This is a genomic window from Chitinophaga sp. (assembly GCF_039596135.1).
GTDB lineage: Bacteria > Bacteroidota > Bacteroidia > Chitinophagales > Chitinophagaceae > Chitinophaga.
The window spans coordinates 57,120-114,790 of record NZ_JBCNKH010000007.1 but is presented as its reverse complement, the minus strand read 5'-3'; the positions used below and the strand labels follow the sequence as shown (position 1 = coordinate 114,790).

Annotated in this window: 43 protein-coding genes (1 of these 43 only partly in view); 6 read left to right on the top strand and 37 right to left on the bottom strand. The window is 47.3% G+C overall.

The genetic code is table 11. The features are described from left to right. The 7 genes from ABDW16_RS07550 to rmuC all read right to left on the bottom strand — a co-directional run. Positions 1 to 230: the start of a FecR domain-containing protein gene (locus tag ABDW16_RS07550; RefSeq protein ID WP_343668802.1), read on the bottom strand. It extends 1,153 nt beyond the left edge of the window; only the first 230 of its 1,383 coding nucleotides appear in the window; the start codon lies at positions 228 to 230; its stop codon lies off the left edge, out of view. Positions 231 to 295: 65 nt separating this feature from the next. Next, positions 296 to 787 (bottom strand): sigma factor, encoded by a 492-nt coding sequence (locus ABDW16_RS07545; protein ID WP_343668801.1) that lies wholly within the window; start codon positions 785 to 787, stop codon positions 296 to 298. A 355-nt stretch (positions 788 to 1,142) separates the two neighbouring features. Then, the gene (locus tag ABDW16_RS07540) at positions 1,143 to 1,502 is read right to left on the bottom strand and encodes a response regulator (RefSeq protein ID WP_343668800.1); all 360 of its coding nucleotides are present in this window, start codon (positions 1,500 to 1,502) and stop codon (positions 1,143 to 1,145) included. Positions 1,503 to 1,547: 45 nt separating this feature from the next. After that, the gene (locus ABDW16_RS07535) at positions 1,548 to 5,159 is read right to left on the bottom strand and encodes a response regulator (RefSeq protein ID WP_343668799.1); all 3,612 of its coding nucleotides are present in this window, start codon (positions 5,157 to 5,159) and stop codon (positions 1,548 to 1,550) included. A gap of 220 nt (positions 5,160 to 5,379) precedes the next feature. Then, the gene (locus ABDW16_RS07530; RefSeq protein WP_343668798.1) at positions 5,380 to 7,590 is read right to left on the bottom strand and encodes a transferrin receptor-like dimerization domain-containing protein; all 2,211 of its coding nucleotides are present in this window, start codon (positions 7,588 to 7,590) and stop codon (positions 5,380 to 5,382) included. An 85-nt stretch (positions 7,591 to 7,675) separates the two neighbouring features. Then, positions 7,676 to 8,368, bottom strand: coding sequence for a basic secretory protein-like protein (locus ABDW16_RS07525; RefSeq protein ID WP_343668797.1), 693 nt, complete (start codon positions 8,366 to 8,368; stop codon positions 7,676 to 7,678). Between the two features lie 172 nt (positions 8,369 to 8,540). Next, positions 8,541 to 9,914, bottom strand: a complete 1,374-nt coding sequence (gene rmuC, locus ABDW16_RS07520; protein ID WP_343668796.1) for a DNA recombination protein RmuC — start codon at positions 9,912 to 9,914, stop codon at positions 8,541 to 8,543. 314 nt (positions 9,915 to 10,228) lie between these two features. Between rmuC and ABDW16_RS07515 the strand changes: the two genes are divergently transcribed. Further along, positions 10,229 to 10,843 carry a porin family protein gene (locus tag ABDW16_RS07515; RefSeq protein ID WP_343668795.1) on the top strand — a complete coding sequence of 205 codons (615 nt, stop codon included), beginning with the start codon at positions 10,229 to 10,231 and terminating at the stop codon, positions 10,841 to 10,843. A 65-nt stretch (positions 10,844 to 10,908) separates the two neighbouring features. On the opposite strand, the gene ABDW16_RS07510 is transcribed toward ABDW16_RS07515, so the two are convergent. The 11 genes from ABDW16_RS07510 to ABDW16_RS07460 all read right to left on the bottom strand — a co-directional run bounded on the left by ABDW16_RS07510 (position 10,909) and on the right by ABDW16_RS07460 (position 27,986). After that, positions 10,909 to 13,260, bottom strand: coding sequence for a beta-L-arabinofuranosidase domain-containing protein (locus ABDW16_RS07510; protein WP_343668793.1), 2,352 nt, complete (start codon positions 13,258 to 13,260; stop codon positions 10,909 to 10,911). Positions 13,261 to 13,282: 22 nt separating this feature from the next. Further along, positions 13,283 to 14,965 (bottom strand): DUF885 family protein, encoded by a 1,683-nt coding sequence (locus ABDW16_RS07505; protein ID WP_343668792.1) that lies wholly within the window; start codon positions 14,963 to 14,965, stop codon positions 13,283 to 13,285. 20 nt (positions 14,966 to 14,985) lie between these two features. Then, positions 14,986 to 16,215 carry an FAD-dependent oxidoreductase gene (locus ABDW16_RS07500; RefSeq protein ID WP_343668791.1) on the bottom strand — a complete coding sequence of 410 codons (1,230 nt, stop codon included), beginning with the start codon at positions 16,213 to 16,215 and terminating at the stop codon, positions 14,986 to 14,988. A 36-nt stretch (positions 16,216 to 16,251) separates the two neighbouring features. After that, entirely contained in the window at positions 16,252 to 17,253 is a 1,002-nt protein-coding gene (locus ABDW16_RS07495; protein WP_343668790.1) for a 4-hydroxyproline epimerase, read from the bottom strand. Positions 17,254 to 17,399: 146 nt separating this feature from the next. Continuing rightward, positions 17,400 to 17,783, bottom strand: a complete 384-nt coding sequence (locus ABDW16_RS07490; protein ID WP_343668788.1) for a hypothetical protein — start codon at positions 17,781 to 17,783, stop codon at positions 17,400 to 17,402. A 261-nt stretch (positions 17,784 to 18,044) separates the two neighbouring features. Beyond that, positions 18,045 to 19,382, bottom strand: coding sequence for an ectonucleotide pyrophosphatase/phosphodiesterase (locus ABDW16_RS07485; RefSeq protein ID WP_343668787.1), 1,338 nt, complete (start codon positions 19,380 to 19,382; stop codon positions 18,045 to 18,047). Position 19,383: 1 nt separating this feature from the next. Continuing rightward, entirely contained in the window at positions 19,384 to 20,793 is a 1,410-nt protein-coding gene (locus ABDW16_RS07480) for a hypothetical protein (RefSeq protein ID WP_343668786.1), read from the bottom strand. 11 nt (positions 20,794 to 20,804) lie between these two features. Continuing rightward, the gene (locus ABDW16_RS07475; protein WP_343668785.1) at positions 20,805 to 24,020 is read right to left on the bottom strand and encodes a TonB-dependent receptor; all 3,216 of its coding nucleotides are present in this window, start codon (positions 24,018 to 24,020) and stop codon (positions 20,805 to 20,807) included. A 120-nt stretch (positions 24,021 to 24,140) separates the two neighbouring features. Next, positions 24,141 to 25,088, bottom strand: a complete 948-nt coding sequence (locus ABDW16_RS07470; protein WP_343668783.1) for a FecR domain-containing protein — start codon at positions 25,086 to 25,088, stop codon at positions 24,141 to 24,143. Positions 25,089 to 25,136: 48 nt separating this feature from the next. Then, the gene (locus ABDW16_RS07465) at positions 25,137 to 25,733 is read right to left on the bottom strand and encodes a sigma-70 family RNA polymerase sigma factor (protein ID WP_343668781.1); all 597 of its coding nucleotides are present in this window, start codon (positions 25,731 to 25,733) and stop codon (positions 25,137 to 25,139) included. A gap of 108 nt (positions 25,734 to 25,841) precedes the next feature. Then, entirely contained in the window at positions 25,842 to 27,986 is a 2,145-nt protein-coding gene (locus ABDW16_RS07460) for a DUF6055 domain-containing protein (RefSeq protein WP_343668779.1), read from the bottom strand. A 379-nt stretch (positions 27,987 to 28,365) separates the two neighbouring features. On the opposite strand from ABDW16_RS07460, the gene ABDW16_RS07455 reads away from it, so the two are divergent. From ABDW16_RS07455 to ABDW16_RS07445, 3 genes are read left to right on the top strand one after another with little or no spacing between them, the layout of a single operon-like run. Then, on the top strand, positions 28,366 to 29,802 hold the full coding sequence (locus ABDW16_RS07455; protein WP_343668778.1) for a circularly permuted type 2 ATP-grasp protein: 1,437 nt from the start codon (positions 28,366 to 28,368) through the stop codon (positions 29,800 to 29,802). Positions 29,803 to 29,822: 20 nt separating this feature from the next. Further along, positions 29,823 to 30,764, top strand: a complete 942-nt coding sequence (locus tag ABDW16_RS07450) for an alpha-E domain-containing protein (protein ID WP_343668777.1) — start codon at positions 29,823 to 29,825, stop codon at positions 30,762 to 30,764. Positions 30,765 to 30,775: 11 nt separating this feature from the next. Continuing rightward, complete coding sequence (locus tag ABDW16_RS07445; RefSeq protein ID WP_343668776.1) at positions 30,776 to 31,711, top strand: transglutaminase family protein; 936 nt, start codon at positions 30,776 to 30,778, stop codon at positions 31,709 to 31,711. 104 nt (positions 31,712 to 31,815) lie between these two features. Here the strand turns inward: ABDW16_RS07445 and ABDW16_RS07440 are convergent, their stop codons facing one another. Genes ABDW16_RS07440 through ABDW16_RS07430 form a run of 3 tightly spaced genes read right to left on the bottom strand, consistent with a single transcriptional unit; the run spans position 31,816 to position 35,625 of the window. Then, positions 31,816 to 33,240 carry an amino acid permease gene (locus tag ABDW16_RS07440; RefSeq protein WP_343668774.1) on the bottom strand — a complete coding sequence of 475 codons (1,425 nt, stop codon included), beginning with the start codon at positions 33,238 to 33,240 and terminating at the stop codon, positions 31,816 to 31,818. A 9-nt stretch (positions 33,241 to 33,249) separates the two neighbouring features. Beyond that, positions 33,250 to 34,698: an aldehyde dehydrogenase (NADP(+)) gene (locus ABDW16_RS07435; protein ID WP_343668773.1), complete on the bottom strand. Its 1,449-nt coding sequence runs from the start codon at positions 34,696 to 34,698 to the stop codon at positions 33,250 to 33,252. A 21-nt stretch (positions 34,699 to 34,719) separates the two neighbouring features. Further along, on the bottom strand, positions 34,720 to 35,625 hold the full coding sequence (locus tag ABDW16_RS07430) for a dihydrodipicolinate synthase family protein (protein ID WP_343668772.1): 906 nt from the start codon (positions 35,623 to 35,625) through the stop codon (positions 34,720 to 34,722). A gap of 452 nt (positions 35,626 to 36,077) precedes the next feature. Here ABDW16_RS07430 and ABDW16_RS07425 point away from each other — a divergent pair, with 452 nt between their 5' ends. Continuing rightward, positions 36,078 to 36,953, top strand: a complete 876-nt coding sequence (locus tag ABDW16_RS07425; RefSeq protein ID WP_343668771.1) for an AraC family transcriptional regulator — start codon at positions 36,078 to 36,080, stop codon at positions 36,951 to 36,953. Positions 36,954 to 36,998: 45 nt separating this feature from the next. Here ABDW16_RS07425 and ABDW16_RS07420 read toward each other — a convergent pair whose 3' ends face one another. The 4 genes from ABDW16_RS07420 to ABDW16_RS07405 form a co-directional block, all read right to left on the bottom strand. Beyond that, entirely contained in the window at positions 36,999 to 37,472 is a 474-nt protein-coding gene (locus ABDW16_RS07420; protein ID WP_343668770.1) for a hypothetical protein, read from the bottom strand. Between the two features lie 3 nt (positions 37,473 to 37,475). After that, positions 37,476 to 37,958: a hypothetical protein gene (locus tag ABDW16_RS07415; RefSeq protein WP_343668769.1), complete on the bottom strand. Its 483-nt coding sequence runs from the start codon at positions 37,956 to 37,958 to the stop codon at positions 37,476 to 37,478. Positions 37,959 to 38,138: 180 nt separating this feature from the next. After that, positions 38,139 to 41,492, bottom strand: a complete 3,354-nt coding sequence (locus ABDW16_RS07410; protein ID WP_343668768.1) for a PQQ-dependent sugar dehydrogenase — start codon at positions 41,490 to 41,492, stop codon at positions 38,139 to 38,141. Between the two features lie 183 nt (positions 41,493 to 41,675). Next, positions 41,676 to 43,910: a DPP IV N-terminal domain-containing protein gene (locus ABDW16_RS07405; RefSeq protein WP_343668767.1), complete on the bottom strand. Its 2,235-nt coding sequence runs from the start codon at positions 43,908 to 43,910 to the stop codon at positions 41,676 to 41,678. 99 nt (positions 43,911 to 44,009) lie between these two features. Here ABDW16_RS07405 and mgrA point away from each other — a divergent pair, with 99 nt between their 5' ends. After that, on the top strand, positions 44,010 to 45,005 hold the full coding sequence (gene mgrA / locus ABDW16_RS07400) for an L-glyceraldehyde 3-phosphate reductase (protein WP_343668766.1): 996 nt from the start codon (positions 44,010 to 44,012) through the stop codon (positions 45,003 to 45,005). A gap of 88 nt (positions 45,006 to 45,093) precedes the next feature. Here mgrA and ABDW16_RS07395 read toward each other — a convergent pair whose 3' ends face one another. The 12 genes from ABDW16_RS07395 to ABDW16_RS07340 form a co-directional block, all read right to left on the bottom strand. Continuing rightward, positions 45,094 to 45,855, bottom strand: coding sequence for a phosphosulfolactate synthase (locus tag ABDW16_RS07395; protein ID WP_343668764.1), 762 nt, complete (start codon positions 45,853 to 45,855; stop codon positions 45,094 to 45,096). Positions 45,856 to 45,932: 77 nt separating this feature from the next. After that, a complete protein-coding gene (locus tag ABDW16_RS07390; RefSeq protein WP_343668763.1) occupies positions 45,933 to 46,412 on the bottom strand; it encodes a DinB family protein in 480 nt (159 codons plus the stop codon). Between the two features lie 159 nt (positions 46,413 to 46,571). Then, positions 46,572 to 47,474: a sterol desaturase family protein gene (locus ABDW16_RS07385; protein WP_343668762.1), complete on the bottom strand. Its 903-nt coding sequence runs from the start codon at positions 47,472 to 47,474 to the stop codon at positions 46,572 to 46,574. Between the two features lie 12 nt (positions 47,475 to 47,486). Continuing rightward, positions 47,487 to 47,642, bottom strand: coding sequence for a hypothetical protein (locus ABDW16_RS07380; protein WP_343668761.1), 156 nt, complete (start codon positions 47,640 to 47,642; stop codon positions 47,487 to 47,489). A 14-nt stretch (positions 47,643 to 47,656) separates the two neighbouring features. Next, a complete protein-coding gene (locus ABDW16_RS07375) occupies positions 47,657 to 47,779 on the bottom strand; it encodes a hypothetical protein (protein WP_343668760.1) in 123 nt (40 codons plus the stop codon). Between the two features lie 3 nt (positions 47,780 to 47,782). After that, positions 47,783 to 49,606: a sulfatase-like hydrolase/transferase gene (locus ABDW16_RS07370; protein ID WP_343668759.1), complete on the bottom strand. Its 1,824-nt coding sequence runs from the start codon at positions 49,604 to 49,606 to the stop codon at positions 47,783 to 47,785. 19 nt (positions 49,607 to 49,625) lie between these two features. Continuing rightward, a complete protein-coding gene (locus ABDW16_RS07365) occupies positions 49,626 to 51,077 on the bottom strand; it encodes a RagB/SusD family nutrient uptake outer membrane protein (protein WP_343668758.1) in 1,452 nt (483 codons plus the stop codon). Positions 51,078 to 51,088: 11 nt separating this feature from the next. Further along, positions 51,089 to 54,205, bottom strand: a complete 3,117-nt coding sequence (locus ABDW16_RS07360; protein ID WP_343668756.1) for a TonB-dependent receptor — start codon at positions 54,203 to 54,205, stop codon at positions 51,089 to 51,091. 582 nt (positions 54,206 to 54,787) lie between these two features. After that, positions 54,788 to 54,937 carry a hypothetical protein gene (locus ABDW16_RS07355; protein WP_343668755.1) on the bottom strand — a complete coding sequence of 50 codons (150 nt, stop codon included), beginning with the start codon at positions 54,935 to 54,937 and terminating at the stop codon, positions 54,788 to 54,790. A 46-nt stretch (positions 54,938 to 54,983) separates the two neighbouring features. Continuing rightward, a complete protein-coding gene (locus ABDW16_RS07350) occupies positions 54,984 to 55,853 on the bottom strand; it encodes an aldose 1-epimerase family protein (protein WP_343668754.1) in 870 nt (289 codons plus the stop codon). A gap of 33 nt (positions 55,854 to 55,886) precedes the next feature. Next, a complete protein-coding gene (locus ABDW16_RS07345) occupies positions 55,887 to 56,096 on the bottom strand; it encodes a hypothetical protein (RefSeq protein ID WP_343668753.1) in 210 nt (69 codons plus the stop codon). 141 nt (positions 56,097 to 56,237) lie between these two features. Further along, a complete protein-coding gene (locus ABDW16_RS07340; protein WP_343668752.1) occupies positions 56,238 to 57,638 on the bottom strand; it encodes an MBL fold metallo-hydrolase in 1,401 nt (466 codons plus the stop codon). Positions 57,639 to 57,671: the final 33 nt, after the last annotated feature.

Here is a 57,671-nt window from a genome sequence, read left to right as displayed (position 1 = left end):
TGATCTACCTCCAGCAGCGACAACACCTTTCCCCACGCCATTTCATTATACACATCCGTCATAAAGCCGGGTCCTGCAGCTTCCAGCGCATCTTCCATTTCGTCGAGACACCGCCGGACACTCGGATCCGCCGCGGCTGCCTTATTCAGGTAGTCGAGGTTTTCCGGGCTGATTTCACCGCTCAACTTTTCAAGGATCAGTTGAAAGATATGTTCTTCGTTATAATACATTGAGCTAAAAAAGAAAATTGCCACCTACAAAAGGGGGACAGGTTTTTCGTTGGCATTAATAATCTCTATTTGCGAAGCCCGAGTGTTCTGAGGACTTCTCTGCATAACTGTTTAGCATACAATACACCGTTTTCCATTATTCTCCTGAAATGCTCAACCCTGTCTTTTTCAGAGCCGGACAAACTCAATGCACCATTCAAATCTACCTGGTTATAGGATGTCGGTAAAGGGAACTCAACATGTCGAACCATAAGTAAACCGGGATCAGCAGAAAAGCGGTCGTCAGAATTGCTCTTCTTTACCAGGTTAACACAACTGTTATGAACCATTTTATATAAATATCCACCCATAGAGTGGTCTATTTCAAGATAAAGCTGTTCTTCCCATACCTGTACAAATACATGCTGCACCAATTGCTCCGCCTCCTCCATTACCGTGAGCATTGTCCTGGCCTTCAGGCATAATGGCTTATAATATTTCATAAAGAAATACTGATAAGCTTTCAAATCTCCGCCTTTGAGGGCAGCCAGCATTACCGAATCATCCATGTACTGCATACAGCGTGTTTTTGGGAAATCGTTAACAGTTGTTACCGTAAATATCATATTTCCCTGATCTCCAAAACGTTAATACCATGTTAACAGGTATATTTTACGCTTTTTATGCCGTCCATGGCTTATTCCGGAAAGGAAAATCATGTAAAATTTACCTTTAAAACCGCGGGTAAACGTACGATTTATTAACTGAAACAAGGACGCTTTATTGCTTTAACGATTTAGTTTTTTTAGGAATCCGTAAAGTTATCAAGGTGTAAATAAGCCCCCTTCCATGGGAATCAATTAATTATTGTTGCTCCAATAGTAAGCTGCAAAAAAAATGGGTTCTGCCACTTCATCTATGCGAATTAACTAATTATTGTTGCTCCAATAGTTCCAGCAACACATCCACATCTATCGGCTTACTCACATAACCATTCGCCCCCGCCGCCAGGCACTTCTCTTTATCACCTACCATCGCCTGCGCCGTTACCGCTATTACAGGTATCTCCGCCAGCTCCGGGTCATTTCTCAAAATCGACAATGCCTCATACCCATCCATCTCCGGCATCATCATATCCATCAATACCACCTTAACCCCCTTTTCCGTCCTCAGTATCCGGATGCCCGCCGGGGCATCCGCTGCTGTCAATACCTCAAATCCTTTCGCCTTCAGTACCAGTCTTAAGGCGTAAATGTTACGCGAATCGTCGTCTATAATCAAAATCTTTTTCATTGTCTTTTATGCATTACGGGAATTATCATTCAACCATATTCTTAGCTAAGCATTACGGGAATTATCATACAACCAGACTCTTAATAACGATACCAGCTGGTCTATATCCACAGGTTTGGAAATATAATCAGACGCTCCTGCACGAATACATTTCTCCCTGTCTCCAATCATCGTCTTAGCCGTCACCGCCAGTATAGGCAGGTGGCGATACCTTGGCACCTCCCTGATGCGGCGAATAGTTTCATACCCATCCATTTCCGGCATCATCATATCCATCAGTACAATGTCTACCTCCCTGTTATTTTCCAGCTGCTGCATCGCCTCTTTCCCATCCAGCGCCGATATGATCTTCATTTTATGTTGTTCCAGCGCCTTCGTCAGGGAAAAGATATTGCGTACATCATCATCCGCAATCAGCACCGTCTTGCCATTCAATACTTCCTTCAGATTACCCGGTTGCCTGCGGGTAGGTTTTTGCCCGCCTTTTTCCTCTACCAGGTGCAGGAACAGTGCTACCTCGTCAAGCATACGCTGGTAGGAATGCGCCGTTTTGATCACAATGCTGTCGGCATACTGCCGGATTTTATGCTCCTCTGCACGCGACAGGTTCTTACCTGTAAAGATGATGATAGGCAAATTTTCCAGGCCGGGGTTGTTCTTCACCGTTTCCAGCGTTTCGTAAGCATGCTGGTCAGGTACCCCCATATCCAGGATCACACAGTTCACATCCTGTTTTTGCAGGGCGGTAATACTGTTGCTAACATTGCTGGTGATTTCTGTACTTACATTGAAGTTTTCCAGGAAGTAAGCAAGGGCCTGCGCATGCTTCGGATTCTCTTCTGCAATCAATACTTTCTTAGGTCCCCTGCTCAGGGCTTCTTCCAGCTGCTGAAAGATGCGTGGCATCTGCTCCAGCGCCAGTGGCTTGTTGATGAAGTCTACCGCTCCTTTCTGCAAACTTTCCCGCCTCGCATCCATAGACGAAACGATGTGCACCGGTATATGGCGGGTAGCCGGGTTCGATTTCAGGGCATCCATTACCTGCCAGCCACTCTGTACTGGCAGTACAATGTCCAGCAGAATTGCAACCGGCTTGTATTTCAATGCCCATTCCAGGCCCTGGTCTCCCCTTACTGCCACGATTCCTTTATATCCACGCTTACGGGTAAAGTCGAGCAATATGCGGGCGTAATTCGTATCATCTTCCACGATGAGAATGATCTTATCATTGGCGGTAACTTCGTTTCTATCGTCAGGAATCTCATCCGGAATAGAAGTGGCTATAAAGTCAGCATATTTGTCTGCAGGTTGCTGTGCTTCCGCCCATACTTTTTCTGCCTGTTCCTGTGTAGGTTCCGGGACCAGTTCCTTCTCTGCCTCCCCCGGGCGTATGGGAATGATCACCATAAATTCACTGCCATGTTCTGATTCAGAATCCAGCTTCAGTTCTCCACGAAGTAACTTTGTGAGCTCCCGGCTGATGGAAAGGCCCAGACCTGTACCTCCATACTTGCGGCGGGTAGAACCATCGGCCTGCTGAAAAGCTTCAAAGATGACTGCCTGCTTTTCTTTGGGTATACCAATACCTGTATCTCTTACGGCAAACCTTACGTAATTTGGCTGATCAGGCATCAGTCCTACCTGCAGGGTCACCCCGCCTTTGGCGGTAAACTTCAGCGCATTGGAGAGCAGGTTTTTCAGGATCTGTTCCAGCCGCATTTTATCAGTCTCGATCAGTGCCGGTGCATCGGCCAGGATGTTGACGGTAAACGTCAGGTTCTTTTCCCTGGCGATCGGTGCAAACAGGGATTCCATGTCTGTACAGATATCGTGTACCGGTACGTTAGCCATTTCAAGGTCCATCTTACCGGCTTCAATCTTGGAGAGGTCCAGGATCTCGTCGATCAGGTTAAGCAGGCCCTTGCCGGAGCTCTGGATCACGCGGGCAGATTCTACCTGGTCTTCCAGCAGGTTGCCTTCATTGTTTTCTGCCATGAGGCGGCTCAGGAGCAGGATAGAGTTGAGCGGGGTACGGAGCTCGTGCGACATATTGGCGAGGAACTCTGACTTGTACTTGGTGCTTACTTCCAGTTCTTCCGCTTTCTTCTGGATTTCCAGGTTACGCTCTACAATCACCTGGTTCCTGTCTTCCAGCATGCGGGAGCGCTCTTCCAGTTCCTGGTTGGCCTGTTGCAGCTCCTCCTGCTGCACGCGGAGTTCTTCTTCAGATGCCTGCAGTTTATGCGCCTGTGCTTCCAGCTCTGCATTGATATTTTCGAGTTCGGAATGTTGGGTTTGCAGTTCTTCTGACTGTGCCTGTGTTTCTTCCAGGAGTTCCTGCAGGCGGCGGCGGTTTTCGGCCGTGATGATGGCGAGGCCGATGTTGTGACTCACCTCTTCCAGGAATGCTACATCATTTTTGGTGTACGGAGTGAGACTGGCCAGTTCAATCACCCCTTTGATCCGGCCTTCGTAATTGATAGGCACGGCGATGATGCTGGCCGGTTTTATTTCGCCGGCAGCATAACTGATGCTGATGTTTTCAGGTACTACGCCAGAGAGTATAATCGTTTTGGCGCTGGCAGCACACTGTCCTATCAGTCCATGACCGAAATTGATTTCTTCCCTTTCTTCCGTAGGTAAGAACGCATAGCTGCCGGAGAGCCACAGTTTCTTGTTGGACTCATTTACATACAAAGCACCCACCTGGCTACGGGTATATTCTGCCAGGAATTCGATGATGTGTGCCGAGAGCACTTCCACCGTCTTCTCGCCTACCATTTTATTATTCAGGTTAGCCACCCCCGTCTGGTGCCATTCCTTTTCACCCAGCTGGTTGAAAGCTTCTTCGAGCGACCTGGCCATTTTATTGAGGGCGACAGACAGGTTGCCCAGTCCATCTTTCTCTTCATCATTGACACGGGTAGCATAGTCTCCATCAGAGATCTTTTCGGCAATACTGCGGATGATATGGATGCGGCGGGTTATTTCCCGGTCTTTTTCTTCCAGCGCGTGTTGTAACCCTGTACGGACGTCGAAATCCCGTTTTACTCTTACATAAAATATAGACGTGATCAATAGCGCGAAAATAGCAGCGATTACAATAACGATGGGCGTATAACCGGAAACGCGGCTCATACGGTCGATACGTTTCTGTAGCAAAGATTTTTCCCTCGCTTCCATGACCTTGACCACATTGCGGGCATCTTCCATAATCATACGACCACTTTGCAGGCTATCATAGCTGATAGGCCGGCCAGCACTTCTCGCTTCGACAGATCGCTGCAGGAGTGCCTGTCTCCTCATAATGAGGAGGCGTAACTGTTCTATTGAGGTTTGTTGTGGAGGATTATCCACAGTCATTTGCTTTACCTGTTGAACACCTGCAATAGCACTGTCAAATGCCCCTTTGTAGGGAGCCAGGAATTCCTGGTTGCCTGTGAGCAGGTAGCCCCTTTGCCCTGTTTCCCCATCCTTCATGTAGGAGATGATGTTTTCAAGCCCCATGATCACCTGGTTAGTATGGTCTACCCGGGCCGCACTTTCCATCAGGTTTTTGATACTGAAAAAAGAGGCAACTGAGCTGATGACCAGCAGGAATAAGGATAGGCCAAATCCGATCAGCAGATTTCTCCTGAAAGTTGAACTAGTTTTCATCCATTCGTTGTTGTGCGGTGTATAAGGCTGTAAATATAATGCCACATTATACATTGCTGAAAAAAAAGGAGCATGTATCATGCTGAGCATCGCATAAAAGACCACCTGTCTCCATCAGGCACCCGAATGAAAAGAGCCCGTATCTTAAGATACGGGCTCTTTTCATTCGGGTGCCTGAAAGCTTCTTATGCGATGTCCATTTCTTTTTTTGCCACCGGCATTAAATCTTTTCCAGGTAAGCAGCCAGTTTATTGATCGCTGCTGCTACTATTATAATTTGTTCCTGTGCTTCTTTCCAATCCCTTTGTTCTATCGCCTCTCTCACACCCGGCACCGTCTTCACACCATAACCGGTATAAAACCCCGGTGCATAAATCGTATGCTTATACCAGTCTCTCCTGGGCAAACCACCTGCCACCAGCAGCTGTTGCTCCGCCTGATACAATGCCTGGTTCAGGGCTGCTTTGTCACCTGCCGCTGCTATCTTTACATTTACATGGTGTGCCGCCGTATCCAGCGCCACCAATGCATTCTGCAAAGGAGAAAAATCCAGGTAAGGTACTTCTGCCTTCGTAGCCGGTGCCTTTACCTTTTCCTGCGGATCTGCTGCGAGGTCGTACTGGCGGCTCCGTATCAGTTCATTTTCTATCGAAGTATTTTCCCTGGTGGTCGTCACCAGTGCATCCAGTTCCTTTACATACCCGGCAATCGTTTTTTGAAGATTGCTGAAGTTGAAAGGCAATACCGGTGCATCTGCCAGGCGTAATGCCGCCCTGCCTGTGGTCTGTGCCAGCGCCACTCCATATGCAAATCCCGGATCGCCAAAACGACGATAGTGATCCCAGCTATCAAAGATGGAGTGGTAATCGCCCCCTTCATCTTCCCCACCAAAACCTATATTCAGTGAAGGCACACCCAGGTGCTGTAAGAAGGATGAATAGTCAGAACCGGAGCCCAATGCACTCAGGGTTAGCTGTTGCTGCTGCAGCAGGTCTTTCTTCGCTTTGGCATTGCCAGCCTTTAATACATCGGCCGCTTTTTTGCGTTCATAGATACTTACTTTTGTCTGCGGGTCGGTCACTGTCTGCGCAATATCGGCCACCAGTGGTTCCAGGGCATGCGAGCCGCCTGCATACAAAAACCCACGGCCGTTGCCATCGCTATTAATGTAAGCCACTGCTTTCTGTTGCAGCTCCTGCGCATGATCTTCTACCCACTCTGTAGATCCCAGCAACCCTGGTTCTTCACCATCCCATGCACAATACACCAAGGTACGTGCAGGCTGGTAACCCTCTTTCACGAGCTGGCCAATGGCCTTCGCCTCGTTCAGTTCCGCTGCCATACCACTGATCGGGTCAGATGCGCCGTTCACCCATGCATCATGGTGGTTACCCCTGATCACCCATTGATCAGGATATTTGGCGCCTTTTATTTTGGCGATCACATTATAAGCAGGTACCAGTTTCCAGTCAAACGCCACTTCCAGGTGTACTTTACCTGCACTGGGGCCTACGTGATAGGTGATAGGTAGTGTACCCCTCCATGCTGCCGGTGCTACAGGGCCCTCCAGGCTTTTGAGCAATGGCTGCGCATCGTGGTAACTGATTGGTAATACCGGTATTTTGAGGATGGTAGGCGCCTGGGCTCTATCCAGCCTGGTGGCAGACTCCGTAGCCCCCTTACCCGGTGTGAGCGGGTCGCCGGGGTAAATTACCATGTCCATGACTGATCCGCGCTGCACCCCATATTCGTTTTTATAGGCGCCTTTGGGATATACATCGCCCTGGGTATAACCGTCATCCGCCGGGTCTGAATAGATGATACACCCAATAGCACCGTGTTCGTAAGCGACTTTGGGCTTGATACCTCTCCAGCTATGTCCGTATTTTGCAATGACGATTTTACCTTTTACATCCACACCCTGTCTTTCCAGCCATTCATAATCTTCAGGAAGCCCGTAGTTAACAAATACGAGTTCCCCGCTTACATTACCATCGGCGCTCCATGCATTGTAAGTTGGCAATTGTCCCTCCTGGGCCGAAGTACCGTCTTCTTTCAATGGCGGCTCTTTCAGCAGCGCTTTATAGGGAGTGGGGCCGGTTAGCTCCAGCACCCTTGTTTTGGGCGTTGGAAAAAGCACCTGGTAAGTAACAATACTGGCATCCCAGCCATAACTTTTAAATCTGGCAGCAATGTCTTCGGCCACAGCCTTTCCATGGGCCGAGCCTATATGATGCGGGTAAGCAGAAAGCGATTTGATGTTATCGCCTATTTCTGCAGCAGAAAGCAGTTTGTCAAAGCGGGTCTCCAGCTGTAGCTGTGCGGCAGATTCACTGCTGTTGTAACCAGTGACCGGCTTTTGCTGCGCAGTCGACAGTGTGGCATAGCTCAGGAAAACAGACAATACACAAGTAATACTACGGGTTTGCATGTATGTTTTTTTTAGTTGATAAAAGGTAAGAGCAAATATACTATATTAATTTAGTAGACTAATACACTTTTTCAACATGGGACCTTTACAGGGCCGGATTGGCACCATACTCGCTCCATAGCTCATCCACAGTTTTTCCGGTCAGTTCTTTCCATATACCGTCTGTGTAGGTGTTGGTGCGCATGGCCTTATCCAGTTTCAGCACCATGTCTTTGCGCTTGTGTTTTTCCAGCCAGATCAGGAAGCGGGCAGTCACGCGATAAGCGTTTTTGTAGGACTGCTTTTCATTGTATTCCGGCAGGGTCCAGTTAGCACCGGCATTGTCTACCCCCATGGTAGCGCGTACATAATCGGCAATACCTTCGGTGAGCCAGCCGGGGTTGTACTCCGGGTAGGCCTGTACCACGTGCATACCTTCGTGCGTTACCACGTCGATATCACCTGGGTGCTTACGGAACCATTCCGGGTTGAAAGTGATCACTGTGCCACTGGTAGCAGCTACGCCGTCGTAAGCAGGGTCAATGACGAAATCTACTTTCTTTACGGTGTTCCGGTTGTACTTCTTCGCCTGGGCCGGGTAGACGGTGAAGAAGGTGCTGATCAGGCGCGCTTTGACTGTTGAGTCGAGGTCAGGGCTCTTGTCAGTAAAGACAAGGGTATAACCTTTACGGCTGATGGATTCGATTTTGTCCTGTGCCTGGGTTGATGCAGGTATCAGGGAGGCGGATAGGCATAGCAGGCCTATAGTTCTTTTCAGACCTTTAGTTGAGTAGACCATTTACGTGGGTGGTTTAAATAAATAAAATAGCTGGTGTTTTGCCCTTCGCAAGCGAACATTCCGGGCGAAAAAATCACTTTTGCCTACGGCAAAAGTGATTTTTTCGCAGGAGCGATTGGCCTGCGGCCGGCTTAAAACGATCCGGCTGGCTACAAAATAAATAATTTATATTTTAATTTTCCAGTGTTTCCTCATTCTGTTCCGGCAACTGCCTCACCGCCGTCTCCACCGGCTTCACCTCCTGTAATTGCGTCTTTACTGCAGGCCCCAGGTTCTGCAACCGCCTCGCCTGCGGCAAAAACCGGCTTTCCAGGCTCGCCACCGCATTATTATAATGCCCCACAGCTGTCGTCAGGCTCCCCCCTATACTCGCAAAATGCCTGATCAGCATACCCGTTCTGTTATACAACTCAATCCCCGCATTCCTGATTTCATCAATATTCTCTGCTACGTGTAGCTGCTGCCATACAAAACCAACCGTACGCAGCAAAGTAATCAGCGTAGTTGGCGTAGCAAATACCACTTTACTGCGAATACCCTCTTCTATCAGTGAAGGATCTGCCTGCAATGCCGCACCAAAAGAAGACTCAATCTGCATATACAAAATCACATAATCAGGTGAATCTTTCCATTGACTCCAATAGGCTTTTGCACTCAGTCGTTTCAGGTGATCTTTTACAGCATAAGCATGTTGCGCCAGCAACACCTTCCGCTCCTCCTCATTATCCGTCTCAAATGCTTTCATATAAGCACTCAATGGCACTTTCGAATCCACCACAATGGTCTTCCCTTCGGGCAAATGAATGATCATATCCGGTCTTAACTGCCCATCCTCACTATTTACAGACACCTGTTCATTGAAATCACAATGCTCTGTCATACCGGCGAACTCAACGACCCTGCGCAATGCAATCTCTCCATACCGCCCACGGATATGAGAAGTTTTCAGTGCACTCACCAGGCTATGCGTCTCCTTCTGCAGCTTCTCTGTACTTTGCTGCACCCCAAGTATAAACTGGTTAATCTGTCCATACTGCTGCTGCCGGGTACTTTCCAGGTGACGCATATTATCATCAAAGCGTTGCAGACTTTCACTCAGCGGCTTCACCATATTGTCAATCGCCTGCTGCCTCTTTTCAAGATCTCCTTTAGCATCGGTAAGCTGCGCTTCGAGCGCCGCCTTAGCCAGTGTTACAAATGAATTATTATTATGCTTCAGTGCCTCGGTAGACAGTGCACTGAAGGCATCCCTGAGTTGTAAATTAGATTGTTCAATGAAGTGTTGTTGCTCCCGCAACCGGGTCTCGCGGGCCTCTGCATCACTATGAAGACGGATGTTTTCCTGTTGTAAAATCTGCATACGGGCATTCAGCTCTTCAGCCAGCAACTTTTTTTCCTGCAGGTCCTGTCTCAACAGATCCACTGCCTGGTTGCCCGAACCCATTTGCGTTTCCATAACGGCAATGCGGGTCCTGTATTGATGTATGGTAAAAAGCAGCCACACAATAATCGCTAAAGAAAGCACGACAATGATGATAATCTCCATATATATAAGCGAAAAAAGGAATTTCGTGCAATAATAATGAAAAATTGGCGAGCGACGTTTTTAGGTTATTCAGAGATTAATTACTTAGTTTTACAGATATTTTTTACCCATTCATCCCATTATGTCTGATCTTTTTAAACTCATTCCGGGAAAGGGTATCTAAAAAACCTGACAAACTTTAATTTAATTATAATAACGTATTATGATGAATTACGTAAGTTTGCCCGCGAATAAATTTTAGGTTATATTTTAAAGGGAGGAGCCTTTTTTCAACCCTGAAAAATTTTAAAATTGTCAAATAGCAAATATTATCTATGAAAAAAGGATTATTACTGGCAGGAGTTTTATCACTGTTTATTGGAACGGCTTCCAAAGCGCAGACATTTCATTACGGTTTAAAAGCCAGCCTGATGTTTTCCAGTATTCAAGGAGATGGCATGCAATCAGGGATTAAGCCAGGTTTCCAGGGTGGTGTGTATGCCATATGGGACCTGTCAAAAGATGGGAAATGGGGCTTCCAGCCTGAATTGCTTTTTACACAGGCAACTGCGAAGAAAGCAGACGATTTCGCTACTTACTTCGTTTCAGACAGGAATACGTATGGTAATGACAAGTTAAGACTCAGCTACGTGACTGTGCCATTGTTACTGCGTTACAACCCGATCAAAAACTTTACCATCAACGCAGGTGCGCAGTACAGTTACCTCGTATATGCTGATGAAAACATCTTCAAAGGCAACAGGGATGCACTGACCAAAAGTGATATCGGGGCTGTGTTAGGCGTGCAGGTGGCCGTATCTACTGTACATTTCTTTGGCCGTTACGTATATGGTATCAATGATGTTCTGAACGTACATCCGGCTGACCGTACCGACATTCACTGGCATTCTCAACAGATCTTAATAGGAATGGGGATCAACATTAAATAATGTTAATCCCGCATTCAATGAACTTTTACCTGATGAAGGATCTGGCGATCGATCAACATTAAATGTTAATCCCGCATCATCCTGATCGTACCATATACCGGGCCCGTACTATTGTGCGGGCCTGCTTTCATTGTAACAGTTACCTGCTTTTTGCCCTTCGTTAACTCCACTGGAATGGCATATACGATTTCGTAGAATTTGCTCGCTTTGTACTGGTTCAGATCTTCTGTCGCTACCTTCACCCCATCAATCAGAATATCAAATTTGCGGTAACGGTTATCCATTCCCCAGTAATTGCAGAGCAGGCTATTTGCAGCTGCAGGATCTGTTTTCATCGTAAAGGTCAGATACCCGTCCTCCTCTGTCGCTCTCCATTTACGGCCATGCTCCTCGCCATTCAGGGTCTTTTCACCACTAAAGTTGTGGTCCCTTTCCGGCTGCATCTCTCCCACCCGCAGCATGTCTACCGTCTTTGCTTCTATCTGTTGCAGGCGTTTCTTTTCCCCTTCATATTTCTCCTGCTGCACAGCCCAGGTCTGCGGTGTAAAGGCATCCCAGTATACGCTGTAATATTCTTTCGCTACCGTATTGAATGGTACCAGTGTCAGGTCTTTGGGCTGGCCTGTCTGTGCTGTGTGGAATACCAGCGGCTGATCGGCCTTTACCCAGTTATTCGGATCATTGTCTGCCGTTACGAGTACAGGAATACCCGTCACCGGGTCTGGTTCTGTATTACCCAATACACCTGCTAAAACAACAGGGCCGTAGAACAGGGCGATCCTGTCAGGATTGTCAGGCATACTTTCCTTGTACACATTCATGGGCAGTTCCAGGGTAATCTTATCCCCGTTTTTCCAGCTGCGTTTCAGTGTAATGTACCCATCAGCACCTACTGTTGCGCCCCTGTCTGTTTCCCCGTTCACGGCAATTTTCCAGCCCGGTTGTACCCAGCGCGGTTTGCGGATGCGTAGGGGAAAGGTAGCTGGTTCTTTGGTACTGATAGTGAGTTCTACCTTATCATCTGCCGGCAGCGAAGTAGATTGTTCTATCACTACATGCTTCTCTTTCCATTGCAGGCGCGATGGAATGAAGAGGTTCACATACAGACTGCCATCGGCCCCCTGAAAGTAAATGCTCTCCCCATACTTCACATGGTTTTCCATACCACTGCCTACGCAGCAGGTAAAGGTGTTGAAGGTATCACTGAATTCCTTGCGGGTACCCATCCGCAATGGAACAAAGTAACACATCATACCATCTGCATGGTTCTGTGATGCGAGTATATGATTGTATAATGCTCTTTCATAAAAATCCATGAAATGTGCATCCGGCTGCAGGGAGAAGAGGTGGCGCGTGAGCTTCAGCATATTGTAGCTGTTGCAGGTCTCCATCGTATTGTCAGTAAGGTAGTCGTTCAGCTTGTCCGCAGGGCCCAGGTACTCATAGTTACTGTTGCCACCGGGTGCATAGCTGTGATGCTGCGTCACCGTGTTCCAGAAGAAACCAGCAATCACACTGTCTTTCTTTTGACCGGTCACTTCATAGCGACGGATACAACCGATCACTTTTGGAATCTGTGTATTGGAATGCTTGCCGGGCAATATATCCAGTTGTGCAGCGAGTGAATCGAGAATGCGTACATCATGGAACTTGTAAGAGAGGTCCAGGTACTTCTTCTCTTTTGTGAGCGTATAAGTATTCACTAATACTTCATTCATGCCACCGTATTCACAAAGCAACATTTTCTGGATCAGGGAATCAGGCAGGTGATTGATTTCCTTTGAGGTCCAGTCGGCCATTTTCTTTTCTACCACCAGTGCAGTATTGTTATTACAATAGATATATGCATCCAGCAAACCAGCCATAATTTTATGTACGGTATACCAGGGCGACCAGCCCCCATTCAGGTCAAAACCACGGCTTTTTATTTTGCCGGCGGCCACCTGCGCCCATACGGAGTCTTCGCCCGGGATAGCGCCCAGGTAACCGGTTTTGCGGGCCTTTTGACACTCGTCCAGTTCCTGTACGATATAATTTACTTTGTCAAGAAAACGCTTATCGCCAGTGGCAGCATATTCCATTGCACAGGCAGAGAGGTAATGACCCAGGGTATGCCCTGCCAGCCCGGAATTTTCCCAGCCGCCATAGCGTTCTCCTTTTGCTTTCAGCCCTGCATGCGTTCTGAAATCAGATAATAACCTGTCAGGTTCCAGCACCAGCAGAAAGCGTTCATCTGCTTCCATGGCCTGTTTAAAAGGGCCCGCGCCAATGCTCACGTCTTCCAGCGGGAAGGTATATGCCTGTAATTTCACAACAGGTTTTACCTTCATCTTACCATTGTCTTTCATGGGCGAGAAAGACTGTGCGGAACAAAAAGCTACAGGCAACAACAAGGAGAATATAGCGAGTGTTTTCATGCGTCAATGTCGTTTTAACCGGTTAATAGAAGCGCCAGTTTGTTTTGAAATCTTTGGTAATGGTTTTGTTTTCGAGGATCACCCTGATCATCTCTACTGGCAACATATTATTCTGCATAATCGCATCGTGGAATTGCTGGTATGTCATCTTACCACTGTCTACCAGTTCTCTTTTCAGGGCCATGAATTGCAGGCCACCGATCATATACGCCACCTGGTACAGCGGACTATAATCACCTTTGAAAGAACGGCGCACTTCCCCGGCCGCATTGGCTCTTTCATGCCCAACCCTGTCTACGAGGAAGTCGATACATTGCTGTGGTGTCCATTTACCAAGATGGTAATTGAGGGAAAAGATAATCCTGGCACAGCGATGCATTCTCCAGAAGAGCATGCCTACGCGGTCTTCGGGCGACTGTGGAAATTTCAGGTCCCACAGCAGCATTTCCCAGTAGAGAGACCAGCCCTCGATCCAGAAAGGGGTTTCAAAGTGACGATAGGTCTTATAACGGTTGGTCATAAATTCCTGTAAAGCGTGGCCGGCAAAGAGCTCGTGGTGCACGGTGGCACGGGAGAAGTGCGGATTGTTCCCACGCATACTCATGAGTTTATCTGCCTCCTCCATATCATTGGTCGGATAGGAAATACTTAACTCCTCTCCCCCTGTAAAGAATGGATTCACCAGCTGGCGTTCCGGCGTCATCATGATCATACGCCAGGTTTCTTCAGCCAGTGGTGGAATGGTCACAAGGTTGTGCCCCTTGATGAAGTCTACAGATTCGTTGTAGAGTTTCATGATGGCTTCCGGTTGATCGCCGGCAGGTACATACGTGTTCTTTACTTTTTCCAGCGCCTTGTGCCAGTCGTCGCCAAAGCCCATTTCACGGCTGGCTTTCAGCATCTCCTTGTCACAAAAAGCGAACTCCTTGTTGGCAATATCGATCAGTTCTTCAGGAGAATAAGGAATCAGTTCCGTTTGTAACTGGCGAACCAGTTCTTCTCTGCCAATGGGATGACCGGTAATGCCACTGCCGTCGTCTTTGGTGCCCGGTGATTGTTTCATCTTTGTTTTCCATGCAGCGGCATAACTGGTCAATGCGGAGTCGAGCTGTGCATAAGGAGCAGGTATCCACCACGTGAACAGGGGATCATAGCCATTGTAAAATGTGTGAATGCTATGAATCGCTTCCTGCAGCCCTTTGGTTACCGCCTCTCCCCTGCGCAGCAGGTAGATGTTGAGGTCTGTATTATTGGTTAACTGTTTTTCCTTTTCTTTGATAGCGAGGGCCATCTCCCTGTAGGTGCCTGCCAGCGCCTGTGCATCCTGCTTTCCTCCTCTTCTCCTGATCTTTTCTGCAGCGTAAATTTTATCGGCGATGGGAAACCAGGGCGACAGTGTTTGTACCTGTGCAGTGGCTTCGTCCAGGTGGTAAATGTTCTCTTTGAGCTTAGTGCGGAAGAGGATGTAGTCTACTTTGGCATCAGTAGTAAGAGCGTCGAAGTTGACCGCTTCCAGCTGTTTCAGGTAATCGTTGTTGAATGTTTTGAAACGGGCATTCTTTTCCGGCGATTCATCTACCTGGTAAAAACGGTACAGGCTGCCCCTGTCTGCTTCATAGTGAATGAGCAGGTCGGTAATATCTTTTTGTTGTGCCCATACAGGCATGGTGGTCCCCAGCATGATCGAAAGGAGGAGTCTTTTCATGTATAATGAGTTTGTATATTTTAGAATCGGTCTACCTTGAAAGGAGTGATATCCATGGAGAGCTGATCGCCATTGATGATTTCGCTGACGAGCTTACCAGTGGCGGCACCCAGGCTGATACCCAACATAGAGTGACCAGTGGCCACGGTGACGTTCGGATAGTTCTTCAATGTACCGATATGTGGCAAACCATCTGCACTGCAAGGGCGATAGCCATACCATACCTTATCGGCAGCAGGTAATGGAATGTCGTAAGCAGGGAAATATCTTTTGACTGATTCGAGAATGCCCTGTACTCTTTCCATACGTGGCGGCGTATTGACAGGGGTGATTTCCATGGTGCCTCCAAAGCGGATCTTATTGCCATTCATGGGTGAAATAGCCACTCTCGCTTCGCTGAGGATCACAGATCGCCTTACTTTCCACGGTGCATTTTCGTAGGTTACGGAATAACCACGGCCACCCACCATGGGAATATTTACATCTAACTGGCGGGCCAGTTCACCACTCCATACGCCGGCAGCCACGATGGTATGATCTGCTTCAATATTGCCTTTGCTGGTCATAACACCGGTTTTAGTAAACCCTGTTACTTCCCTGTTGCCTTCGAATACCACACCTTTACTTTTCAGGTAGGCAATCAGGCTGGACATCAATTGGTTTGGATATAATTGAGAATCGCCGGGAAAGTACACAGCACCAAGTGCGTTGATTTCCGTGTCAGGTTCCATTTGTTGCAAGGTGGCTTTATCTATGAGCCGGGCCTCGATGCCCAGCTCTTTGGCAGCTTTGATGGTGTGTTCGGCATGGTGGGCGTTAGCTTCGCTCTGAAAGAGTTCCAGCATGCCGGTGGGGTCGTAACTGAATTCAAGGCCGGGTATTTTGGTCCATTCCTCATAAAGGTGTTTGCTGAGTAAAGCAATGTCTCTTAAAGGAACGGCGGATTTCTCTACATGTGATTTGGTGGCGCTCTTTACAAATTGCAGCCCCCATTTTACCAGCGAGCTATTTAAAGACGGCTTGATGTAAAACGGGCTTTTTGAATTGAGCATCCATTTGAGGCCCTGCCATACAATACCGGGTGTAGCAAGCGGTACGAAGTGGCTGGGACAGATATAACCGGCATTGCCATAAGAGCAGCCGTTCTGCATATCGGTACGATCTACAATAGTGATGTCGTGGCCGGCGGATTGTAAGTAAAGCGCACTGGATAACCCGATAATACCGCCGCCTATGATGATAATTTTCATTTAGTATAAATTTTTTTCCTGCTTTGATCAAACTGTTTACAATACAGTAAAACCATATGCATATGGATCATCTTCCGGATCGATGGAAATAGTATTATATCCATAAATCCTCGCCCATCCCTCAATACCTGGTCTGATCGCCGGCATACCACCTACCGTTGTTTCTTCTTCTATGGTGCCGATAAACTTAGAACCGATAATGCTTTCATGTACAAAAGCATCTCCTTTTTTCAGTTTCCCTTTTGCATACCACTGTGCCATGCGTGCCGAGGTTCCTGTACCGCAGGGTGAGCGGTCAATGGCCTTGTCACCATAGAACACCGCATTGCGGGCAGTAGATGCCGGATCCAGCACACTACCGGTCCAGAGTACGTGCGAACAACCGTTGATGTGGGGATTATCAGGATGTACGAAGGTGTATTTTTCGTTGATGCGTTTTCTCAGTTCGCGTGCCCAGCTAATTAACTGGGAAGCGGTATAGTGTTCCAGGCCGGGGAAGTTCTCCTGCACATCTACAATGGCGTAGTAGTTGCCACCGTAGGAAACGTCTACTTTCAGCGGACCCAGATCAGGGCATTCCACTTCCAGGTCGGTAGCAGCCAGGTAAGAAGCAACATTGGTAAGTTTGACACTTTTTACTTTTTTGCCTTCCTGTTTGTATTCGATGATGACCAGGCCGGCAGGGGCTTCCATGCGCACAATGCCGGGTACCTTTGGGGTGATGAGCCCTTCTTCGATGGCAATGGTGATAGTACCGATGGTACCATGGCCGCACATGGGCAGGCAACCACTGGTTTCGATAAATAAAACGGCCACATCGTTCGACGGGTCGTGTGGTGGGTACAGGATACTGCCACTCATCATGTCGTGACCCCGCGGTTCGAACATGAGTCCTTTGCGGATCCAGTCGTATTCCTGTAAAAAATGGTTGCGTTTGTCACTCATATTGGCGCCATGGAGTACAGGTCCTCCACCAGCCACTAGCCGCACAGGATTGCCGCAGGTATGGGCATCGATACAAAAAAATGTTTTCTTCACGGGTGCTTGATTCTGGTTAATTTGTTTTCCTCATTGGTAAAAATACCCGGTGCACAGGAATGTGTACTCCCGGGTATTGATCAATGATGTGCAAAAATTAACATAAAATCAATTAGGATGCAAGCCGGCGAGGTATGAAAAAAGTATTAGTTTTTGGGGATGGCAATCCTGCCTGTTTTAACGTCATGGTAGTCATCGGAGGAGTCGATCATGAATTCAACCTTCTCAACCTGGTCGATATTCCCAAATACAGCATCCACATACCACAGGCTACGTTGCGCACTGTCCACATCCTGGTCGTAACGGAGGGTCACTCCCAGGGTTTCGCCTACTTCGGTGACAATGAGTCTGAATGATTCCATGCTATCGGCATTCAGGCCGATAATGGCCTTTACGGAGAGCAGTTTTTCCCCTTTGGATGAAGTGAGGAATTCGGCGGAGACGAAAGGGACATCGTTGCTGATATTGATGATCCTTTCTGAAGTGGTAATCAGGTCAAAGGCAGTATGTATAATGACTGGGGCTTCCATAAAAGCATAATTTTCAGATTGTATTGTAAAAATCATGCCGGTAAAGCAAAAATCCATATCCGCCTTCGGCAGATATGGATTTTTGCGGGGTGGGCCTGCGGCAGGCTTATAATACGTTTATTTCAGCGGTGGGCCTGCGGCCGGCTTACAATGCCTTTATTTCGGCGGTGGGTCGGCGGCTGGCTTACAATGCCTTTATTTCAGCGAAGGGCCTGCGGCCGGCTTACAATACTTTATTTCAGCAATGGGCCTGCAATTCCTTTATTTCTTCAATATTCCGGGATATACCAATCCCTCGGCCTGTTTCAATTCAATTCCCAGCAACCTGGCCACCAATGGCGCCACATCTTCCAACCCAATTTCAGGCAATACCACTCCACTCCCCAAACCAGCACCACCTGCCACAAACCCGGTCCTGATCTCTTTAAAGTCCGGGAAGTAACCATGTGCACCACCTTTTGCAGGCTTCAGCAGTGGCCCGTCTGCATTGTTATTAAAACTAATCCCCTGCTCCCCTGTCAGTGCCAGTACGGCCTCAGGATCGGCCTCCATTCTATCGATGGTGGCTTTGTCTATCACCCTGAACAGTTTTTGTTGCGTAGCTGGCAGGGCGGCCAGTATCGCTTTCACGGCTTCCAGGGTCTTTGTATCTTTCGGATCTTTCAGGTGTAAAAAAGCTGATCCCCCACTGGCATGAAAGGTCGCTTTCCAGTTGCCACGGTCAGCAGTAGTGCCCTGCAGGCCATGCTGTGCCAGCCATACATTTGGCGCCAGGCTGGAATGCGTATCCACAAACCCATGATCGCCTGTAATGATCAGGGCTGCACTATCCCTGATGCCTGCCTTTTGCAATGCCTCGATAATATCTCCAATAGCCCTGTCTGCTGCTGCTACTGCCTTGCGCACTCCCAGTCCCTCACGACCTTCCATATGCTCAAATTCGTCTGTATTGGGCAAATGTACAGCTACCAGGTTCGGCTTATATTTACGGATCAGGTACGCCGTCATTCTTCCCAGGTTCTCATTCATACTGAGGTAGTGCAGGTCCATATCACTTGCTTCCAGCTGCCCGGTAGCATTTGCCTGCACTTCTTCAAACAATCCTTTGGGTGTAGCATCCTGACTGGTGGCGGGCCTTCTGTCGCCAGGCGTTTTTTCTGACCAGGTTTCAGGAATATTATAGTCGATATCAGCGCCTACAGTTACCGGCCATGACACGGCCGCCGTTTTCAAACCCGCTTTATGCGCGGCTTCCCACAGCGTTTCTGCCTTGACCTGGTTCGCATATTTAAACCAGGTACCATTCAGTCCCTTCGGATCAAAAGGTGTATTGTATACAATGCCATGTCTGGCAGGCATCACGCCTGTAATCAACGTAGTATGTGAAGGATAGGTGACAGTCGGAAAAATACCCCGCACACCTTCGGCATACACACCGCTGTGCATGAGCTGCTGCATATTGGGTGCCGGCCACGAAGCATCCATATAAAAATCAGGACGAAAGCCATCCACACTCACCAGTACCACGTACTTTACCTGCTGCGCCATCAGCTGATAGCTGCAAAGAAATATTGCAATGGATATAATAAACTTCTTCATATTATTTGATAAATGGGAAAATGTAAGGAGATGTTTTATTGGCTACCAGCACTTTGTTCATGTCATATTTCATCGTCACAATGCCGGTTGCAAGATCATTTGTAAAATCGTCCATCCCTCTTGACAGTGGAATGAAAGACGGAATCTGCGCTACGATATCGGCATCAGACACATTCGTATTGTTCAGCTGCTCTGTTTGTGACACCGGGAATTTGATACCCAGGTCCGTCATACGGCGGCCTTCTGCCATAAATATCTCCTGGCGCATGCGGTACAGCAGGTACAGCAAATCATCCTGCGTGGTGGCAGCATCCAGGTCGGTGGCTGTCACTTTTGTACCTGATACGGTATAAGCAGTGATATTTCCCGCCTTACGATTCAGTATATAGCCATTGCGGGTGCTATCCGCTGCATCAAATTTCACCCCTTCGGCAGTTACCGGGTAGTCCGTCCTGTTCCCTCCATTACGGGTTTCTTTGCTATCATCCAGCGATACGGTAGGTCGGTTGGCTATTACAGCAGTGAGCAGGTCTTTCAGGGTAGCACGGGCAGTACCCAGGTCATTGCCGGCAATCGCCGCTTCAGCTACAATCAGCCACGCTTCTTCTGCTTTCACAATGGTCACTGGTTTCTGATCGCCGGATGCTAACCCTGTATGATAATATTTAGGATCGAGGAAATCCAGTCTTGGCGAAGGTGCAAACTCATTGTAGGTAGAAGAAAATACATACGTCTGCATATCATTGGTCACCCCATTTGTTCCATCATATTTTACCTGTCTTAATAAAGTAGGAATATTCATCGTTGTCTTTGCGATGGCCACCGCACTGTCTGCATTGCCCAGGGAATAGAATGCACGTGCCTTCAGCAGTGTATAGGCCATCTGTTCCGTACTACCTGCTTTGGCCAGTGTAATAGCAGTATTCAGGCTGGCAATGGCCAGGTTCAGGTGTTCTGTTGGTGTGAGCACGCGCCCTTTTTCACTACCGGGCAAACCTACAAACAGTTCGCCACTCAGTATATGCGCATAGCCTACACTAAAATACATCTCTGCACTGTCTGCAGCAGTAGCCGTATTATCGCCCGGCAATACCTTGTTCAGGCCGTATTCCGCCATGGTACGCAATATGGCGATCTGTGACTGCATGTTATTCACATCCGTATCATAATAGTTAATCTGCGGAATGTCGAATACCTTACTGCTCTGTGTACGGTTGTTATAGTAATCGTCCGACACCAGTTCTGCACTTACCACTACCTGGTTCATAGTAAGCGCCAGCTGCCTGCGCACCCCATTTACCCAGCTGCTGGCTGCACCGGCATTGTCTACATATACATCATCAGTAATGTTCGGGTTCAGCACATTACAGGCACTGGCACCGAGTAAGAGGAATATAAAGAGTTTTTTCATCGTTTCCTGAATTAGAAGTTTAACTTTAAAGAACCCAGCCACTGCCGTGGTGAAGAATAAGTGGCATACGAAATACCGCCGGTGGTAGCACCGCCCTGGCCCTGTGCCGCACCACTGATGGTACCTTCAGGATCAAAGCTGGAAGCGCTGAAGTTCAGCGGGTTTACCGCCATAAAACCAATCACCACAGAACGTACCCTGTTATTCAGCACACTCCCTTTCAGCGTATAGCTCATACCGATCGTTCTTACTTTAATAAAGTCAGTTTTTTCTACAAAGCGGTCAGTGAAGTTCAGCCAGTTGGTACGGCCGTTCTTTGTAATCTCTGCCTGTGGAATGCCTTCGTTGGATGCGCTGTAATAGAAGCGGAACTGACGGTCGAAAGAGTTTGCATAGGCACCCTTCTGGTAGTCTGCATTCGCAAATACCTCCAGGTCTTTGAAGCGGAAGTTCAGCCCCATGCTGCCAAACAGGTTGGGGATAGTGGTACCCAGGTACTGCTGCGCAGTGGTAGATGCCAGTGTACCATCTTCAGCAAATACCCCTTTGTTTCCTCTCAGGTAACCAATGGCATACCCTTCCTGTACCACTGTCTGAATCGTTCTGGCACTAAAACCATTGATGTTGAATGCTGCCACACCACCACTGCTCTGCACTTTATTATACAGGGTATTGACAGAAGCGTTCAGGCGCAGGGAAGTATTTTTTGTTTCTACAGGTATCACCACGAAGTTGAATTCAAAACCCCGGTTCAGGATCTTACCTACATTGTAAAGCTGGGATTGCGACTGGCCGCTGGAAGGAGTAGCAGGCACATAAAACAGGGCATTGTTTGTCAATGAATGATAATACCCTGCGGATAACAAAATCCTGTCGTGCACAAAGCCCAGGTCGAGGGCACCTTCTGTAGTCTGTGTTTTTTCAGGCTTCAGGTTATCATTTCCCGGCTGACCAAAGTACGCCGCCTGTTCATTCAGGTAACCACTAAAGGCAATGGTGCGCTGGTTGGCAAAAGCAGTCGGCAGGTTTCCGGCTACCCCAAAGCTTCCCCTGATTTTCGCAGAAGAGATGACTTTGGAGAGGCCGTCAAACCATGGCTCAGCACTGGGAATATAGGACAATCCGATTTTAGGATAATATTGTACACCGATGTTGCTACCAAATGCCGGGTTACCATCACCTCTTACCCCCATATCGAGAAAGAGTTTATTTTTAAAGCCCACATTCTCCTGCAGGTACACACCGTAGTTAACTACTTCTAAATAATATTCATCACTTGTCTTGGTCGCAGCGCCGGTGATGATCTGCGCACCATCGCGGATGTTGCTGCCTACGTATTGAATCTGCTGGTCTTCGTTGCGGAAGTACTGGCCGCCGGCAGTAGTCACGAAAGAAAAATCCCGCCACTTGGCCTGGTACTGACCATTCAGCTCCAGGGTGATACCCATGTACTTTCTGTCGGTATTACTGATGCTACCCTGATCCACTACCATTGCATTGGTGGTGACAGACAGGTATTGATTGGTCGTGATCACCTGGTTGCGCATCACACGGTAGTCGATACCACCGGTCGCTTTGAACACAAGATCTTTGAGCGGGGAGTATTTAAAGACCTGTGATGTCTGGAAGCGGTTTACCTTTATACTGTTATTCTGCAGGCGTTCAGCCTCGTCTACATATTCCTTCATCTTCGCATAGCTGGCGGCAGACAATGTATCGATAATAGGGCTGAACTTGGGTCCGGTGATGGCACTTGCACCACTTTCCGCAAACCATAATCCTGTATATCCACCCTGGTTCCCGTTTCTATTACGCTTGTAATTGTTATTAATATAAGTGAAGCTGCTTTCGTACGTCACTTTCTTACCCAGTGCTGCACGGAACCCGCTGGCGAAATCTACCCGTTTGTTCCTGTTCTGATCATAGATCTGCACGCCCTGGTTGTTCATATAATTGCCGGAGAAGCTGTAACCAAAATTGTCTTTGCCACCATTGATAGCCAGGTGCTGTTTTTGGTAGAACCCATGCTGGAACAGCAGATTTTTGGTCCGTTTAAAATGCAGGAAATCGCCGGTAGGTGTTTCTACTCCCATTTGTGTTTCGGCAGTAACGTCTGTTCTGTCAGCTCCTCCTTTTTTTGTAAAGATCTGGATCACCCCGTTCGCTGCATCAGAGCCATACATGGTAGTAGCGGCCCCCCCGTTGATGTACTCGATCTTTTCAATATTGTCCATCGGAATGTCTGCGATAGAGCTTACAGCAGCCCCGGTAGCAGAACCGCCACCGAGTTTGGAAGCAGTGTTCAGGTTGTCCATTCTCACACCATCTACATAGATGATGGGTGTAGCGTTTACAAAAGCGGAATTTACGCCTCTTGCACGGATGATGGAACTCGCCCCTGCCTGACCACCTGTAAGGCGAATCTGGGCATTTGGAAGGCGTGATTGCAGGAGCTGGTCGATCCTGCCTGAAGGTGCCTGGTCCAGCTCTTTTGTGCCGATAGACACAATGTTCGACGACAGTCTTCTTTTAGAGATATCCTGTCCCTGACCGGTTACCACTACCTCATCCAGGCCCATACGATCCGTTTCCAGCTGAATATCCAGCGGGGTACCGGCTTTGTCACGTGTCAGGCTGCGTTCAATTCTCTTGTAGCCGAGAGAATAAATGACCAATGTGATCTGCTCCTGGTCTTGTGGAAAGCGCAGGGTGAATTTGCCATCTGCACCGGTAGCGGTTCCGGAAGAAGTTCCTTTAATACCAATGCTTACCCCGGGCAGCATTTCGCCGGTAGTTTTGTCACTTACTTTACCAGTGATGGTGATCTGCTGCATCAACAGGTATTTCTCCGAATAGGATACCTTGTTCAGCACGATATATTTCTCATTTATCTGGCGGGCGACTACCGGGTAGATATGCAGGATATCTTTCAGTACATCGCTCACAGATTTATTGTTTGCATGATAGCTGATTCTGCTGCTATCGGGAATATTGTCCTGGTTATACCCGATTACAAAAGCAGATTGCTTTTCGATGAGGGCCAGCACTTCCTTAATAGGCCTGTTATCGACCTGCAGGCTTACTTTCACCTCGTGCATAGACTGGCCGGAGCCGGTGGCTGCAAAGGAAATGACCGAAGAAAAGAGTATCAGAAAGCTCGTTAGTCTCATTTTCAGGGTAAATAGCTTTTTAAACAGGTTGTAATAACCTGAGAAAATTTTTCGCATCTTTGAAGTAGTTTTTAATGTGAGTTGAATCCGTTAAAAATGTGACGTACTGTTAGCAGTGCGTTATCCGGCCGGAAGTGTTGCAACCACTTCCGGCTTTTTAGTACTGCATACGCCGGTTTAATTTGTTTTTGGCACTTGAATCATCACCTGGTCTGATTTAATTGTGTATGTAATACCGGTCAGGCCGGCGAGTACTTTCAGCACTTTAGTAAGTGGTTCGCGGGAGAAACTGATTTTGTAATGCCCCCTGTTTTTGCCTTCTCCATTCACGACGACGGGTATATTATATTGCCGCTGCAGCTCCTGCCCTATTTCGGCCATGCTGCTATTATTAAAATGAAAGATGTTGTTGCGCCATGCACCCAACATTGCCGCATCCGTATCTGTAATATCGGAGGTACCGCTTGTGCGGTGGTGAACGAGCGATTTATTGGCTGTGAGGCATGCGGCCATTACCTGCCTGTTTGTTTCATCCGAGACCTTTACCCTGCCGGTACTTACACCAATGGCCCAGGTATCTTCTTCCGGCCAGGCACGGATGTTAAAGGAAGTACCCAGCACGGTGGTCTGAATACTTCCGGCATGTATAATAAATGGATGTAAAACATCGGTAGCAACGGTAAAAAATGCTTCGCCCGTGAGGGTGATAGCACGATCTTTCATACCAAAGTTGCCGGGAATCAGCAATGAAGTACCTGCGTTCATCTGTACGACCGTACCATCGGGCAAGCGGATCGTTTTCCTGCTGCCGGCAGGTGTGCTCACCAATTGATCTGCATTGACAGGGAGCGGTTTCTTTTTAGTGATAAAAAAAGGAACCGCTGATACCAGCAAAACGGCGATAGCTGCGGCATACCACCAGTATAGCTTGCGCACGCGTGCAGGTGGATGGATCTCCTGCAATACGCTGGAAATAATCTCGTCTTTCAGGCGTGCCTTATCATTTGCAGATAAAGGTGTTTCATTAAAAGAGTCGTACCATGCTTCTACCTGCGCGGCTTCGGCGGGTGTAGCCTTGCCCTGCAGGTACCGGGATAAAAGGAATTTTAGCTGTTGATTGCTCATAACACCCTATACATCTCTCTATGCGATAAGAAGTACCGGTGAAGTATGTTAAGGAATTATGAAGAGTATAATGAGGGCAACACCTGCAATATCGTTTTGCTCTTTCAGGTAAGTACGGAGGTAACGCAGGGTGATGGATATATTATTTTTTACGGTTTGTTCGGAGAGCGAGAGGCGCAGGGCAATTTCTCTGTTGGAGAGCTGCTGGTAGCGGCTCAGGCGATATGGCAGGCGAAGCCGGTCTGGCATGCGGTCCAGGGCATCATTGACCTGTTGTTCCAGTTCTTTTGTTTCGAGTAGTTCGAGGGCAGAGATAGTGGTTTGCTGGGGCACTGTTTCTGCAAAAAATTCTTCATTATGTATAGGGGTGTGCGGACGGCTGAAGTGATCTATGATGCAGTAACGGGCAGCAGTGAAGAGGTAGCTGCTGAGGCGACCATTTTCGTCAGGGGTGATGGTGTCGCGTTTTTTCCAGGTGGTGATGAAGATTTCCTGGAGAATGTCTTTTGTGTCGTCTTCCTGTTTCAGGCGGGCATGGATATGGGCATACAAATCTTCCCAATACCTGTTTACCAATGCAGTGAAGGCTTGCTGATCCCCAGTTTTAATTAACGCTAATAGCTGGCTGTCCGGATACTTTTCCATATTAGGGTACAAACATACTCACCGGATGTAAACTGAATATTAAGTTTAAAAAAGGGCCTCTGTAAAAACAGAGTGCCCCTTCATCTCAACATTCCAATAAGTTTTAAATTATTTAGAAATAACCAGTTTCTTTGTATATACCTGCGCACCACTCACCTTCAACACATATACACCGGGAATCAATACTTTGTTTACATTAATATTATGCTGACCTTTTACACCCTGTCTCCATACCTCTTTTCCCTGGGCATCATATATTGATATTATCAGTGCTTCTTCATTATCAAAGTTGAGTAGATTCACATTAAAAGAGGTAGCAGCAGGATTTGGATATATGACCACTTCTTTTGTGGTTGTTTTTGCAGCAGCAGCTGCTGCTGAGCATGCCACATTGCCTGTAAATGCCATCTGTGCATCTGTAAACTGTGTGTAAGTACTGTTTACATCTGTGTTAGATGCATCACTGGCACCCTTGCCATCGCAATCACTACGGCCATTATTCGTATGCGGCACCTGCAGGTACACACCTGCCGTACTACAACTACCTATTTCCGCATCGCCACCTACGGTCACGCCCGTACCAAACGTCACACCCCATTCCATGGCATCGCCTTTCACAATCGCATTGTTCGTTACAGTGCAATAGCTCAGCAAAGCATTGTCCGTGACCTGTGCAGTACCGGAGTAAGTGCCGTACCATACATTGGCATTGCCATTGATCACCACACTACCAGATACAGTTGCATTCTCCACCCATGCAAAACCATCTATCCTGGCTGTACCTGAGATATTGCTGGAACCCAGTACAATCGCATTAGGACCTACATAGGCCGTAGATGCCACCGTAGCGGTATTCGCTACCCAGCCACCGCCATTGGAATGTGTATGTCCATTTGTTTTGTAAGCCGCACGGAAAGTGCTCTGGTACCCTTCAGGTACTGCATTTGCAATGCGCAGTTCATAAGGATATCGTTTGATCTTTGGCCAGCCCGGTTCCCATACATAAGAAGTATGGGTAGTAGGCGCCCCCATCACTACCAGGTACAATTTTGACTCATTGCTGTTCAGTTGAAAACTGATTTCACTTTCATTGGCACTATTCAGGGTACCATAGCGGGAGATGGTGCCATCTGCCAGCGCGGTAACAAAGCCATACCGCCAGGCGGCGGTGCTGTTTACTTCAGTATGGCCTTTGAACTTGACGGTCACTAACCCGGAACTACAGGTGGGGTACAATGGGATGATATTATACCCGTAATCCTGCGGTGCAAAAGCATCTGGCACCACATAACGGCCCGTAGTGGCGCTGATGCGGGTAAGAATGGTATTCAGCCGCCATACATAATGTGGTTCACTGTTAATGAGGGCATCCCGCTGGGCACGGATAATACCACCAAAGCCATTCACCGTATAATCTGCCGTCGGTTCTCTTTTTACATATCCATACATAAAGTCGTTCAGCTGTGACTGGGTCCATCCTTTTAACCGGCGATAAGTGACTAACGGGTGTTCGTTGGCTACTGACTCCTTCCAGAGCCGGTTGACCATAGCGATGCCATCGAGCTGCTGGATGGTAAACAGTAGGCGGAAGGCATCGTAGTGATGGCGGGTGGAGCTATAGTGAAACATAGCTGTGCCCATCCACCGGGGCATATCGTCTGCCGCAAACCGGGGGTACATCTGGGTGCGCATGAAATTGGCATGGGTTTCCCAAAAAAAGCCGGCAGGTTCATAATTGACAAAACCACCACCGACAGTGTTTTCCTGGATGGAGATCATGCCCTGCAGGGAATGGGTGAGTTCATGACTGATCACCCCTCCATCGCGGGTAGCGTTGGGGTGCACCCACATAGCGCCAATGGTATTGTCGTACGTACCGCCAAACGCCCAGCCGGAGGGACCGTTTGTGCCCCAGGTGTCGTTCATAACAATGATGATCTTGTACTTGCCGAGGTTTTTAGTACTCGTGTCAGAACAAAACTTAATCTCGGAGATGTACTTCGTGTAAATCTTTTCGAGGGTGTCGCAAATGGACTGAGGGTTGAAGGCCAGGTTTGGGTCGGAATAACTGGCAGGGTCAGTGCCGACTACATTGCCCCAGAAGACAATGAAGTTCGCGGATTGATAAGACTTGCTATACGACCAGGTGTTCAATGGGGCCGATGAGAATTCGGTGGGGATAAATACCGACTTCTGGGCGGCAGCGATGCCTGTAATGAGCAGGCACCAGACTAACAGTACATGTGTTTTCATGGCGTGTGTTTTTAAATAGTAACTGGATTATAAGGAGTTATAGCATGAGGGTTTGCTATCGACAGGTTTTTATAAAAATAGGGGAAATGAGGGGGGTGGGCAGTACGGATATTAACAGGTTCTGGTCTTATCATAACTATATCATAACCTTATCATAAACAGGGTACCAATAGTACACCAAAAGGGCACTTCATTATCCCAGGGGATATTGAAGTGCCCTTTTGGTGACCTTATGGATTACTAGTGATAGTGAAGCTTTGATATGCTTTTACCCTCCCCTCTCAATACATTAAATAAAAATATATGTAGACTTTTTCTAAAACAAACCCTTCATTTTATTATATTGTATCAAGCCAGTATCAAACTTTATCAACCGCTTATGGGATTTTTGGACCAATATGACCTTTCCCCAAACATCTGGGATGAGATGTATGATAGAAAACAGATAAGAGAGCACTATCACAAAGTCTTTACTTCGCTGGAGCAATTCGACGTCAATGCCCTTCAGCAAAAAGACCGCCTTGCCGGCGAACTCTTTATGAACCAGGGCATTACATTTACGGTATATAGTGACGATGCCGGTATAGAACGGATATTCCCCTTCGATATCATTCCCCGCATCATTACCGGGCAGGAATGGGACCATATTGAACTGGGCATTCAACAGCGTTTAAAAGCCCTGAATCTCTTCTTAAAGGACATTTACAATGAACAGCAGATCCTGAAAGACAAGGTCGTTCCTGCAGCGCTGATTGCCTCCTGTCCCCATTATACCAGGGAGGTATTTGGTATCAAAGTTCCCCATGACATTTATGTACACATCTCCGGTATAGACCTGATCCGGGGCGAAGACGGCAAGTTCTATGTACTGGAAGACAATCTCCGCACCCCTTCGGGTGTGAGCTATATGCTGGAAAATAGGGAAGTCACCAAACGGATTTTCCCGGAACTGCTGGCATCCAGTCATGTGCGCAGGGTGAACAATTACCCCCTCATGCTCCATGAGATCCTTTTACAAATGGCGCCGGCACAGATTTCCAATCCAAGTGTGGTACTACTCACTCCCGGCATTTATAACTCTGCCTATTACGAACATGCTTTTCTGGCCCGTATGATGGGAATTACCCTTGTAGAAGGCAGGGACCTGGTCGTAGATAACCACAAAGTATATATGAAAACAACGGAAGGGCTGGAACAGGTGCATGTGATTTACCGGCGCATAGATGATGAATACCTGGACCCGCTGGTGTTTAAACCAGATAGTGCGCTGGGTGTGCCGGGGTTGATGAATGCTTACCGTATGGGGAATGTGGCGATTGTGAATGCCATCGGGAACGGGGTGGCCGACGACAAAGCAGTCTATGCTTACGTACCGGCCATGATACGGTATTACCTGAATGAAGAGCCGATCCTGCCCAATGTACCAACTTACGAAATGAGTGACCCGGAGCAGCGTAAACATGTGTTTGAAAATATAGAGCGCATGGTGATCAAGCGCACGAATCAATCAGGTGGATATGGCATGGTGATGGGCAATAAAGTCACCCCTGAAGAATGGGTGAAAGCAAAAGCCGCTATTGAAGCGGATCCCCGCAGCTTTATTGCGCAGCCGATCATCAAGCTCTCTACTGTACCTTGTTTTATTGACGGCACTTTTCAGGCCAGGCATGTAGACTTACGACCATATGCACTCTGCGGTCCCCAGGGCGTACAGATTGTACCGGGGGGCCTTACGCGGGTAGCCCTGCGCAAAGACTCCCTGATCGTGAATTCTTCGCAGGGCGGAGGCAGTAAAGATACCTGGGTTATTGACTAAAACATTAATATAGATCGTACATGCTAAGTAGGATTGCGGATTCACTGTTCTGGCTGGCCCGGTATATGGAAAGGGCCGAAGGTTTACTAAGAGTAACGTCTACACATTATCTTCTTTCTCTCGACAAAGATGTGAATGGTGCCCTCACCTGGCAATCAGTGCTGGAAACCTTCACGACTGCTACGCCTGCGGATATTGAAGCGGCCAAAACCCAGACTGCAGAGGCGCTGAAATTGTTGCTGACCAGCAATAGCAATTCCAACTCACTAAAGGTGATCATCAGCAAGGCAAGGGAGAATGCGAGAGGTATCCAGGATTATATTACCAAAGAAGTGTGGGAGGAAGTGAATTCCTTTTATCACCTCATCAATCAGCCTACACTGGACAAGCGTCTTTCCAGTTACGAAGCGGCAGATATGCTGGATCTATTTACAAGACATAGTGTCTTATATACCGGCATTACAGATATTACCATGGCACGCGGTACCGGCTGGGCGTTTATGAATTTAGGAAAATACATTGAGCGGTGTTTTGAAACCATCGTGCTGACCAATAAACATTACCAGCTCAATCATTACAAGATTCATGAGAGCAGGGATATCATGCAATGGAGGCAGCTGCTCATGTCACTTTCCGGATATGAACTGCATTTGAAGACATATCGCTCTTCTGCGGATAATCATGATGTATTGCACCAGGTATTGTTCAATGAAGATTTTCCCCATTCAGTGGTATATTCGTTAGGCCGCATTGACCGGCATCTGCAGGATGTAACAAAGCGAAATTTTTCAGAAGAAACCGCTGCACTGATGCGCTGTTTCGGCAGGTTATTCAGTAAGGTAAAACATACCGACCTGGATAGTTTGAACAATCATTCCTTACATCCTTACATGGAAGACCTGCGGGGTGAGGTATCGCACTTTACCAAACTGCTGAGTCAACAATTTTTTTCTTACGCATAAGTGTTTGCTATATGCCGATTTTCAGAATTCATCATATTACAAGGTACGAATACGACAGACCGGTCAAAGAAAGTGTGAACGAAATAAAAATTTTTCCTTCGCAATGTCCGGGGCAGGAAGTATTGCAGCATGACCTGTCTATCACAGGGCATCCGGATGTGCAGACATTTACGGATTACTTTGGGAATAAGACAGGCGGGTTCAATATACTGACCGCACACAAGCTGCTAAAAATAGAAAGCAAATTACTGGTAAGAACCACAGCTACCTCGCAGTTGCAGCTGAACTTTCACTCTGGCTTTGAGCAACTGAAAGAGGAAATGGCGGGGGATTTACAATTGCTGGAAATGGCGATGACAGCGCCTATTGAAGCACAGGAGGTGATTCAAAATATTCATGCTGATATTTACGAAAGGGGGAAAAGCGTAGCCGCTTTAGTGGAGCATTGTAGTGAATACATCTTCCGGCATTTCAAATACATCAAAGGGATTACGAATATTGAAACGACGGTAGATGAAATTTTGCAACACAAGGCGGGTGTATGCCAGGATTTTGCGCACCTGATGTTGCAGATATTGAGGAGTTGCCAGATTCCCAGCAGGTATGTGAGTGGATATATTTGTCCGAATAAGGATGGATTGAGAGGCGAAGGTGCTACGCATGCATGGGTAGAGGTGTATATACCGGGAACAGGTTGGGCCGGGATTGATCCGACTAATAATGTATGGGTCACTAATAAACATGTAAAACTGGCTGTGGGTCGGGATTTTAGAGATTGTACACCTGTGAAGGGCACCTTTAAAGGACCAGCAAAACAACAGTTATCTGTATTTGTAGCGGTGGGGTATGAAGACGGGTATGTATTTGAAGAATTGAATAATGTACACCTGCAGGGGCAACAGGAGGAAACGCCCCGGGAAGAAGGGGAAAGCGCTGGCCAGCAATAAGGCCGTGGCGTTAGCCGGCCACAGGCGTCCATCCTCCCCGGGTGCCATTCCCCCGAGGGCGGAAGAATTTTACCGTAGGTAAAATTTTTCCGCCCGCCTGAAGATTAATTAAGTACCGGGCTTTGCACTGCTACTTTTCCTTTTCCAAAGAAGTAATACGCAGGAATTCCTAACAAAACTATCAGCAATCCCGGCCAGGTATTCTCCCACTTATACACCAGCAAAGACAGGCAAATAACCGTCGCGGCTATAATATATAGCATGGGTATAAACGGGTATCCAAATGCCTTATACGGTCTTTCCATTTCGGGTCTTGTGCGCCTTAACCGGAAGATACCTGCAATCGTGAGAATATAAAAGATCAATACCACGAAGATCACATAATCCAGCAACTGCCCGTACCGCCCACTCAAACACAACAAAGAAGCCCATATACACTGGCTCCACAATGCTTTGCCCGGCACCGCATTCTTATTCAACAATCCCATTTGTTTAAAAAACAGCCCATCCTTTGCCATGGTAAAACAGACCCTGGCTCCTGACAGGATCAACCCGTTCACACAACCAAACGTAGACACCATCAGCAACACCGCAATAATCATGGTACCGTTATTCCCAAAGATGCGTACCGCAGCCGCCACCCCTACCCTGTCATTCTCCGCAAAGGCAATCTCATGCAAGGGTAATACCGCCAGGTAAATCAGGTTAGTAGCAATGTAAATCATCGTTACCAGCAAGGTGCCGAAGAACAAACTGCGCCCGATATTCCGCTCAGGGTTTTTAATCTCCCCTGCTATAAAGGTCACATTGTTCCAGCTATCACTGCTAAACAACCCGCCTACCATACTCGCTGCTATGGCGCCTAACACTGCAAACCCGGAATAAGATATCAGCTGTGCAGGTTCCAGTTTATTAAACCCAAACCCACTCTGCCAGTTCGCATCCCATACCTGCTTATTTGCCGCAAAGCAGCCAAACACAATCAGTGCCAGCAATGCGACGATCTTGGTCAATGTAAAAATCGTCTGAATTAACTTCCCTTCTCTCACGCCCCGCGTGTTCACAAACGTGAGAAATATAATCAGCAAAATAGACGTGACCTGTGCAGCAGAAATTTTTACAAACCCCAGGTCTGCCAGGACGTGCGTTTCACTCAGCACCGGAAACCGAAAAGCTGTGAACCGCGCAAATGCTACTCCCACCGCGGCGATGGTACCCGCCTGTATGACCGTAAAAAAGCTCCACCCAAACAGGAACCCTGTCAGGTCATTGAAAGCTTCTTTCAGGTATACATACTGGCCGCCGGCATGGGGAAACATGGCACTCAACTCACCATAACTCACAGCTGCTGTAATGGTGAGTACCGCTGTAATAATCCATATCAGTATCAGCCAGCCGGCCGAGCCTACATTGCGGGTGATATCGGCACTCACGAGAAAGATCCCGGAGCCGATCATGGATCCTGCTACGATCATTGTAGCATCGAGCAGGCCAAATGAACGTTTAAATGATTTTGGTTGATCTGACATAGCTGTTTTTTATCTGGTAAATTCGTTATCGACCAGTCTCCATATTCCTAACGGGTTTGATTTCTTTAATGCATCGGGCAACATGCTATCTGTAAAATTCTGAAAACATACCGGTCTTACCCAGCGGCGAATAGCACTGGTACCTACACTGGTAAAGCGACTATCGGTTGTAGCCGGATAAGGGCCACCATGCACCATAGCAGCGCATACTTCCACACCTGTAGGTGCATTGTTCAGGATGATCCTGCCGGCTAAAGTGGCCTGCAATGCGATCAGTGATTTGTAAATAGTAGTGTCCTTATCGGTACCGACTACTGTGGTGGTGAGTTGTCCCTTCAAACTTTTGAGTACCTGCTGCAGTTCTTCTTCATCGGCACAGGATACCAGCAATGAATATGGACCAAACAGCTCTTCTGCCAGGTGCGGATTTTGTAAAAACTCAACCCCAGTCGTGCGCGCTACGGCTGGCCAGGCTTCAGTTTCGGCAGGTTCAGGGGTTTGTCCTACCAGGGTCACGGCTTCCAGGGAGAGCATATGGGCCCTGCCTTTTACATAGGCCGCATGGATACCAGTGTGCAACATTTTTGCAGGTACACTGGCGGAGATGGCACCACCCAGCATATGCGCAAAATTGTCTAACGCATCGCTTTGTATGCCGAGCAGTAAACCGGGGTTGGTACAAAACTGGCCCATGCCCAGGGTAATGCTTGCCGCAAAGGTTTGTGCCAGTTGCGGGCCCTGCGTGAGCAATGCATCCGGGTAAAAAACAACCGGGTTTACGCTGCCCATTTCTGCAAAGACCGGGATCGGTGTTTCTCTTTGTGAAGCGTATTGTAATAAAGCTTTACCTCCATTGAAAGAACCAGTGAAGGCCACACCAGTGGTAGCAGGGTCCATCACTAATTGCTTCCCTGTTTCATAGCCCGCATCAGCTACGTGCTGCACGGTATAGGCAGGGAGGCCCGTCTTTTCAATGGCATTGGCAATGGCCTGCCAGGCTAATAAAGAAGTGCGCGGATGTGCAGGATGCCCTTTCACTACTACGGTGGCACCGGCAGCGAGGGCACTGGCAGTATCGCCACCTGCGGTAGAAAATGCAAAAGGGAAATTGCTTGCGCCAAATACGACTACCGGGCCTACAGGCAGTAACATCCTGCGCAGATCAGGTCGGGCAGGAGTATTTTCCGGCCGGGCCGAGTCGATGACAGCTTCTACCCAGCTACCTTCTTTGATCAGGTCAGCAAATAATTTTAACTGGTTGGTGGTGCGGGTCAGTTCTCCATTGAGGCGGGCAGCAGGCAGATTGGTTTCTTCGCCGGCTGTCTCTACCATGATGGCTCTTTGCGATTCCAGTTCTGTGGCGATGGTTTCCAGGAATGCAGCACGTACAGCAGGGGTCACCTGACTGTACGTTTCAAAGGCCTGTGCGGACTGCTGCATAATCTTTTGTATCTGCATGCGGTATGATAGATTGAAATGTTAATATTTGGGCAACGTCGGTCTGTTGGCCAGCGCAGTATTGATCACGGCGAGGATCTGTTCTCTCTCCTTCCCTTCCAGTGGCAGGCGGGGTGCTCTGACAGTTTCGGAGCCGAGCCCTACCTGTTGTTCAGCCAGTTTAATATACTGTACTAATTTAGGATGTAAATCCAATTCAAGCAAGGGCAGGAACCAGCGATAGATAGCCAGGGCTTCCTGGATTCTGCCTGCTTTGGTGAGGCGGTATACAGCCACTGTTTCTTCAGGGAAGGCACATACCAGTCCACCTACCCAACCATCGGCACCCAGCATTATTTCTTCCATAGCTAACGTATCTACCCCGCAAAGTATTTTGAAGCGGTCGCCAAATCGATTTATCATACGGGTCACATTAGAAACATCCCGGGTAGATTCTTTAACGGCCTGTACATTGGGGAAAGCGCTCAGTTGTTCGAAGATGTCCAGTGTTACTTCGATCTTATAATCTACAGGATTATTATAGATCATGATTGGCAGGTCAGTCGATGCGGCTACGGTTTTGAAGAAGGTAGCGGTTTCTTTTTCATCGCTTTTATAGCGCATGGGAGGCAGCAGCATCAGACCTTTTGCACCCCATTTTGCGGCAGCTTCTGCCTGTTTTACGGCTTCGGCAGTGGCACCTTCTGCAATGTTGAGTACAACCGGGATTTTGCCCTGCACTTTTTCAACAGCATACTTTGTAAGGGTTTCTTTTTCAGCGATGCTGATGGTACTGGCTTCACCCAGTGAGCCACCGAGGATAACGCCATCGATACCGGCTGCTACCTGTGCATCCAGATTTTTGCCAAACAGAGGGAGGTCCAGTTCATCTGATGGTGTAAACTTGGTGGTAAATGCAGGAAATATTCCTTTCCATTCAATAGCCATAGACTGTATATTTTTTTTTCAAAAATATCTACTAGGATGTAAGGGGGCCGCTCTGATAGTAATCAATTATTCGTGAATTTTAACCTCTTTGACTGAGGGGTGGCTGCAATGCCCGCTGTGCGCAGATCTCCACATATTGCGCCGGCATGCGCCCGGGTTCGCGGGGGCGGAAACGCGGTGCTGTGAGCAGGTGGAAATACCGTTAATCCGGATTTTAGCCATCATTGCCCGGATATTAACCGGTATAAGTTTAATATTATGAAATTTGGGTTAAAATATGTAATATTGAGTGGACGAAATTTTAATTGTGTATTTAACACTCATTTCCGCCCGACAGACGGGACCAACCAAAATACTTTAGATTTAGCGCTACTGACGAAGGGCCTTTTTACATTTTACCTGTAAACCATTTTTGCAAGTACCTGCTTGCGGTGACTTTAAATTACTTTACGATGAAAGTGTTACAGTTTACTATACCTGTTCCGCTGGACAAATCGATCATTGTTCAAAAAGACGTATTGCCTTTTTTCTATCCGCATTTACACAGGCACCAGGAGATCCAGATGAGCTGGATCCAGCAGGGTGAGGGGACCCTGGTAGCGGATAATAATATGCATGCATTCAGGCCGAATGATATATTCTGGCTGGGAGCGAATCAACCGCATATCTTTAAAAGCGAGGCGTCGTATTTTCAGCCAAAGAGCAGGAAGAAGATAGTGGCATTGGCGATTTTCTTTAATCCAAATGGGGAGCTGGCTTCGCTGTTTAACCTGCCGGAGACGAAGTTGCTGAAGAACTTTATTTCGCAGAGTCAGTCGGGGTTTAAGGTACCACCTGCGTATACAGCGGAGGTGAGTAGCAAGATGATGCAGATTACGAATAGTAGTGGCACGGATCAGTTATTGCAGTTTGTAGATTTATTGAAGCAGCTGTCAGGGTATGCGGATATGACACCGCTGGCTACGGCACAGAAGACGCAGCTGGTGAGTGAGCATGAGGGGATCAGGATCGGGAATATCTATAATTATATTATGCAGAATTATGATAAGCCGATTACATTAGAAGATGCGGCGAAGCAGGCGCATATGACACCGCAGGCTTTTTGCAGGTTCTTTAAGAAGCATACTTTGCATACGTTTGTTTCTTTCTTGAATGAGGTGCGGATTAATGAGGCGTGTAAGAAGCTGACGGATGGGGCGTTTGATAATATTGCCACGGTGGCGTATACGTGTGGGTTTAATAGTATTACGAATTTCAACAGGGTGTTTAAGACGGTGACGACGCAGTCGCCGAGTGAGTATATGACGAGTTATTTTCAGAGTGTATAAAAAAACAAACCCGCCTGTTACGGCGGGTTTGTTTTTTGACCTAAATTATCTTCCTAATAATAGTCCATTTAATTTTCGAAGTTCTTTTTTGTAAACAAAAACCAGGATTAATATAAAGCCGATTGTTACCCAGGTAAATTTTATCCATCGCCGGCCGGGGGCATCTTTATTAAATTCGACAAAATTGGTATTGGGTATGTGGTATACTTCTATTTCGCTTAGCTCTTTTAACCGATTATATTCACCTGTGATAGTCGATTCCTGAAAGGTCTCGCCCTGGTAGCTTAAGGTTACCCAACAGGTTTGGCTTCTGCCACCGCCGAGACGAACATTATCTATATGCATTGTGACCAATTGCGCATCTTCTCCTCTTACGTATTGAATACCTAACCATATGTGGCCTATCAGGCAGACTATGATCAGCAGAAGTATGTTGATCTGTGGCTTGCCCCATTTAGGTTGGTCGGTTCTGGTTCGCTGTCCGGGTATGCTGATGGGAGGTCTTCTTTTCTTTTTCATGGGTCATGGTCTTACGTGGTGGCGTTGGTGGCGTCTCCTGCGGAGTCTTGCCATCCTTACTTTTTCTTTTCTTTTTTTCTCATTTTTCTTATCTATCTTCCAGGCAACAATCAACATTCCTATCACTAGCAGGATAATTATACCTCTTACTAATAAGGGCGACTTCCTTTGTTCATCTTCATACAGGATCACACTTTCATCCGGCAGATATTTCATAGTCACTTCATCATCGATCTGATGCGTATTATAAAACACTTCACTCACTCTTCTCATTCTTTGCACTCCGGCCCCTTCAAATTCTGCATAAAAATCAATTCTTCTCCGCGATCTTGTAATTTGATATAAGTTAGTGATCTTTGTGCTGATAGGAACGCCCCTGGTGGCTACCCTAAATTTAGCAAGGTCCGTCTGCAATTCCATACAAGCCAGTAAAAGTACAAGAACGCTGATGGCTAATACCAACCGAAAGAAGATCATATTTTTCATGGTTGGATTTTTTTAACGCCCGGTCTTAATACAGTCAGCTAAAACGGTGGTCATCTTGTCCCTATAGATGAGCTGACAGGCAAACAAACAACATAAAAAAATGCCCCAGGTATAATATTTCATGATAAAGGAAATTTATAGAAAAGCATGGAGGTCTTCATCGACCTCCATGCTTTTGCCCTACAATTTAATAAATTTCCTATTTATCCTCTTCTCTCCATCTCTAAACTGTATAATATAAGTACCCGGCGTCAGCCTGCTCACGTCGATTTTACCACCTTCTGAACGCAGGTAGCTGCTTTGTCCGCTGGCTACGTTCACTATGGTAAAGAGGCCGTCGCTGGCTATTCCGCTAATGTTAAGGTAATTGTATACCGGGTTCGGGTAGATCTTCAACGACTTTTGCGGTGTGGTAGTCGTGTAATTAGTTAACCTTGCGGCGCTGTTGCCGTATACTTCCAGTTCGAAAATAGAGTAACCATAACCTGTGGTTCTGGCTGTACCGTAAATTCTTACGTAACGACCCGCAGCTGTTAAACCCGTGTGATCGTTAATGAGATCATTATTGCCGGTCACAGTTTTTACTGTATGCCAGTTGCCAACGGTATCTGCCACCTGTACGAGGTAGTCTTTGCCTTTGGCATTTTCCCAGGTAATTTTCACTTCACTGATATTATACCTTGCCCCCAGGTCTACATAGATCGAGGAAGGATCTTCGAATGCGCTGGACCAGCGGGTATTCAGATCGCCATCTACTGCTGCGGAACCAGGCATGGTCACGGCGTTTTCATTGCCAGATACCACTACGTTTTTATTCAGTGCCAGGTTAGCACTGCTGCCATTGCTTACGGTAATGCTTACCGGGATGGAAGTAGCCGTGAGCCCAGCATTGTCTGTAGCTTTGGCAGTGAGGGAGTAGCTGCCGGCTGGTACGTTTGCCCAGGTAAAGGTGTAAGGCGCATCGGCATCCTCTCCTATCTTAGTGGTACCCTGGTAGAATTCTACATTGGTGATGGTGCCGGTAGAATCTGAAACTGCAGCATCTATTTCGATGTTATCGCCTGCGGAGAATGTAGTATTGTTCGCAGGAGCACTCAGGCTGATCACCGGCCCTTCTACACTGCCCGCCAGTGCAAAGGTGAGATAGTTGACATTGAAGTCTGTCGCATCCAGTGATACGCGCAGTACTTTCACACCTTTGGTCAATACAGGTGTAGTGATAGCAACCGTTTGCCATGCCTGGAAGCCACCAGTAGTTGGTACAGTGATATTGCCGGAGATGTTCTGACCATCCAGTTCTATGTGCATGGTCTTCGCGGCACCAGGGTTAGCTACACGCACAGACAATGTGTATTGAGCAGCCGTCGTCACATCTATCGTATATTCCAGCCACTCTCCTGCCGCTACATAGCCAATATTAAAGCCACCTTCGGAACAGTTCTCAAGGTCCACATCTTCGGTGGTACGATATTGATTGCCCGCATTGCCGGTGGAGTTGTCATGGTAAGCAATGCCTTCACCACCGAGGTCGAAGTTTTCAATTTCGATCTTGCCGGGAATAGGTGTAGGAGTGGCGAAATATGGATTCTGCAGGTTCGCACCGAGGGCATAGTTTGCCGTGAAGGTGCTGTCTTTTGCAGGCACGCGGATCGTTTGACTGGCAGCACCACCATTGCTCCAGGAAGCGAATTCGTAGTACTTGCCGTTCAATACCTGTGGCGTAACGGCTTCCAGGGCGATCGGTGTATTGACCACAAGTGTCTTTGTGAATGGCGCCGTGTTCTGTGCACCAAGTATAAGTTGTAACCCGGCGATGTTAGCAGCCGCGGTAATATTTACTTTATTAGGAATGATATCCAGTGAATCCACACCGGTACGGCCCTGTGAGTCACTTACAGTGAGCAGGATGCGTAACCATACATTCGGAGAAGTTTCACCGCCATTGTCGGCAACAAAGGTGCCAGAAGTTACCCCATTGGGCACAGCAGGACCAGGGTGATAGTGTAAATTGCCCGGACCATCCTGGTGATAGAAACGTACTTCCCACTGATATTTACTGGCAGGAATGGTGCCGTCTTCTGCATCTGTAGCTGTAGCTGCAAAGTGAACGGTATCGCCTACATTCCAGGTGAGTGTAGACAGTGGTGCGGAGATGTGTGGCACGGGGCGTGCATTGAATGGCAATACGGTGAGCTTTGCATTGTCACTGGTATCCCGGCCTGCACTGTTGCTTACAATACAGCGATAATTAGCTGAATCAGCAGCGGCAACAGCTGCAATCACGAAAGTATCGGCAGTAGCGCCGGCAATGTTTACGCCATTCTTTTGCCATTGGTAAGTTAATGGTAAAGCACCGGAAGAGGTGACGGAGAATGCAACAGGATCGCCGGTCACAATAGACTGGCTTTGCGGCTGATTCACGATCAGGGGCAATTGAGTGGTATCGTATTCAAGGCGATACAATGATCCGCCGTTACCATAATATACAAAGTAAATATTACCATCCAGCCCTACACTGGTGCCTAATACACTTCTGAAACCGGTGGTAGAAAAAGTCGTAGCACCAGCCCCGGGATTGGTAGCATCTACACTTTTAAACCAATCCGCACACCAGTCGGAGAAGTAAAAACGATTCTTGTATTCAACCGGATACCTTGTATTCGTTGGATTGAAGAACACACCAGAAGTGATAGCACAACCCCAGCCATCATGCGGATAAGCAAATACAGGTGCAATGGTAGAATCAGGTTGTTCCGGACCAGACTGCCCTTTGCCATCCCAGCCATAGTTATAATGTTTGGCAGCATCCGGGGCAGTGACGTCGTCAATCTCTTCATAGTTACCACCTACATTGACCACAAATATTTTTCCGGATACAGGGTCCAGTGCCATTTTCCATGGGTTGCGCATACCGATGGCCCAGATGCTTCTTTGCTGGCGGGAAGCATTGGGGGTATTGTAATATGGATTACCCGGAGCAGGCTGCCCATTGTCGGTGAGACGCAAAATTTTTCCGCGATAGGTATCCAGTTTGGTAGCTTCTGCAGGAGAATTACTTTCTCCGATAGCTACATACAGGTAATTGTCTTTGAAGAGGATGGCACCACCATTGTGAAAGCCATTGATGATAGGATCGAATTCCATAATGCGGGTCGTGTCTGTAACCTGGTTGGCAGCGTTGATGGTAACGCGGTCCAGGTAGTGCACGGTACTGGCGGCATTGGTGTAGAAGATATAGAACTGACCATTGGTGGCAAACTGCGGGTGCAGTGTGATGCCTAACAGCCCCTGTTCATTTGCAGTAGTAGTCGATACAGCGTGTACGATGGAGACAGTACCGTTTTGATAGACTTTTACATTGCCGCCACGTTCGGCAATAAAGATGCGGCCATCAGGTGCATGGGCCAGGGCAGTGGCTTCGTTGATGTTATTGCCTGAGAGCTGTTTGAGCACAAATGCAGATGGCAATTGACTATAAGCAGGACTGGCATAGAGAAACACCAACATTAAAATGGTGAGTAGGTTTTTCTTCATGTATAGGATTGTTGATGAATGAATATAGGAGGATATATTTAAGGCATGGTTTAGACTTGTCTTCGTTAATGGCGGTTGTAAAATAAGAAAGATATTGGATAACGTGTCAGGGGAATGTAAAATGCCGGTAAGTACCGGCATTTACGCAGAAAAATGATGTAGATATATGTTATAAGTATCCCGTTAATTTCTATCAGGTGGTGTTACTCCTAATAAATTCTTCACAAAGAAATCCCGCTTTTTCATTCTGCCATATGGTCCGCCATCACTATGCCCCATACCGGGTACCACCAGCAGATCGAAATCTTTATTGGCTTTGATAAGGGCATCTACTACACGGTAGGTAGATTCAGGAGGTACATTGTTATCTGCCTCGCCTACGATGAGGAGGAGTTTACCTTTGAGTTTGCCGGCATTGGTTACATTGGACTGAGCGGCGTAGTGCGGGCCTACAGGATACCCCATCCATTGTTCATTCCACCATTGTTTATCCACACGATTGTCGTGACAACCGCAGGACGATACAGCAGCTTTGTAAAATTCAGGATGGAAAAGCAGCGCACCTGCTGCATTCTGGCCACCGGCAGAAGTGCCATAGAGACCTACACGGGTAGTATCTACATAAGGATATTTACCAGCAAGGGCTTTGATCCACAAAATACGGTCAGGAAGACCTGCATCAGCCAGGTTTTGCCAGCATACGTCGTGAAATGCTTTGGAACGGTTAGCGGTGCCCATGCCATCAATCTGTACCACGATAAAACCTAATTCTGCAAGACTTTGCATTTCGCCAAATGTCATAAAGGTTTTGGGTACGAAAGCATCCTGCGGGCCTGCATAAATATTCTCAATGACAGGGTACCTGCGGGTACTGTCGAAGTTGCGGGGGCGGCATACTATGCCCCATATATCAGTTTGCCCATCGCGGGCCTTAGCAGTGAATACTTCGGGCATGCGCATGCCGGTAGCGAAATAGTCGTGTAGGTCTGCTTTTTCTACTTCCATAATTTGCCTGCCATCAATCGTGCGATGCAGGGTGGTAACGGGCGGTAAGTCAGGACGGGAATAGTTGTCGAGATAGTACGTTCTGTCAGGAGAAAAGCTAAGGTTATGCTGGGCGTTTTCTTTTGTGAGAGCAACAAGATGAGTGCCATCGAAACTGATCCGATAATAGTGAATATTGTAAGGGTCTTCGCCGGGGTTCATGCCGCTGGCTTTGAACCAGATTTCTCTTTTCTTTTCGTCTACACTGTCGATGTCGCGTACCACGTAGGGTCCTTTGGTAATTTCGTTTTTAATAGTACCCTTGATAGCATCTACCAGGTATAAATGATACCAGCCATCTTTTTCGGAGGACCAGATAATTTCATTGGTAGATTCGAGGTAGTGGGTAAAGATGCGGGATTCGTAAATGAAGGTCTTTGTTTGTTCATCTACCAGGTTGCGGGTATTGCCATTGGCAGCGTCTACTTCTATGATGCGGAAACGCTGGTGACCACGGTCTGCTTTTTCGTAAGTAAAATAGCGGGGGTCGTCTTTGCGCCAGCGCAGGTAAGGCTTGCCGAGAAAATCGTAAAGGGGTGTGTTGACTTTGGTGGCCTTTTTATCCGCCGTGTTAAAAATAAACATTTCGAACGAGGTGAAAGGGTCACCGGGTTGTGCATATTCTTCTGTATCCAGGCGGGCACGGGTCTGATCAGGGAGCGAAGAAAGTAAGTGGTGAATAGATTTTATTTTTTCAGGACGAATGCGGTAGCCGACAAAGTACTTGCTATCAGGAGACCATTTCAGTGCACCGTAGGGTTGATCGATATTGCCATCGGTGGTGAGCTGCATGGAATCAGTAGCGCCGGCAGCTTTGAGGAAGACATTGCCGTTTTGAATAGAGGTGATCCATTCCTTGTTTGGAGAGGTAGTGTCAGAAGCGGTGTTGTCATCGTGAAAGAACCAGCGGGATACTTCACGGAAGTTCGTTTGCGGGATGGTAGTAGCAGGTGTTTTGGCCGGTGTGCACTGGCCGTTTTTATATTCGTACCATTGCTCTTTGATAGCGAATTTGAGTGTGTTTTTATCAATGATCAGATCAGTGATGGGCAGATGTTTGCTATCGTATATTTTCAATGCTGCTGCAAGTTTTTCGTGATCGAATGCAGGGGCTTTGGTGCCTTTCACAGCATCTACGAGGATGAATTCAACCGTGCTGTCTGCCAGGTAGTTTTTGTACCAGAATGATTTATTATCAGCCTGCCAGTGAGGTTTGACAGTGAGTTTATAAGCTTTGCCACGAATGATGGAATCGAGATGGGCCGCTTGCTGGTAAGCAGTTTTTTCTTCAGCAATGGATGGCTGATAGGGAGGTAAGGATTGGGCCCTGGCAAATGCAGGGAATAAGATGATCAGCAGGAAAATATTTTTCATAAGGATAAATTTAAGGGATGCACGGTCATATGGGTTTGCGGATTTTAGCTTTTTGTGAGCGAATGTTATTATCTTGGGGCTCCTAAATTTTCACGAAATATGAATGCTTATGTACCTGCTGGTGACCGGTATGAATCCATGCAATATAACCGTTGCGGGAAAAGCGGCATCAGGCTCCCGGCTATTTCGCTGGGGCTGTGGCACAACTTTGGTTCCATAGATACTTTTGAAAACGGCAGAAAGATTGTACGCCGTGCCTTTGACAGGGGCATTACCCATTTTGACCTGGCGAATAACTATGGGCCTGTACCTGGTTCGGCAGAAGAGAATTTTGGGAATATCCTGAAAAAAGATTTTACCGGGCATTTAAGGGATGAACTGATTATTTCTACCAAGGCAGGTTATCTTATGTGGCCTGGTCCCTATGGTGAATGGGGTTCCCGGAAATATATGTTATCCAGCCTGGATCAGAGTCTGAAAAGGATGCAGCTGGATTATGTAGATATTTTTTACTCTCATCGTCCGGATCCTGATACACCGATAGAAGAGACAATGGGGGCGCTGGATACGGCTGTGAGACAAGGGAAGGCGCTGTATGTAGGTTTATCGAACTATACAGCAGAACAGACAGCGGCAGCGCTAGCGGTATTGAAATCACTTGGTACGCCTTGTTTGATTCATCAGCCCAGGTATTCTATGTTTGAGAGATGGGTAGAGAATGGCTTGCTGGATGTGCTGGAAAGCAATGGTGTGGGATGTATTCCTTTTTCACCGCTGGCGCAGGGATTATTGACAGACAGGTACCTGCATGGTATTCCGGAGGGATCGAGAGCGAGCAAGCCGAGTGGGTTCCTGAAAGCAGAGCAGATAACGCAGGAAAAGCTGGATAAGATCAATAAGCTGAATGTAATTGCACAACGGAGAGGGCAGTCCCTGGCCCAGATGGCACTGTCATGGTTACTGAAGGATAGGAGGATTACGACCGTATTAATTGGCGCGAGTTCTGTGGAGCAGCTGGATAATAATTTAGGGGCGTTGGAGAATTTGAGGTATACGGTGGAGGAGCTGGAGGAGATAGAGGGAATACTGAAGTGAGGTCAGATTGAACCGTGTAGCATTCGAAAGGATGATATCCTGCTAAGTTATATAGGCTCCCCGGGTATTCCCCGGGGAGTCGTTTTTTTTACAGGTAAAAATGGAAGCTATCGCCTCTCAGGCCGACTCTCATCGCTTCGAGGGAAATGACTTCATGCGCAGATATATTGCCCAGGTTGGCATTGCAACCTATCAAACGAAGGAAATACAGCTGCTGATCTTTACGTGGCGCTTCCCAAATAATATTCTCTCCCGGGATCTTTGTGAGGATCTCCTGCACCAGCCCTTCTCTTACTTCACCAGAGTCACGGTACAGCCCCACCGTACCCTGCTCTCTTGCTTCGGCGATTACATAAGCTGCACCGGCATCCATTTCTGCCTTCATGAGTTCAATCCATTTGTAAGGCGGTGTAATGTGCTCACGATCTTTATCTTTGGAACCTACTTCACTTAGTACAGTGCCGAGTTTAGCCAGTTTTTCTATATAGCCGCATTTTTCAGCGTGTGGGATATCGAGTGATCCGTCGGATACTTCAAAATATTTGATACCATATTCCTTCGCTACATTCAGGTAGTCATCGAACTGGTTGCGGATGATAAATGCTTCGAGCAGTAAACCTCCGAAATAGACAGGTACGTTGAAGGAATGGAACAGGTCTATTTTCTCCTTCAGGTTCGGCGTTACGTAGGCCGTACCAAAGGCGAGCTTTACCATATCTACATGGGGTGCTGTAACGGATAAGAAGTCTTTAGTGTCTTGCAGGCTCAGTCCCTTGTCTGTTACCATTGTGATGCCGTAGGAACGAGGCCGTTGCGTACGTTCTGGCATCTTGTCCAGGTTAAAGTTCATTTTCCTAATTTTTTATCTTCCGGGGCAAAGGTATTTAAAAAATCAGGACATGTGAGGGAAAGTTTTGATAGGTGGTTTTAGAGCGATTGTAGTTGTTTCTTTAAGAGTTCTATCTGACCGGTATGGTACATATCATGGAGGGCTACCCCATTGATCAGGTACTTGATGTCGTAGTCCCTGCCGCCTACCTGTGTGTCTAAATCTTCAGGCGAGAGCTCATCGAGGGCATCGAGCAGGTCTTCGTGTACGTTTTCCTGTGCTTCGAGGAGTTGTTTCCAGCCAGCCGCCGGGTCTGCTGCGAGATCAGCTACATTGAGTGATTCTTCCTGGTCGACGTCGAAGGTGATATTGCCCTGTAATTTCTGGATGACGAATTGCTTCCAGTGAGTCATGTGTTTTACGATAGCTGCAATCGAATTCCTGTGGCCGGGAGGTTGCTGAAAAGCCAGTTCGGGGGTGACGCCATCAATGGCACTGCAAAAACTGACCCCTACCCAGTTGTCTCCATCGTAGATCTCGGCATATTGCTGATGGATGTCGAGGTTAAGTGATTTCATAATTTGAGGTTGTTAATGTAAAATACGGAGTGTGAAGGGATTTGCCTAATGATGGTGTAACATTTAATATTAAATTTTGGTTTGCAGCAGTTGTTTTTTTCAAAAAAAAGGATCGCTTATATCAAAGCGATCCTTTTTTGGGGCGAAGCGGAAAAACCATCATGACCCTGCCACTACCGCAGGCGCCTCAGGCGGCAAGGCATCCCCTACCATAGGGCCATTTGCCGCCAGTTCGCTGCCTTCTTTTTTAGACTTGAATATAGGCCACATAAACTGGGCATACCACTCTTCCTGTTTGTAATGTTTGATGCCATACCCGGAAGGATACTGGCGGGTAATAATTCCCGTACCAAAAATCAGGTCCCAGATAAAAAACATGTTTCCAAAATTCCCTTTGTAATACCCTACCCCATCATCTGAAGTATCTGCATGATGCGCATGGTGTGTAGCAGGCGTGGAAATCAGCCTTTCCATTACCCAACCCACCGGCTTCAGCCACTTAATGGTATAAAACGGTTTATCCCATTTAATACTGGAATGCGCACCTGTTGTAATCAGTGCTTTCACTCCTGTTACAAAAAGCACAGGATATCCTAAGCCCAGGTACACCAGTGTGGTGGTGAGATAAATCTGTGAAAAGAAAATGGTATAAATAATATTCTGCCTGCTCGCCATGGCCATACCCATATAAGGCGCTGAATGGTGCGTGCGATGGAACCGCCACAGCCACGGCAGCTGATGATGCAACCTGTGATACCAATACTGTGTAAGATCATCTGCTACTGCTATGATTGCAAAGCCCCACCAGAAAGGTACCCATGCAAATGCATTCTTAGCATCCGGCAGTAAATGGGGAAACAGTAAGAGACCCACATAGGCTACAAAAGGTCTTACCACAATTTTAGGCACTACAAAACAAACGATGTCCAGCACCTTTTCATTTTTCGTCCAGTGGTTTTCATACAGTCCATAAGCAAATTCGATAATACCGACGAGCAGCATGATGACGGGTAGCCCCCAGCCATTGAGATTGCGAAAAATGGTTTCGATATGTACTAGCATATGAATGAGTTTTTATTTGTGAATAGTTGTTGCCGGTTTATCTTTCCATGGCCGCTGGCCCGAAATCTTAAAAGACAATAGCATCAGCACTACCGGCAACGCATAAATAAAGATACTGATGACCGCATCTCTCAATATGCGTTTTTGAGTGACTACTGGTGTTTTCATACCCTTTGTTTTTTTTAGTTAGACAATAAATACCTGACCAGCCATAATAGCAGGCCGATTACCGCCAGTGGAATGAGGAAAATAATGATCCCCACTATGATTTTCCTGATGAGTAACAGTATGTCCTGAACTACCATAACTTATCGTTTTACTTTCTTTGCATTAATTAACTTTCCTGTAAACACATCTTCCCAGTCGATGAGCGGATAGATGTTGTATTTCTTCGCATCTTCGTCAAACTGTTTCTTCAACTCCGCCAGTTTCTCAGGGTACTTTTTAGCAAGATTATGCTGCTCGTTGAAGTCTTCATTCAGGTTATAGAGTTCCCATTCATCTTTGTCGAAGTCCTTCTGCACATCGTGCTTCGTATCTGCATATTCATTCAGGTCGATGTAATCTGGATGATGCGCTGCTGCGGCTTTCCAGCCATCTTTGTACACAGCACGGTTACCGAAGATGTAATAATATTGTTCATTATGACGGGAAGGTGCTTTGGCATTATCAAAGGAGTAAGCCAGTGAGGTACCCTGCAGGGTATCCTGTTTGATGCCTTTGATGCTTGCAGGGAATGGCACCCCTGTTACTTCCAGAGTAGTAGGCAGGATATCCGTCACATAACCGTATTGTGTACGGAGCGCACCTTTGTCAGTGATCTTTTTAGGATAGAACACAATGAGCGGGTTGCGGGTACCACCTTCTGCATATGCATCCTGTTTCCAGAATTTGAAAGGCGTATTAGTGGCCTGTGCCCAGCCTAAAGGATAGTTAGCGTCTGACTCAGGGGTACCAATGAGTGCAATGTTCTCTTCATTGTATTTAGTCAGTTCTGCACGGGTCAGGTTTTTATTACCGCGGGGTGTTTGTTTGGCAGAGACTACACCTTCGTCTGTACCTTCCTTGCTGGCGCCGTTATCGCCTATTACCACATAAATGAGGGTGTTGTCGAGCTGATTGATACTCTTTAAATAGTTGATAACACGGCTCACCTGGTAATCGGTGTAACTGAGGTATGCAGCGTAGACTTCAAAGAAGCGTGCATAGAGTTTTTGTTCTTCCGGTTTGAGGCTGTTCCATGCCTTGATGCGTGCATTGCGGGCAGGCAGGGTGGCATAAGATGGAATGATGCCCAGCTTTTTCTGGTTGTCGAATACCCGCTGGCGGTATACATCCCAGCCTTCGTCGAACTGTCCCTTGTACTTATCGCGCCAGTCTGCAGGTACCTGGTGTGGAGCGTGAGTAGCCGCAGGTGCATAGTAGAGGAAGAAGGGCTTACCCGGTGCCGCCTTTTGCTGGCGGGCAATATAGCTGATCGCTTTATCAGTGAGTTGCTCACTGAAGTGACGGCCATCGGGTTGAATGTTCACATTGTCTTCTACCAGTGCAGGTTTATACTGATCTGTTTGTGAGCCAAGGAAACCAAAAAAATGTTCGAAGCCCTTGCCTGAAGGCCAGTAGTCGAAAGGACCTGCGTTGGAAGTATCTTCATCAGGTGTTACGCCATACTTGCCCACGGCAAAGGTGTTGTAGCCTGCATTTTTCAGCACTTCGGCAATGGTGCCGGAAGAGCTGGGAATACGACCATCCCAGCCGGGGAAACCAGCTGATGAGAAGTAGTGTGCAAAACCGCCCATGTGCACAAAGTGCTGGTTCCTGCCTGTGAGCAATGCTGCACGGGTAGGCGCACAAATGGCAGCTGTGTGAAAGTTTGTATATCGAAGACCATTCGCCGCAAGGCTATCGAAAGTGGGGGTACTGATTAAACCACCAAAAGTACTGCTGGCACCAAATCCCACATCATCCAATAATACAAGCAATACGTTGGGTGCACCTTGTGGCGGGTGCACAGGTTCAGGCCACCACTCTTTGGATTCAGCGAGGGTACGGCCTACAGTGCCCTGATAAGTTTGTGCCGTGGCAGCAAGCGAAGCGAGAATAACGGCAGCAGCTAAAAATTGTTTTTTCATTGACAGTGTTTTGTGTGTGTTACCAACCGGGATTTTGTGTCAGTTCGTTATTAATATCTATTTCAGACTGAGGAATCGGGTAGAGCGTATCTTTCACAGCTGCACCTGTTTTGGCAGGGTACAACTTCAGCGCATCGTACAGGTAAGTACCGCCCCTTCTCGACAAATCAAACCAGCGATTGCCTTCCTGGATGAATTCCTTTCTCCGTTCCAGGAATACAGAGTCACGAAAATCAGCCTGACTCAAACCCGCTGTGAGGTTGCTGATCTTTGCCCGAGCTCTTACCTGGTTGATAGCGGCATAGGCATCGGCGCCAGGGCCATTGAGTTCATTCAATACTTCTGCCTGCATGAGGAGCACATCTGCATAGCGGATCACCGGGTAGTTGATACCACTGATGCTTTGATTCGTCAATGGAGAAATGGAGTAGTCGATGAACTTAGCGAAACGGGCAGCGCCAAATTGTACATACTTACCGGTGGCTGCATTATACATCTGGGTAAAGAAGGTTACATCGCGACGGGAATCAAAGCTGGCAAACAGTTTATACAGATTACTGTCCGAAGGCTGATCGCCGGGATATACAGCGGGATTGAAAGAGTTGAAGTTACTACCGCTCAGGGAGTTCGTACTGTTTTTAGCACCAAGGTTTGTACCGAATTGTACAGAGAAAATATGTTCTTTCCCGTTCTTGGTCGCCTGCTGGAATACGTCGAGGAAGTTATCGAACAAAGCATAACCATAACCGCCATTGATGACGGTAGTCAGCTCCACTTCAGCTTTGGCCCATTCCCTGCGGGTGAGGTATACTTTTGCAAGAATAGCATGAGCGGCACCACTGGTCACACGGCCGATATCAGCCCCCGTGTACGTTTTAGGTAATAACGTTGCTTCGTTCAGATCGGAAATGATCTGCGCATAGATGCTATCTTTTGGACTACGCTTGATCTTTTGTGCATTCACATCGATGCTGGTAGGGTCATGCAGTACCAAAGGCGCATCGCCCCAGAGGCGTACGATATTAAAGTACAGTAAGCCCCTGATGAATTTGGCTTCGCGCACCAGTCTTGCACGGATAGTGGTATCGAAATCAATATTGGGAATATTGTCTATCGCCACATTTGCACGGCTGATACCAAAGTAGTGTTGCTGCCAGTTCTTTTTGATACGATCATTGGCAGATACGTAAGTCGCGGTACCTAATGCACGTACGTCTGTATTGGTATTGGATGGGCTATAGATCTGGTCATCGCTGCCATTGCCGGTCAGGAGGTTCAGGTTGCGGCCATAGATCACAAAGTCGCCGGCAGCGTCGGAATTGAGTGAGCTGTAGACCGCTGCTACGGCGGAGACAGCGTCTGACTGTGTTTTATAAAATTGCGACACCGTGACGATGGAGTTCGGATCTTCCTCCAGCTTGTTGCAGGCAGCTGCGAAGAGTAAAGAAAGTATGACGAATGATTTTTTCATGGTTGTTTATTTTAGAATGTCAGATTCAGACCAGCGAGGAAACCTTTTGTGCTGGGATAGGCGCCGTAGTCAATACCCTGCTTGGTATTATCGTTATCAAAGAAATTGACTTCGGGGTCGAGGCCTGTGTATTTGGTCCATGTCCAGATGTTCTGGGCGGTGACATAGACCCTGAGCTGACTGATATGTAACTGGCGGATCACATCGCGGGGGATGGAGTAGCCTAAGGACAGTGTTTTCAGTTTTACGTAAGAGCCATTTTCTACATACCTGTCAGTTACCTGTGCTACAGGAGCGTTGGTAGCTTTCGCAACTTTGCCGTTTGGATTGGTGGCGCTATACCTGTCCAGCAGCGTAGCAGAAGTATTCAGAGACAGGGTGGGTATTTCCAGTTTTTGCTGCAGGAAGTTAAAGATCTTATTACCATAAGAACCCTGGAAGAAGAAGGACAGGTCAAATCCCTTGTAAGTAAGGGTATTGGAGAGGCCGAAGGTAAACTTAGGTTGTGCACTGCCTAAATAATGCTTATCGGCAGTAGTAATCGTACCATCTCCATTTGTATCTACATATTTGGTATCGCCTACCTGCTGAGATACGCCGGTGAGGTAAGGAACACCTTTCGCTACGTCAGCAGCGGTGAGCAAGCCAGCAGTATTATATCCCCAGAAACTGCCGACAGGCAAACCTACTTTTACAATCACAGGCGATACATAGCCGGTGGGTGCCAGCGGGAAGTAGTAATCGGTGCCCTGACCGAGGCTCAGTATTTTGTTCCTGTTCACAGCAAAGACAGCGGTGGTCTTCCAGGTGAAGGAGCTATTCTTAATATTATCTGATGAGAGACTCAGCTCTATGCCTTTATTCTCTACACTACCCACATTCTGCAATACACTGGCATAACCTGAATAGAGCGGGAAGGGTACATTCAGCAGCAGGTCTGTGGTCTTTTTATAATACGCATCAAAAGTGAAAGTGAGGCGATTATTGAGGAACCCCGCATCCAACCCTACATTGTACTGAGTGGTTGTTTCCCATTTCAGATCCGGATTGGCGATCTGTGTAGGAGCGATACCGGTCACCAGTGTACCATTGAAGTAGTAATTGCTGGGAGACAATGCTGCCAGAGAACTGTATGGCGGCACTTCGGAGTTACCGGTGCGACCTACTGATGCACGTATCTTCAGGTCATTCACCACTTCGCTGGCAGGCCGGAAAAAGTTTTCCCTGCCTGCATTCCAGGATACACCGAGGGAAGGGAAATACCCCCAGCGGTTATTCTTACCCAGTTTGGAAGAACCATCCGCACGAACGGAAACCGTTACATTATATTTATGGTTATAAGAATAACTGGCCCTTGCCAGGTATGAATTCAGTGAAGACTCATGCGCATCGGAAGTAGAGAGTACGGCAGTACCCGCATAGTTCAGGTTATTAAATGAGGTCAGGTCATTGGGAAATTTCTGTGCGCTGGCCACGGCAGACTGATCTTCCTGGTGCTGTGTGGTATAACCGGCCAGTACATTCAGGAAGTGCTTATCGTTGATGGTATGATCCCAGGTAAGGGTATTTTCATTGATCCAGGTAGACGCAACAATGTTGCCCACCGATGCATAACCCTGTGAAGCATAACCGGTACTGCTGCCACCCGGAGAGCCGGCGTAGCTGGGCGAGTAATAATTTTGTTTGGTATTAATGAGGTCTGTACCGCCTGTAACTTTGAGGGTGAGTTCTTTGAGGATCTTGTATTCTGCAGAGGCGTTGCCGAGAATACGACGGATGTAAGTACGGTTGGTAGTTGACTTAAAATCCTGGATAGGGTTGGTAGGAATGGACGAATAGGGGCTGGCTGTATAGTAGGTGCCATTGGCATTATAGACAGGCACTACGGGTGATACCTGCAATAAATTGGCGAAGGCTGTGCTCTGGAAGTTGATGCTGTTGTAAGCATTCCCAAAGAGCTTATCTTCGATGGATTGGCTACCGAATACATTGGCAGAGATTTTCAGTTTGTCGCCAATGTTCCTTTCATAATTGATTCTACCGGAGTAGCGTTTGAAACCCGTGTTTACAACAATACCATCCTGGTTGAAGTAGTTGCCGGAGATGAGGTACCTTGATTTATCATCACCACCCGATACAGAGAGCTCATGGTTTTGGATGGGACCTTTGCGCAGGGCGGCGGACTGCCAGTCGGTACCTGCGCCGAGAGCGGCGATGGCAGAATCGCTGTAAGTTTTAGCGCTACCGGTGCTGGTATTGATATCATTGATGAGGGAGGCCCATTGGGAGGCATTGAGGAGTTTCAGTTTTTTTCGCACTTCCTGCTGGCCAAAGTAGGTGCTGTAGCTGATTTCGTCACGACCGCGTTTACCTCTTTTAGTAGTGATCACCACTACCCCATTGGCGCCACGGGAGCCATAGATGGCGGTGGCAGAAGCATCTTTGAGAATTTCGATACTTTCTATATCGCTGGGATTGATGGTAGAGAGCGCATTGACGCCTACGCCATTGGAGGCGCCGGTGTTCACGTTATCATTGTTATTATAGATAATGAATCCATCGATCACATAGAGCGGCGCGTTGCCAAAGCTGATGGAGTTACCGCCCCTGACACGGATGGTGGCGGTAGCGCCGGGAGCACCGGAGCTTTGTGTAACATTGATACCTGGTACAGAACCCTGCAGTAAATTGTCAAAAGAGGCAGCGGGTTGTGACAGCAGCCCTTTGTTCACGCTGGCTACAGAACCGGTAAGGTCACTTTTGCGCTGGGTACCATAACCGACCACGACTACTTCACTGAGCTGGCTTTCATTTTCGACCAGCGAGATGGTGAGTGGAGAGGTAGTGGCTTCGATTTCCTGTTTTTTATAACCTATGTAAACGGCTTCGAGTACGTAGGGGAGTTTTTGTCCTGTCTTGAAAAAGAACTTTCCTTTGTTGTCAGTAAGTACCTGGTTGGTGGTACCCTTGATTCTTACCAAAGCCCCGATCAGTGGGGTTTGGGATTTGCTGTCTACGACAATGCCGGTGAGTGTGGAGTTGATGACTGGTTCATTCACTGTTTGAGCATACGACGTTACAGGTGCTAATCCCAGGGTGAGTGAGATAAGCAAGAGAACTTTTTTCATTAATTTTGTAGTTAGCGATTAGAAAATAAGGTGCCTGCCCAGCGATGCGAGTCGTTGAGTGGTGCGATAACGAGCCTTGTTAAAATCCGGCCGGTGACTGTTCCCGCAGTTACCGGCTTTCTTTTTTTAGGGCACTAATGGAGTGCCTTTGTTATGTAGATGTGTGTGCATATTGCGATTTTGAAGCATTCTCATGTCTATAAGTGACATAGGAAGGCGTGATTAGGACTATTATTATGAGTAGGTTGAGAGAGATTATAATTAGCGGCAACAACAGCGGTCGGCTGAGTTAGGACATCCTGGTTGATGGTAAATGGTTTGTACTGTATTTGCCATTGTACAAAATAAATTACAGTGATATGGGGACAAAAATAGTAAAAAATATTAGTCCACCAAATTAGTATACTATTATTTTTTAAGGAAGAAAGGGTTTGGGGGGCAATCGTTACGCGATAGATGTTAATCCAGGGGGGATACTACGAGCGAATTATCTTTTTAAAATGAAACATTCATGAAAGAGGGCATTCACCAACGGGAATGAAACCCATTTTCAGAAAAAAAACCTCCCCGAAGGGAGGCTTATTAATGATGTTTAAAATACTGTATTTCCTGTTCATGTTTCTTCGCTTCTTCCAGCGAATCGAATGTTCCCAGGTTTCTTCGTTTCTGCGTTTTCGGATCTACCTTACGGGAGTAAATGCGATACTTCCCTGATTTCAGTTTTCGTATCATGACATATCGTTTTTCTCATCATAATACCTGAAAATATCATACCACATTAAAAGAAACTTACTGTCCAGCTTCTTTCAAACACCTGCTTTGCCGGCAGCTTGTTGATCCCTTCCTTTTCAGTCAATTCTCCTGTCGCATCCACACTATCCGCCACTCCACACCACGGCTCTATGCAAACGAAATCCGCATCAATAGCTGCCCAGATACCCATAAATGGGAATCCATCATATTGCAGGGTAAGACCACGTGGTTTTTTATCGCTTTTAATAGAGATCGCATTGGAAGCAAGGTTTTTAAATACCAGTGCATCTTTATAAAAGAGCGATTTCTTCAGGTCTAAACGCTGTGTATGCTCCAGGAAGGGAACAGGGGTTGTTTCTACAAAACCGCCATCAGAAAGCAGGTATAAGGGAGTATTTTCTACTTTATTAAACTCAAGATAGTAATCTTCGTAAGTTACCCCTTCTTCCAGGGGAACTTTGAAGGCGGGGTGTGCTCCTACAGAGAAGTACATATCTGCAGCACCTTTATTTTCCACCTGGTAAGTTACGGTGAGTTTCGCACCTTCAATCGTATAGATAACGGCAAAGCGAAAATGAAAAGGGTATACTTTCAGGGTTTCTTCATTACTGTTTAGTTCAAACGTAACCTGGGTATCGCTCTGCGAAGTAACAGCAAACACATTATCCCTTGCAAAACCATGCCTGCTGAGTGTGTAATTTTTCCCTTCAAACGTGTAGGTATTATTCTTCACCGTACCTACTATAGGAAATAACACTGGGCTGGTCTTGGCCCAGAAAGCAGGGTCTGCATTCCACAGATATTCCTGCTGCAGGTCTGTACGGGTTACTTTGCGGAGCTCCGCTCCTTTTTCAGCGATGACTACGTGCAACTGTTCGTTCTTCAATTCAGGCATATGTTCCTAATTTTATGCCTGTAAATGTAAGAATTATTTTTTCCTGGCCCCCAATACCAGTACCACGCCCACTACGGCTACGATCCCTCCTGCATAGGTAGGCCATCCAATCCATTTATTTTCTTTCTTGTTGATTTCTACAGGGCCAAGGTCAACTACTTTCTTTTGGGTGGTCACAGAAAAGCCTCTGATGACAATCATGGCAATACCAGCGATAATGAGAATGAGACCTAATGTTTTCATGCGTATCAGTTTTAGATAGTGAAAACAAGCGGCATGCCAGCAAACTAAAATGGAAGCCAACCTAAAAGACGATCCTCCGGCAGAAGGGTATCTTCTCAGTCAGCTTCCTTGCAGGTTTATTTGTATAGTCTATGAAGAACATCAGATGTGGGTCGCCGGGTACACATAATCACTCAACTGCAGTTTATTCGCTTGACGGATCGCCTTGAGCCCACCTCTAATGTCTACCAGGTGGCTATAGCCCCTGGCTTTCAGAATGGAGATAAACATCATGGAGCGATAGCCTGCTGCACAATGTATATAATACAACTTTTCTTTGTCCAGCAGCAGCATGCTGTCATTAATATAATCCAACGGTGCATGGATGGCGTCTATCACGTGCTCACTTTCAAACTCACTGCTGCGGCGTACATCCACGATATGCTCAGCACCGGTGAGGGAACTGGCTTCTACCGTGATGACCCTGTCTACCGGTTTCTTAGCGGCCATCCAGGAGAGCATGCCACCTTTCAGAAAACCCATAGTATAATCGTATCCTACCCGGGCAAGACGAACAATCACTTCTTCTTCCCTGCCTGTAGCTGCTACGATAAGGATGGGTTGTTCTATATCCGGAATGAGGGTGCCTGCCCATGGAGCAAAGCTGCCATCAATGCCAATATTAATAGCACCGGGGATAAAGCCGGTAGCAAATTCTTCAGGATCACGGGCATCGAGAATGAGTGCCCCGGTTTCGGCTGCGATTGCTTCAAAATCTTCAGGTAATAATGCATGTAGCCCCCTGGACAATACGATACCCATTTCAGTAGCCCCTTCCTTGTTCAACCGCACATTTTCGGGGAAGTAAGCAGGCGGTGTAGTCAGACCGGTGGTTACTTCTACGATAAATTCCTCGCGGGTCATATTTTTGCGCAGGGCATAATTTGTAGCAAGCTGGTTGGCCAGGGTATCGGTGGTTTCGCGGCTCATATTTTTGCCACAGGAACTACCTGCACCATGACCCGGATATACGGTGATATCACCAGGTAATGTCATGATCTTGTTGCGCAGGGAGTCGAACAGCACACCGGCTAATTCTTCCCGGGTCATGTTTGCAGCCTTTTGGGCCAGATCCGGACGTCCTACATCGCCAATAAAGAGGGTATCTCCTGAGAACAGGGCCACCGGTTTATTAAACTCGTCGTATAATAGATAAGATGTAGACTCTGGTGTGTGGCCAGGTGTATGCAACACCTGGATAGTGCATTTGCCCAGGAACAGAAATTCGTTGTCTGTTGCGACATAGGCAGGAAAACCTGGTTGAGCCGTAGGGCCATAGACGATAGTGGCACCGGTAATGGCAGCCAACTCCAGGTGACCTGAAACAAAGTCAGCATGAAAATGTGTTTCCAGAACATATTTGATACAGGCATCGGCAGTGGCGGCCTTTTGGATATAGGGGGCCACTTCGCGCAGGGGATCGATGATAGCTGCTACCCCATCACTTTCGATGTAGTAGGCCCCATGTGCAAGACATCCTGTATAAATTTGTTCTATTTTCATGGTGAACTAAGCTTGTGTTGCAAAGATGCAATA

What these genes read in the sequence shown, in the direction of transcription:
- ABDW16_RS07545 (WP_343668801.1), bottom strand. Translation starts at nt 787, where the DNA reads ATGCAGTACATGGATGATTCGGTAATGCTGGCTGCCCTCAAAGGCGGA.
- ABDW16_RS07540 (WP_343668800.1), bottom strand. Translation starts at nt 1,502, where the DNA reads ATGAAAAAGATTTTGATTATAGACGACGATTCGCGTAACATTTACGCC.
- ABDW16_RS07535 (WP_343668799.1), bottom strand. Translation starts at nt 5,159, where the DNA reads ATGAAAACTAGTTCAACTTTCAGGAGAAATCTGCTGATCGGATTTGGC.
- ABDW16_RS07530 (WP_343668798.1), bottom strand. Translation starts at nt 7,590, where the DNA reads ATGCAAACCCGTAGTATTACTTGTGTATTGTCTGTTTTCCTGAGCTAT.
- ABDW16_RS07525 (WP_343668797.1), bottom strand. Translation starts at nt 8,368, where the DNA reads ATGGTCTACTCAACTAAAGGTCTGAAAAGAACTATAGGCCTGCTATGC.
- rmuC (WP_343668796.1), bottom strand. Translation starts at nt 9,914, where the DNA reads ATGGAGATTATCATCATTGTCGTGCTTTCTTTAGCGATTATTGTGTGG.
- ABDW16_RS07515 (WP_343668795.1), top strand. Translation starts at nt 10,229, where the DNA reads ATGAAAAAAGGATTATTACTGGCAGGAGTTTTATCACTGTTTATTGGA.
- ABDW16_RS07510 (WP_343668793.1), bottom strand. Translation starts at nt 13,260, where the DNA reads ATGAAAACACTCGCTATATTCTCCTTGTTGTTGCCTGTAGCTTTTTGT.
- ABDW16_RS07505 (WP_343668792.1), bottom strand. Translation starts at nt 14,965, where the DNA reads ATGAAAAGACTCCTCCTTTCGATCATGCTGGGGACCACCATGCCTGTA.
- ABDW16_RS07500 (WP_343668791.1), bottom strand. Translation starts at nt 16,215, where the DNA reads ATGAAAATTATCATCATAGGCGGCGGTATTATCGGGTTATCCAGTGCG.
- ABDW16_RS07490 (WP_343668788.1), bottom strand. Translation starts at nt 17,783, where the DNA reads ATGGAAGCCCCAGTCATTATACATACTGCCTTTGACCTGATTACCACT.
- ABDW16_RS07485 (WP_343668787.1), bottom strand. Translation starts at nt 19,382, where the DNA reads ATGAAGAAGTTTATTATATCCATTGCAATATTTCTTTGCAGCTATCAG.
- ABDW16_RS07480 (WP_343668786.1), bottom strand. Translation starts at nt 20,793, where the DNA reads ATGAAAAAACTCTTTATATTCCTCTTACTCGGTGCCAGTGCCTGTAAT.
- ABDW16_RS07475 (WP_343668785.1), bottom strand. Translation starts at nt 24,020, where the DNA reads ATGCGAAAAATTTTCTCAGGTTATTACAACCTGTTTAAAAAGCTATTT.
- ABDW16_RS07470 (WP_343668783.1), bottom strand. Translation starts at nt 25,088, where the DNA reads ATGAGCAATCAACAGCTAAAATTCCTTTTATCCCGGTACCTGCAGGGC.
- ABDW16_RS07465 (WP_343668781.1), bottom strand. Translation starts at nt 25,733, where the DNA reads ATGGAAAAGTATCCGGACAGCCAGCTATTAGCGTTAATTAAAACTGGG.
- ABDW16_RS07460 (WP_343668779.1), bottom strand. Translation starts at nt 27,986, where the DNA reads ATGAAAACACATGTACTGTTAGTCTGGTGCCTGCTCATTACAGGCATC.
- ABDW16_RS07455 (WP_343668778.1), top strand. Translation starts at nt 28,366, where the DNA reads ATGGGATTTTTGGACCAATATGACCTTTCCCCAAACATCTGGGATGAG.
- ABDW16_RS07450 (WP_343668777.1), top strand. Translation starts at nt 29,823, where the DNA reads ATGCTAAGTAGGATTGCGGATTCACTGTTCTGGCTGGCCCGGTATATG.
- ABDW16_RS07445 (WP_343668776.1), top strand. Translation starts at nt 30,776, where the DNA reads ATGCCGATTTTCAGAATTCATCATATTACAAGGTACGAATACGACAGA.
- ABDW16_RS07440 (WP_343668774.1), bottom strand. Translation starts at nt 33,240, where the DNA reads ATGTCAGATCAACCAAAATCATTTAAACGTTCATTTGGCCTGCTCGAT.
- ABDW16_RS07435 (WP_343668773.1), bottom strand. Translation starts at nt 34,698, where the DNA reads ATGCAGATACAAAAGATTATGCAGCAGTCCGCACAGGCCTTTGAAACG.
- ABDW16_RS07430 (WP_343668772.1), bottom strand. Translation starts at nt 35,625, where the DNA reads ATGGCTATTGAATGGAAAGGAATATTTCCTGCATTTACCACCAAGTTT.
- ABDW16_RS07425 (WP_343668771.1), top strand. Translation starts at nt 36,078, where the DNA reads ATGAAAGTGTTACAGTTTACTATACCTGTTCCGCTGGACAAATCGATC.
- ABDW16_RS07420 (WP_343668770.1), bottom strand. Translation starts at nt 37,472, where the DNA reads ATGAAAAAGAAAAGAAGACCTCCCATCAGCATACCCGGACAGCGAACC.
- ABDW16_RS07415 (WP_343668769.1), bottom strand. Translation starts at nt 37,958, where the DNA reads ATGAAAAATATGATCTTCTTTCGGTTGGTATTAGCCATCAGCGTTCTT.
- ABDW16_RS07410 (WP_343668768.1), bottom strand. Translation starts at nt 41,492, where the DNA reads ATGAAGAAAAACCTACTCACCATTTTAATGTTGGTGTTTCTCTATGCC.
- ABDW16_RS07405 (WP_343668767.1), bottom strand. Translation starts at nt 43,910, where the DNA reads ATGAAAAATATTTTCCTGCTGATCATCTTATTCCCTGCATTTGCCAGG.
- mgrA (WP_343668766.1), top strand. Translation starts at nt 44,010, where the DNA reads ATGAATGCTTATGTACCTGCTGGTGACCGGTATGAATCCATGCAATAT.
- ABDW16_RS07395 (WP_343668764.1), bottom strand. Translation starts at nt 45,855, where the DNA reads ATGAACTTTAACCTGGACAAGATGCCAGAACGTACGCAACGGCCTCGT.
- ABDW16_RS07390 (WP_343668763.1), bottom strand. Translation starts at nt 46,412, where the DNA reads ATGAAATCACTTAACCTCGACATCCATCAGCAATATGCCGAGATCTAC.
- ABDW16_RS07385 (WP_343668762.1), bottom strand. Translation starts at nt 47,474, where the DNA reads ATGCTAGTACATATCGAAACCATTTTTCGCAATCTCAATGGCTGGGGG.
- ABDW16_RS07380 (WP_343668761.1), bottom strand. Translation starts at nt 47,642, where the DNA reads ATGAAAACACCAGTAGTCACTCAAAAACGCATATTGAGAGATGCGGTC.
- ABDW16_RS07375 (WP_343668760.1), bottom strand. Translation starts at nt 47,779, where the DNA reads ATGGTAGTTCAGGACATACTGTTACTCATCAGGAAAATCATAGTGGGG.
- ABDW16_RS07370 (WP_343668759.1), bottom strand. Translation starts at nt 49,606, where the DNA reads ATGAAAAAACAATTTTTAGCTGCTGCCGTTATTCTCGCTTCGCTTGCT.
- ABDW16_RS07365 (WP_343668758.1), bottom strand. Translation starts at nt 51,077, where the DNA reads ATGAAAAAATCATTCGTCATACTTTCTTTACTCTTCGCAGCTGCCTGC.
- ABDW16_RS07360 (WP_343668756.1), bottom strand. Translation starts at nt 54,205, where the DNA reads ATGAAAAAAGTTCTCTTGCTTATCTCACTCACCCTGGGATTAGCACCT.
- ABDW16_RS07355 (WP_343668755.1), bottom strand. Translation starts at nt 54,937, where the DNA reads ATGATACGAAAACTGAAATCAGGGAAGTATCGCATTTACTCCCGTAAG.
- ABDW16_RS07350 (WP_343668754.1), bottom strand. Translation starts at nt 55,853, where the DNA reads ATGCCTGAATTGAAGAACGAACAGTTGCACGTAGTCATCGCTGAAAAA.
- ABDW16_RS07345 (WP_343668753.1), bottom strand. Translation starts at nt 56,096, where the DNA reads ATGAAAACATTAGGTCTCATTCTCATTATCGCTGGTATTGCCATGATT.
- ABDW16_RS07340 (WP_343668752.1), bottom strand. Translation starts at nt 57,638, where the DNA reads ATGAAAATAGAACAAATTTATACAGGATGTCTTGCACATGGGGCCTAC.